The sequence below is a fragment of the Pseudomonas sp. 2FG genome (assembly GCF_005502935.1).
In the GTDB taxonomy this organism is placed as follows: Bacteria; Pseudomonadota; Gammaproteobacteria; order Pseudomonadales; family Pseudomonadaceae; genus Aquipseudomonas.
This window is the reverse complement of record NZ_SCMP01000011.1, coordinates 1-56082: the sequence shown is the minus strand read 5'-3', so window position 1 is coordinate 56082 and position 56082 is coordinate 1. Positions and strand designations below refer to the sequence as shown.

General features: G+C 63.1%; 52 protein-coding genes (1 of these 52 only partly in view). 27 read left to right on the top strand and 25 right to left on the bottom strand.

Annotated features, from left to right (window positions below; translation table 11 throughout):
• The 3 genes in view from FFS13_RS12775 to FFS13_RS12765 are tightly spaced (at most 12 nt apart) and all read left to right on the top strand, a layout consistent with a single transcriptional unit that may run on beyond the window.
• Positions 1-824, top strand: the 3' portion of a protein-coding gene (locus FFS13_RS12775; RefSeq protein WP_137819473.1) for an alpha/beta hydrolase. It extends 55 nt beyond the left edge of the window; only the last 824 of its 879 coding nucleotides appear in the window; its start codon lies off the left edge, out of view; the stop codon is at positions 822-824.
• Positions 825-836: 12 nt separating this feature from the next.
• Complete coding sequence (locus tag FFS13_RS12770) at positions 837-1163, top strand: hypothetical protein (protein WP_137819472.1); 327 nt, start codon at positions 837-839, stop codon at positions 1161-1163.
• Entirely contained in the window at positions 1160-1669 is a 510-nt protein-coding gene (locus FFS13_RS12765; RefSeq protein WP_137819471.1) for an O-acetyl-ADP-ribose deacetylase, read from the top strand. The genes FFS13_RS12770 and FFS13_RS12765 overlap by 4 nt, the downstream gene beginning before the upstream one ends.
• Before the next feature lie 33 nt (positions 1670-1702).
• Here FFS13_RS12765 and FFS13_RS12760 read toward each other — a convergent pair whose 3' ends face one another.
• On the bottom strand, positions 1703-2047 hold the full coding sequence (locus tag FFS13_RS12760; RefSeq protein WP_137819470.1) for a pilin assembly protein: 345 nt from the start codon (positions 2045-2047) through the stop codon (positions 1703-1705).
• A gap of 284 nt (positions 2048-2331) precedes the next feature.
• Here FFS13_RS12760 and ppc point away from each other — a divergent pair, with 284 nt between their 5' ends.
• From ppc to FFS13_RS12740, 4 genes are all read left to right on the top strand, one after another.
• Positions 2332-4968 carry a phosphoenolpyruvate carboxylase gene (gene ppc / locus FFS13_RS12755; RefSeq protein ID WP_137819469.1) on the top strand — a complete coding sequence of 879 codons (2637 nt, stop codon included), beginning with the start codon at positions 2332-2334 and terminating at the stop codon, positions 4966-4968.
• Between the two features lie 157 nt (positions 4969-5125).
• Positions 5126-5773, top strand: coding sequence for an adenylate kinase (gene adk / locus FFS13_RS12750; RefSeq protein ID WP_137819468.1), 648 nt, complete (start codon positions 5126-5128; stop codon positions 5771-5773).
• A 127-nt stretch (positions 5774-5900) separates the two neighbouring features.
• Entirely contained in the window at positions 5901-6581 is a 681-nt protein-coding gene (gene tsaB / locus FFS13_RS12745) for a tRNA (adenosine(37)-N6)-threonylcarbamoyltransferase complex dimerization subunit type 1 TsaB (RefSeq protein ID WP_137819467.1), read from the top strand.
• Positions 6582-6707: 126 nt separating this feature from the next.
• On the top strand, positions 6708-7538 hold the full coding sequence (locus FFS13_RS12740; protein WP_137819466.1) for an oxaloacetate decarboxylase: 831 nt from the start codon (positions 6708-6710) through the stop codon (positions 7536-7538).
• An 8-nt stretch (positions 7539-7546) separates the two neighbouring features.
• Here the strand turns inward: FFS13_RS12740 and FFS13_RS12735 are convergent, their stop codons facing one another.
• A complete protein-coding gene (locus FFS13_RS12735; protein ID WP_137819465.1) occupies positions 7547-8767 on the bottom strand; it encodes an RtcB family protein in 1221 nt (406 codons plus the stop codon).
• A gap of 180 nt (positions 8768-8947) precedes the next feature.
• Here FFS13_RS12735 and FFS13_RS12730 point away from each other — a divergent pair, with 180 nt between their 5' ends.
• The gene (locus FFS13_RS12730) at positions 8948-9715 is read left to right on the top strand and encodes a class I SAM-dependent methyltransferase (RefSeq protein WP_371922956.1); all 768 of its coding nucleotides are present in this window, start codon (positions 8948-8950) and stop codon (positions 9713-9715) included.
• A 48-nt stretch (positions 9716-9763) separates the two neighbouring features.
• Here FFS13_RS12730 and FFS13_RS12725 read toward each other — a convergent pair whose 3' ends face one another.
• A complete protein-coding gene (locus FFS13_RS12725; RefSeq protein ID WP_137819463.1) occupies positions 9764-10399 on the bottom strand; it encodes a TetR/AcrR family transcriptional regulator in 636 nt (211 codons plus the stop codon).
• Positions 10400-10492: 93 nt separating this feature from the next.
• Here FFS13_RS12725 and FFS13_RS12720 point away from each other — a divergent pair, with 93 nt between their 5' ends.
• Positions 10493-11596, top strand: a complete 1104-nt coding sequence (locus FFS13_RS12720; protein WP_137819462.1) for an efflux RND transporter periplasmic adaptor subunit — start codon at positions 10493-10495, stop codon at positions 11594-11596.
• A gap of 6 nt (positions 11597-11602) precedes the next feature.
• Positions 11603-14671, top strand: coding sequence for an efflux RND transporter permease subunit (locus tag FFS13_RS12715; protein ID WP_137819461.1), 3069 nt, complete (start codon positions 11603-11605; stop codon positions 14669-14671).
• Between the two features lie 119 nt (positions 14672-14790).
• On the opposite strand, the gene FFS13_RS12710 is transcribed toward FFS13_RS12715, so the two are convergent.
• The 8 genes from FFS13_RS12710 to FFS13_RS12675 all read right to left on the bottom strand — a co-directional run bounded on the left by FFS13_RS12710 (position 14791) and on the right by FFS13_RS12675 (position 23085).
• Complete coding sequence (locus tag FFS13_RS12710) at positions 14791-15468, bottom strand: DUF4197 domain-containing protein (protein ID WP_137819460.1); 678 nt, start codon at positions 15466-15468, stop codon at positions 14791-14793.
• Between the two features lie 352 nt (positions 15469-15820).
• On the bottom strand, positions 15821-16258 hold the full coding sequence (locus tag FFS13_RS12705) for a hypothetical protein (RefSeq protein WP_137819459.1): 438 nt from the start codon (positions 16256-16258) through the stop codon (positions 15821-15823).
• 10 nt (positions 16259-16268) lie between these two features.
• Positions 16269-17102 (bottom strand): enoyl-CoA hydratase/isomerase family protein, encoded by an 834-nt coding sequence (locus FFS13_RS12700; protein ID WP_137819458.1) that lies wholly within the window; start codon positions 17100-17102, stop codon positions 16269-16271.
• 37 nt (positions 17103-17139) lie between these two features.
• Positions 17140-17874 carry a nitroreductase family protein gene (locus tag FFS13_RS12695; RefSeq protein ID WP_137819457.1) on the bottom strand — a complete coding sequence of 245 codons (735 nt, stop codon included), beginning with the start codon at positions 17872-17874 and terminating at the stop codon, positions 17140-17142.
• Positions 17874-18794, bottom strand: a complete 921-nt coding sequence (locus tag FFS13_RS12690; protein ID WP_137819456.1) for an alpha/beta fold hydrolase — start codon at positions 18792-18794, stop codon at positions 17874-17876. Before FFS13_RS12690 ends, FFS13_RS12695 begins: the two co-directional genes overlap by 1 nt.
• Positions 18791-20479 (bottom strand): AMP-binding protein, encoded by a 1689-nt coding sequence (locus FFS13_RS12685; RefSeq protein ID WP_137819455.1) that lies wholly within the window; start codon positions 20477-20479, stop codon positions 18791-18793. Before FFS13_RS12685 ends, FFS13_RS12690 begins: the two co-directional genes overlap by 4 nt.
• A gap of 12 nt (positions 20480-20491) precedes the next feature.
• Positions 20492-22267, bottom strand: a complete 1776-nt coding sequence (locus FFS13_RS12680; RefSeq protein WP_137819454.1) for an acyl-CoA dehydrogenase family protein — start codon at positions 22265-22267, stop codon at positions 20492-20494.
• 20 nt (positions 22268-22287) lie between these two features.
• Positions 22288-23085: a crotonase/enoyl-CoA hydratase family protein gene (locus FFS13_RS12675; RefSeq protein ID WP_137819453.1), complete on the bottom strand. Its 798-nt coding sequence runs from the start codon at positions 23083-23085 to the stop codon at positions 22288-22290.
• Positions 23086-23257: 172 nt separating this feature from the next.
• Between FFS13_RS12675 and FFS13_RS12670 the strand changes: the two genes are divergently transcribed.
• A complete protein-coding gene (locus tag FFS13_RS12670) occupies positions 23258-23833 on the top strand; it encodes a TetR/AcrR family transcriptional regulator (protein ID WP_137819452.1) in 576 nt (191 codons plus the stop codon).
• On the opposite strand, the gene FFS13_RS12665 is transcribed toward FFS13_RS12670, so the two are convergent.
• On the bottom strand, positions 23830-24441 hold the full coding sequence (locus FFS13_RS12665) for a TetR/AcrR family transcriptional regulator (protein ID WP_256657888.1): 612 nt from the start codon (positions 24439-24441) through the stop codon (positions 23830-23832). The genes FFS13_RS12670 and FFS13_RS12665 overlap by 4 nt on opposite strands.
• Positions 24442-24543: 102 nt before the next feature.
• Between FFS13_RS12665 and FFS13_RS12660 the strand changes: the two genes are divergently transcribed.
• Both FFS13_RS12660 and FFS13_RS20360 read left to right on the top strand, forming a co-directional pair.
• A complete protein-coding gene (locus FFS13_RS12660; protein WP_137819451.1) occupies positions 24544-24939 on the top strand; it encodes a cupin domain-containing protein in 396 nt (131 codons plus the stop codon).
• A 72-nt stretch (positions 24940-25011) separates the two neighbouring features.
• Positions 25012-25224, top strand: coding sequence for a TetR/AcrR family transcriptional regulator (locus FFS13_RS20360; RefSeq protein ID WP_137819450.1), 213 nt, complete (start codon positions 25012-25014; stop codon positions 25222-25224).
• Positions 25225-25788: 564 nt separating this feature from the next.
• On the opposite strand, the gene plsB is transcribed toward FFS13_RS20360, so the two are convergent.
• Complete coding sequence (gene plsB / locus FFS13_RS12650; RefSeq protein WP_137819449.1) at positions 25789-28272, bottom strand: glycerol-3-phosphate 1-O-acyltransferase PlsB; 2484 nt, start codon at positions 28270-28272, stop codon at positions 25789-25791.
• Positions 28273-28527: 255 nt separating this feature from the next.
• Between plsB and FFS13_RS12645 the strand changes: the two genes are divergently transcribed.
• The 5 genes from FFS13_RS12645 to FFS13_RS12625 all read left to right on the top strand — a co-directional run bounded on the left by FFS13_RS12645 (position 28528) and on the right by FFS13_RS12625 (position 33230).
• A complete protein-coding gene (locus FFS13_RS12645; protein ID WP_137819448.1) occupies positions 28528-28998 on the top strand; it encodes a YMGG-like glycine zipper-containing protein in 471 nt (156 codons plus the stop codon).
• 202 nt (positions 28999-29200) lie between these two features.
• A complete protein-coding gene (locus FFS13_RS12640) occupies positions 29201-30139 on the top strand; it encodes an ABC transporter ATP-binding protein (RefSeq protein WP_137819447.1) in 939 nt (312 codons plus the stop codon).
• Positions 30136-30870 (top strand): ABC transporter permease subunit, encoded by a 735-nt coding sequence (locus FFS13_RS12635; RefSeq protein ID WP_137819446.1) that lies wholly within the window; start codon positions 30136-30138, stop codon positions 30868-30870. Before FFS13_RS12640 ends, FFS13_RS12635 begins: the two co-directional genes overlap by 4 nt.
• A gap of 10 nt (positions 30871-30880) precedes the next feature.
• Positions 30881-32719, top strand: a complete 1839-nt coding sequence (locus FFS13_RS12630) for a Gldg family protein (RefSeq protein ID WP_137819445.1) — start codon at positions 30881-30883, stop codon at positions 32717-32719.
• A gap of 301 nt (positions 32720-33020) precedes the next feature.
• Complete coding sequence (locus FFS13_RS12625; RefSeq protein ID WP_119955863.1) at positions 33021-33230, top strand: cold shock domain-containing protein; 210 nt, start codon at positions 33021-33023, stop codon at positions 33228-33230.
• A gap of 92 nt (positions 33231-33322) precedes the next feature.
• On the opposite strand, the gene FFS13_RS12620 is transcribed toward FFS13_RS12625, so the two are convergent.
• The 5 genes from FFS13_RS12620 to FFS13_RS12600 all read right to left on the bottom strand — a co-directional run bounded on the left by FFS13_RS12620 (position 33323) and on the right by FFS13_RS12600 (position 39807).
• Positions 33323-33706 carry a hypothetical protein gene (locus FFS13_RS12620; RefSeq protein ID WP_137819444.1) on the bottom strand — a complete coding sequence of 128 codons (384 nt, stop codon included), beginning with the start codon at positions 33704-33706 and terminating at the stop codon, positions 33323-33325.
• 90 nt (positions 33707-33796) lie between these two features.
• A complete protein-coding gene (locus tag FFS13_RS12615) occupies positions 33797-34603 on the bottom strand; it encodes a putative RNA methyltransferase (protein ID WP_137819443.1) in 807 nt (268 codons plus the stop codon).
• Entirely contained in the window at positions 34603-35742 is a 1140-nt protein-coding gene (gene dapE / locus FFS13_RS12610) for a succinyl-diaminopimelate desuccinylase (RefSeq protein ID WP_137819442.1), read from the bottom strand. Before dapE ends, FFS13_RS12615 begins: the two co-directional genes overlap by 1 nt.
• Positions 35743-35830: 88 nt before the next feature.
• A complete protein-coding gene (locus FFS13_RS12605; protein WP_137819441.1) occupies positions 35831-38422 on the bottom strand; it encodes a glycosyltransferase in 2592 nt (863 codons plus the stop codon).
• Between the two features lie 233 nt (positions 38423-38655).
• On the bottom strand, positions 38656-39807 hold the full coding sequence (locus tag FFS13_RS12600; protein ID WP_137819440.1) for an iron-containing alcohol dehydrogenase: 1152 nt from the start codon (positions 39805-39807) through the stop codon (positions 38656-38658).
• A gap of 201 nt (positions 39808-40008) precedes the next feature.
• On the opposite strand from FFS13_RS12600, the gene tcdA reads away from it, so the two are divergent.
• Complete coding sequence (gene tcdA, locus FFS13_RS12595; RefSeq protein ID WP_137819439.1) at positions 40009-40809, top strand: tRNA cyclic N6-threonylcarbamoyladenosine(37) synthase TcdA; 801 nt, start codon at positions 40009-40011, stop codon at positions 40807-40809.
• A gap of 37 nt (positions 40810-40846) precedes the next feature.
• Here the strand turns inward: tcdA and FFS13_RS12590 are convergent, their stop codons facing one another.
• From FFS13_RS12590 to map, 7 genes are all read right to left on the bottom strand, one after another.
• The gene (locus FFS13_RS12590; protein ID WP_137819438.1) at positions 40847-41257 is read right to left on the bottom strand and encodes a SufE family protein; all 411 of its coding nucleotides are present in this window, start codon (positions 41255-41257) and stop codon (positions 40847-40849) included.
• Positions 41254-42459 carry an aminotransferase class V-fold PLP-dependent enzyme gene (locus FFS13_RS12585; protein WP_137819437.1) on the bottom strand — a complete coding sequence of 402 codons (1206 nt, stop codon included), beginning with the start codon at positions 42457-42459 and terminating at the stop codon, positions 41254-41256. Before FFS13_RS12585 ends, FFS13_RS12590 begins: the two co-directional genes overlap by 4 nt.
• A 79-nt stretch (positions 42460-42538) precedes the next feature.
• Entirely contained in the window at positions 42539-43573 is a 1035-nt protein-coding gene (gene dapD / locus FFS13_RS12580; protein ID WP_137819436.1) for a 2,3,4,5-tetrahydropyridine-2,6-dicarboxylate N-succinyltransferase, read from the bottom strand.
• A 39-nt stretch (positions 43574-43612) separates the two neighbouring features.
• Positions 43613-43960, bottom strand: a complete 348-nt coding sequence (locus tag FFS13_RS12575) for an ArsC family reductase (protein ID WP_137819435.1) — start codon at positions 43958-43960, stop codon at positions 43613-43615.
• Between the two features lie 2 nt (positions 43961-43962).
• Positions 43963-45159, bottom strand: a complete 1197-nt coding sequence (gene dapC, locus FFS13_RS12570) for a succinyldiaminopimelate transaminase (RefSeq protein WP_137819434.1) — start codon at positions 45157-45159, stop codon at positions 43963-43965.
• A gap of 95 nt (positions 45160-45254) precedes the next feature.
• A complete protein-coding gene (locus FFS13_RS12565) occupies positions 45255-47957 on the bottom strand; it encodes a [protein-PII] uridylyltransferase (RefSeq protein WP_137819433.1) in 2703 nt (900 codons plus the stop codon).
• A 35-nt stretch (positions 47958-47992) separates the two neighbouring features.
• Positions 47993-48775: a type I methionyl aminopeptidase gene (map, locus tag FFS13_RS12560; protein ID WP_137819432.1), complete on the bottom strand. Its 783-nt coding sequence runs from the start codon at positions 48773-48775 to the stop codon at positions 47993-47995.
• Positions 48776-49150: 375 nt separating this feature from the next.
• Between map and rpsB the strand changes: the two genes are divergently transcribed.
• The 8 genes from rpsB to rseP all read left to right on the top strand — a co-directional run.
• Positions 49151-49894 carry a 30S ribosomal protein S2 gene (gene rpsB / locus FFS13_RS12555; RefSeq protein ID WP_137819431.1) on the top strand — a complete coding sequence of 248 codons (744 nt, stop codon included), beginning with the start codon at positions 49151-49153 and terminating at the stop codon, positions 49892-49894.
• Between the two features lie 125 nt (positions 49895-50019).
• Entirely contained in the window at positions 50020-50889 is an 870-nt protein-coding gene (gene tsf, locus FFS13_RS12550) for a translation elongation factor Ts (protein ID WP_137819430.1), read from the top strand.
• Between the two features lie 199 nt (positions 50890-51088).
• Complete coding sequence (pyrH, locus tag FFS13_RS12545) at positions 51089-51832, top strand: UMP kinase (RefSeq protein ID WP_137819429.1); 744 nt, start codon at positions 51089-51091, stop codon at positions 51830-51832.
• Complete coding sequence (gene frr / locus FFS13_RS12540) at positions 51829-52386, top strand: ribosome recycling factor (RefSeq protein ID WP_119955846.1); 558 nt, start codon at positions 51829-51831, stop codon at positions 52384-52386. The genes pyrH and frr overlap by 4 nt, the downstream gene beginning before the upstream one ends.
• A 14-nt stretch (positions 52387-52400) precedes the next feature.
• Entirely contained in the window at positions 52401-53162 is a 762-nt protein-coding gene (uppS, locus tag FFS13_RS12535) for a polyprenyl diphosphate synthase (protein WP_137819428.1), read from the top strand.
• Positions 53156-53971: a phosphatidate cytidylyltransferase gene (locus FFS13_RS12530; protein ID WP_137819427.1), complete on the top strand. Its 816-nt coding sequence runs from the start codon at positions 53156-53158 to the stop codon at positions 53969-53971. The genes uppS and FFS13_RS12530 overlap by 7 nt, the downstream gene beginning before the upstream one ends.
• A complete protein-coding gene (ispC, locus tag FFS13_RS12525) occupies positions 53968-55158 on the top strand; it encodes a 1-deoxy-D-xylulose-5-phosphate reductoisomerase (protein ID WP_137819426.1) in 1191 nt (396 codons plus the stop codon). Before FFS13_RS12530 ends, ispC begins: the two co-directional genes overlap by 4 nt.
• Before the next feature lie 14 nt (positions 55159-55172).
• Positions 55173-56082, top strand: a 910-nt coding sequence (gene rseP, locus FFS13_RS12520) for an RIP metalloprotease RseP (protein ID WP_137819425.1), incomplete at its 3' end; no start/stop codon positions are given.

Sequence of the window (56082 nt, the reverse complement as noted above, 5' to 3'; positions counted from 1 at the left end):
TGTTCTACCCCGAAAAAGGTCAGCCCTTCACCCCAAACGTCGCCAAGCTGGAGTTTCGTGACGAGTTCCTGACGGCGGCTGACGGTACCCGCCTGCATGCCTGGTGGCTGCCGGCCAAGGCGGGGGTTGCGGTTAAGGGCACGGTGCTGCACCTGCATGGCAACGGTGGCAATGTCGCCAGCCATCTGGGCGGTAGTTGGTGGTTGCCGGCGCAGGGTTACCAAGTCTTGCTGCTGGATTATCGTGGCTATGGCCGCTCGGAAGGCGAGCCCAGTCTGCCGGGGGTCTATCAGGATATCGACGCCGCCTTCGCCTGGTTGCAAGAGGCGCCGCAGGTGCAGGGTAAACCCCTGGTGGTGCTCGGTCAGAGCCTCGGCGGCGCTCTGGCGGTGCACTACCTGGCCGGGCATCCGCCACAGCGGGCGCGCCTCAAGGCGTTGGTGCTCGATGGTGCGCCGGCCAGTTATCGCCAGGTCGCCCAGTTCACCCTGAACAACGCCTGGCTGACCTGGCCGTTGCAGGTGCCGTTGGCGTGGCTGGTGCCGGATGGCGACAGCGCGATCTATGCCATGCCACAGCTCAAAGGCCTGCCGCAGTTGATCTACCAGAGCATCGACGATCCGGTCGTGCCCCTTTCCAACGGGGTGCGCTTGTATCAAGCTGCGCGCCCGCCGCGGGTGTTCCAGCCGACCCGCGGCGGGCATGTGCAGACCTTCGCCGAGCCGATCTGGCGTCAAGTGATGCTGCTGTTTCTAAACGACCCGCAGGGCTTCACCGGTCTGCGGCGGTTGGCTGAAGTCCCTAATCCCGAGAGCCCGCAATAAGTGAAGAGCCCAATGAGCGAAGAACGCAACGCTATTCCCCTGATCATCACCGGCATCGGCAGCATTTTCGGCACCGTCGCGGTGCTTTGGTACTACGGCTACCTGCACTTCGCCAAACCGCAAGATGCCTTGTTGCTGGCCGACTTCACCATGCTCAAGACCGTGCCGGGCGAGGACTACAAGGTCTCGCTGACGCCGGCGCCCCAGGTGGCGCAGTGCATCGACGGCGTACTGGTGTTGTTCGATACTGAACGGAAGGGTTTGACGGGTGTGCTGGTGGATAATCGCAAGCAAGCGGTGCGGTGCCTGGGCCAGGAAACCCCGCAAGAGGTGAAATGAAGATCGAGATCTGGCAGGGCGATCTGACCACGCTCGAGGTGGATGCCATAGTCAATGCGGCCAATTCGAGCCTGCTCGGCGGGGGCGGTGTCGATGGCGCCATCCATCGCGCGGCGGGCCCCGAGCTGCTGGCGTACTGCCGCACTCTCGGGGGTTGTGCCACCGGTGCCGCGTGCCTCACGCCAGGCTTCAAGCTGCCGGCCCGCTACGTCATCCATACGGTCGGACCGGTCTGGCAGGGTGGTCGCCAGGGTGAGCCTGATCTGCTCGCCGCCTGCTACCGCAACAGTTTGGCGCTGGCCGAAGCCGAAGGTTTGCGCAGCATCGCCTTCCCGGCCATCAGCTGCGGCGTGTATGGCTATCCCCTAGAGCAGGCGGCGACTATCGCCGTTGCCGAGTTACAGCGTCTGCGCCCCGCCGACAGTTCCCTGCAAAGAGCCGTGCTGGTGGCTTTTTCAGGGGCGATGGCCGCGCTCTATCGCCGCTTGTTGGCGCTGGGCGAATAGCTGCTGAGACGGTTTACTCGTCCGATGCTGGGCTCAATGCTTGGCGCTGTCCTGTTGCTGGACCAACTCACGCAGGTATTTGCGTGACAGCGCGAGGAAGCGCGGCGTCAATCCAATGTCCTCATACAGCGGGTCACCCTGTTCGTCGGTGGCCACCACCTGGCTGCCTTTGACGTAGGGCAGGCTGGCTTCGAGCTCTTCCAGGGCGGCACCGAGCAACTCGCCGAGGAGTTCCTCGGGGTGGCGTTTGGGGTACATCTCGGTCAGCGCGGCGAGGCGCGCGGCGGACTCCAGATCCAGATGGATCTGGTAGAGGTTATTGGTCAGGCGGCCCTTGGCGTTCTGTTCCCAATGGCTAACGAGTTCGCGAATCTTCATAAACACCTCTTCCTGTGCTCACTCGTGGTGGGCGGTTGTTGAGCACCCGGACATCAGCCCGCCGGGTTGGTAAATCCTTATGGGACTTACCTTATTAGCCTAGTTCGCTCTAGGCTGGGAAAATGCCTTGCGTCGCGCACTTGTAAGAAGTTGGCGCGCTGGGCACTCTCTATCTTGGCGCCCATTCTCCTGAATGTTCGCCGCGGCGCTGCATCCCGGTGCCGGATGAGCCGCGGACTGGCTCCAGGGTTGTTGCAATTTCAGCTTCGGCGGAGAGCGCGGTCATGGCGGAAATCGACGCACGTTTGCGCGAGGACGTTCACCAGCTTGGCGAACTGCTTGGCGATTGCATCCGCGCTCAGCGTGGCGCGGTTTTCCTCGACAAGATCGAGCGCATCCGCAAAGGCGCCAAGGCGGCTCGGCAAGGCTCTGCCGATGGCGCCCAGCAGCTCACGACAACCCTCGACGAGCTCGGTGAAGACGAGTTGTTGCCGGTCGCGCGGGCTTTCAACCAGTTCCTCAACCTGGCCAATATCGCCGAGCAATACCACCATGTACGCCGGCGTGGGCCGAGTGAGCCGGAGCCTTTCGAGGTGCGGGTGTTGCCGGACCTGCTGGCCCGGCTCAACGCGGATGGCCACAGCGCCGAGGTGCTGGCCCGTCAGCTCGGCCGGCTGGATATCGAACTGGTGCTGACCGCCCACCCGACCGAGGTGGCGCGCCGCACCCTGATTCAAAAATACGACGCCATCGCCGCGCAGCTGGCGGCGCAAGACCATGGCGACCTGTCCGCCGCCGAGCGTGACCAGGTCAAACAGCGTTTGCAGCGGCTGATCGCCGAGGCCTGGCACACCGAGGAGATCCGCCGCAGCCGGCCGAGCCCGGTGGACGAGGCCAAGTGGGGCTTCGCGGTGATCGAGCACTCGCTGTGGCAGGCGCTGCCCAAGTTCCTGCGCGGCGTCGATACGGCACTGCATGCGGTCACCGGCCTGCGCCTGCCGCTGGAGGCCGCGCCAGTGCGTTTCGCCTCGTGGATGGGCGGCGATCGCGACGGCAACCCCAATGTCACCGCCGCCGTGACCCGTGAGGTGCTGTTGCTGTCGCGCTGGATGGCCGCCGACCTCTACCTGCGGGATGTCGATCAACTGGCTGCCGAGCTGTCCATGCAGCAGGCCAGCGATGAATTGCGGGTGCAGGTGGGCGTACATCCCGAACCTTATCGCACCCTGCTCAAGCAACTGCGCGAACGCCTGCGGGCCACCCGTGCCTGGGCCGAGGCGGCGCTGCAGGGCGAGCTGCCGGCGCCGCCCGCGGTGCTGCAGGACAACCGCGAGCTGCTGGCGCCGCTGCAGCTGTGTTACCACTCGCTGCATGAATCTGGCATGGGCACTATCGCCAATGGCCCGCTGCTCGACTGCCTGCGCCGCGCGGCCACCTTCGGCCTGTTCCTGCTGCGCCTGGATATTCGCCAGGACGCCGCCCGGCATGCCGCCGCGCTCGGCGAGATCACCGACTACCTGGGGCTCGGCCACTACGCCGAGTGGGACGAGGAGACGCGCCTCGCCTTCCTCCTGCGCGAGCTGGACAATCGTCGGCCGCTGCTGCCGGGTCAGTTCCAGCCCTCGGCGGACACCGCCGAAGTGCTCGCCACCTGCCGCGTGGTGGCGGCCGCGCCGGCCGCCTCGCTGGGCTCCTATGTGATCTCCATGGCCGGCGCCCCCTCGGATGTGCTGGCCGTGCAGCTGCTGCTGAAGGAGGCCGGCCTGCAACGCCCGCTGCGCGTGGTGCCGCTGTTCGAGACCCTGGCCGATCTGGATAACGCCGGCCCGGTGATCGACCGCCTGCTCGGTTTACCGGGCTATCGTGCACGCCTGCACGGCCCGCAGGAAGTGATGATCGGCTACTCGGATTCGGCCAAGGATGCCGGCACCACGGCCGCCGCCTGGGCGCAGTACCGCGCCCAGGAAACCCTGGTGGAGATCTGCCGCCAGCAGCAGGTCGAGCTGCTGCTGTTCCACGGCCGCGGTGGCACAGTCGGACGCGGTGGCGGCCCGGCCCATGCGGCGATCCTCTCGCAGCCGCCGGGCTCGGTGGCGGGGCGCTTTCGCAGCACCGAACAGGGCGAGATGATTCGCTTCAAGTTCGGCCTGCCGGATATCGCCGAGCAAAACCTCAACCTCTATCTGGCCGCGGTGCTGGAAGCCACCCTGCAACCGCCACCGGTGCCGAAGCCCGCCTGGCGCGAGTTGATGGGCCGGCTCGCCGCCGATGGTTTAACGGCCTATCGCGCGGTGGTGCGTGAGCATCCGCAGTTCGTCGAGTATTTCCGCCAGGCCACGCCGGAACAGGAGTTGGGCCGCCTGCCGCTCGGCAGCCGCCCGGCCAAGCGCCGCGAGGGCGGCGTGGAGAGCCTGCGGGCAATTCCCTGGATCTTCGCCTGGACCCAGACACGCCTGATGCTGCCGGCCTGGCTGGGCTGGGAAACGGCCCTGAACAGTGCGCTGACTCGTGGTGAAGGCGAGTTGCTGGCGCAGATGCGCGAACACTGGCCGTTCTTCCGTACCCGCATCGATATGCTCGAGATGGTCTTGGCCAAGGCCGATGCCGCCATTGCCCGGCTGTATGACGAGCGGCTTGTCGATGCCGAACTGCGACCATTGGGTGCGCAACTACGCGACCTATTGTCGCAGGCCTGTGCCGCGGTGCTCGGGTTGACCGGGCAGTCGGAGCTGTTGGTGCACAGTCCGGAGACCCGCGAGTCGATCAGCGTGCGCAACACCTACCTGGATCCCCTGCACCTGCTCCAGGCGGAGCTTCTGGCCCGTTCCAGGCTGCGCGAAAGTACCGTCGACAGCCCTCTGGAACAGGCCTTGCTGGTGAGTGTGGCAGGCATCGCCGCGGGCCTGCGTAACACCGGTTAAAGCCCCGGTTTATCCGACTTTAGGTGACTTGTGCGGTATCGGTGCGCTGTGTATCTTGGTCAACCTTTTGGCCGCTCAGTGCTGCCGGGACCTATTCAGAGATTGGCCCCATGAGGCGAATCCAAGGATTTCTATTTAAATCTTGAGGAGCACAGCGATGCGCGTGATTCTGTTGGGGGCGCCCGGTGCCGGCAAAGGTACTCAGGCTCGCTTTATCACCGAAAAATTCGGTATTCCGCAAATTTCCACCGGCGACATGCTGCGTGCGGCCGTCAAGGCTGGAACCGAGCTGGGTCTGCAGGCCAAAGGCGTGATGGAAAGCGGTGGTCTGGTTTCCGATGACCTGATCATCAACCTGGTCAAAGAGCGCATCAGCCAGGCCGATTGCGCCCAGGGTTTCCTGTTCGACGGCTTCCCGCGCACCATTCCCCAGGCCGAAGCCCTTGTAAAAGCCGGCGTCGAGCTGGACAACGTGGTCGAAATCGCCGTCGATGACGAAGAAATCGTTCAGCGTATCGCCGGTCGTCGTGTACACGAGGCTTCCGGCCGCGTTTACCACATCGTCTACAACCCGCCAAAAGTGGCTGGCAAGGACGATGCGACCGGCGAAGATCTGCTTCAGCGTAAAGACGATTCCGAGGAAACCGTACGTCATCGTCTGTCGGTCTATCATTCGCAGACCAAGCCGTTGGTGGACTTCTACCAGAAGCTCGCTGCAGCCCAAGGCAAGCCAAAGTACAGCCACATTGCGGGCGTCGGTACGGTCGAAGCGATCACCGACAAGGTACTTGAAGCACTGAGCTGATAAGTCGGCTCTGCTGCATCGACAACGGCCCGCTTGCGGGCCGTTGTCGTGTTCACCGTTCTGATAAGCGCTCGCTCGCACCTTTGACTGTTACAATTGCCGACCTTTTTTCCGACCGGAACCGCCGATGACCACCTTGCTGGCCCTGGATACCGCCACCGAAGCCTGCTCCGTTGCCCTGCTCCACGAGGGCAAGGTGCTCAGCCACTACGAGGTGATCCCGCGCCTGCACGCTCAGCGTCTGTTGCCGATGATCAAGGATCTGCTGGCAGAGGCCGGTGTCGCCTTGTCGGCGGTCGATGGCATCGCCTTCGGGCGTGGGCCCGGGGCTTTTACCGGGGTGCGTATCGCCATCGGCGTGGTGCAGGGGTTGGCGTTTGCCTTGGAGCGCCCGGTGCTGCCGATTTCCAACCTGGCGGTGCTGGCCCAGCGGGCGTTGCGTGAGCAGGGTGCTAACCAGGTGGCCGCGGCCATCGATGCGCGCATGGATGAGGTGTACTGGGGTTGCTATCGCCAGGAGCACGGCGAGATGCGTCTGGCCGGGCTGGAAGCGGTGCTGCCGCCGGAGCAAGCCTGCCTGCCGCGCGATGCCGCTGGCGATTGGTTCGGTGCCGGTACTGGCTGGGGCAGTTATGCGGCACGCATCCCCGTGGCCCTCAGAGGGTTGGACGCCGGTATGTTGCCGCACGCCCAAGACCTGCTGAGCCTGGCGCAATTCGCCTGGGCGCGCGGTGAGGCAGTGCCGGCGGATCAGGCGCAGCCGGTGTATTTGCGCGACAAGGTCGCCACGCCCAAGGCGCCGCACTAAGAACCTGTTCATGATCTGCTGCGTGTCGGCCATGCCGCGTTGAAATCGGGCTCAAAATGCTCATTTACTAGTTGTAAACTGCGCTAAGGTTCTGGCTTCCAGCAGCCGATCGGATGGAGCCTCACCATGCCAGCGCAAGTCAGCCGTGCCCACACCTTCAAGGCGTTGCACGAGCGCCCCGGGATCTTTGTGATCCCCAATCCCTGGGATGCGGGCTCGGCGAAGATGCTCGCGGCCCTTGGTTTCGAGGCCTTGGCAACGACCAGCGCCGGTCTGGCGTTCTCGCTGGGTCGAGCGGATGCCGAAGGCGCGATTTCCCGCGATGAGACTCTGGCCAATGCCCAGGCGATAGTCGCGGCCACGCCCTTGCCGGTCGCCGCCGATCTGGAAAATGGCTTTGCCGATGATCCGCAAGGCTGCGCCGAGACCATCCTGCGGGCGGCGGCTGTGGGCTTGGTGGGCGGTTCGATCGAGGATGCCAGCGGCCGCGCGGCTGCGCCGATCTACCCGTTCGAGCTCGCCGTCGAACGGGTAAAGGCGGCCGCTGCGGCAGCCCGTAGCTTGCCGTTTCCCTTCACGCTCACGGCACGGGCGGAAAACCTGCTGCATGGGCGCAACGATCTGGCGGATACCCTGCGACGCTTGCAGGCGTTCGCCGAGGCGGGGGCCGACGTGCTCTATGCCCCGGGCCTGCGTACGGCTGCGGAGATAGACGCCGTGGTGCGCGCCGTGGCACCGAAGCCGGTCAATGTGCTGATGGGGTTGTCCGGGCTGTCGCTGTCGTTGGAGGAATTGGCCGAGTTGGGCGTCAAGCGGGTGAGCGTCGGTTCGGCCTTGGCACGGGCGGCCTATGGCGCGTTTTTCCGGGCGGCGCAGGAGATACGCACGGAGGGCCGCTTCGGCTTTGCCGAGCAGGCGATTCCTTTTGCGCAGCTCAATGCGATGTTCAAGTCCTGACCAGGCTCTTAGCCTTTAACGCAGACAACCTGCTTAAGGCTATGGACGATCTCCACCAGGTCGGCTTGGGCGGCCATGACCTTCTCGATCGGCTTGTAGGCGCCGGGCGTTTCGTCGATGACCGCCTGATCCTTGCGGCACTCCACACCGGCAGTGGCGCGTTGATGGTCGGCCAGGCTGAAGCTGCGCTTGGCCTCGGTGCGGCTCATCAGGCGACCGGCGCCGTGACTGCACGAGCAGAAACTCTCCGGATTGCCCTTGCCGCGCACGATAAAGGATTGCGCGCCCATGCTGCCGGGGATGATGCCCAGCTCGCCGGCCTTGGCGCTGAGCGCGCCCTTGCGGGTGATCAGCAGCTCTTCGCCGAAGTGAAACTCGCGGGAGACGTAGTTGTGATGGCAGTTGACCGCCTCCAGCTGCGCCTCGAACGGGCGCCGCAGCTCGCCGCGCAGGGCCTCCACCAGCAGGCGCAGCATCAGCGTGCGGTTGCTGAGGGCGTAGTCCTGGGCCCATTCCACCGCCTGCACATAGTCATCGAAGTGCTGGCTGCCTTCCTTGAGGTAGGCCAGATCGGCATCCGGCAGGTTGCCCAGGGCCTTGCCCATGTCCTCCTTGGCCAGCTCGATAAAGCAGCGGCCAATGGCGTTACCGACCCCGCGTGAGCCCGAATGCAGCATCAGCCAGACCCTGTCCGCCTCGTCCAGGCAGACCTCGATAAAGTGGTTGCCGCCACCCAGCGTGCCCAGGTGCAGGCGGTTATTGGTCTTGGCCAGGTGCGGGTACTTCGCGGTGATCTGGGCGAAGCGTCTGGCCAGCAGCCGCCAGCTGTCATCCACCAGGTGCGGCGCATCCTGCCAGGCGCCGACGTCGTGGCGGCCGAAACTCTTGCCGTGGGGGATGGCCTCCTCGATGGCGCGGCGCAGGCCGGCCAGATGGTCCGGCAGATCGCGGGCATTCAGGCTGGTGCGCGCGGCCACCATGCCGCAGCCGATATCCACGCCGACCGCCGCCGGGATGATGGCGCCCTTCGTGGGAATCACGCTGCCGATGGTCGAGCCCTTGCCCAGGTGCACGTCCGGCATCACCGCCAGATGACCGTGGATAAAGGGCATGCGCGCGGTGTTGCGCAGCTGTTGCAGCGCCTGCGGCTCCACCGGCAGATCCTCGGTCCACAGTATGATGGGCTTGCCGCCCGGAACCTCCAGGCGTTGGTAGAGCGGGGCAGACATGGCGGCCTTTCCTTTGCGCTAGCCTTCAGGCCTCCAGTCTACGCCTGAGCACCTGCCAGGGCGTCGAGGATCTGCGCGGCGCGGTGCAGCCGGAAAGCGCCGGCTCTGGCAGAATGCCGCCCTAGCCGGCTATGGGTCGGGTTGAACAGTCTTTGAGCCTATTTCCCGATGAGTGACGCGTTGCAAAACACCAGAATCCGGGTGGAAGCCCTCGAGCCGGCCTATGCCGCGCAGGCCGCCGCCTGGGCCGAGCGCCTGGGTTTGCCGCTGCAGGGCGAGGCCGACTTTGCCCTGCAACTGGGCGCGGCGGGCCTGCAGTTGGCCGAGCTCGGCCCGCAGGCGCCGGGGCCGGTGCGGGTGGATTTCATCGAGGGCGCGGTCGCCCATCGCCGGCTGTTTGGCGGCGGCAGCGGGCAGATGATCGCCAAGGCGGTCGGCGTGCAGCCGGGCGTGCGCCCGCGGGTGTTGGACGCTACCGCAGGGCTGGGGCGCGATGCCTTCGTGCTGGCGAGCCTGGGCTGCGAGATGACGCTGATCGAGCGTCAGCCGCTGATCGCCGCCTTGCTGGAAGATGGCCTGGTCCGCGCCGCGCGGGATGCCGAGGTCGGCCCGATAGTGGCGCAGATGCGCCTGCTGGTCGGCAATGCCATCGAGCTGTTGTGCGGCTGGGAGGGTGAGGCGCCCCAGGTGATCTACCTCGACCCGATGTTCCCGCATCGCGACAAGAGCGCCTTGGTGAAAAAGGAGATGCGCCTGTTCCGCCCCCTGGTCGGCGACGACCTCGATGCCCCGGTGTTGCTCGAGGCGGCCTTGGCCCTGGCCAGTCACAGGGTGGTGGTCAAACGGCCGCGTAAGGCGCCCATCATCGCCGGGCCCAAGCCGAGCTATGCGCTGGACGGCAAGTCGAGTCGTTACGACATCTATCCGAAGAAGGCGCTCAAAGCTTAAGTCGCGCGCCTGGCCTGTTACAGGTGGGCCAGGGCAGGCGCTGGCCGCTCAGGGGTGGTAAGCCCTGACAAACAACTCCACCACCTCTTGCACATGCTGCTCGGCTTCTTCGCCTTGCTGCGGGCCGCAGCAGCCGATCAAAAGGCGGAAGTTGGCGCCGCCCTTGATCAGGCAGAAGAAGTGCTCGGCGGCGTTCACTGGCTTGTCGATGCGCAGCTTGCCGGCGGTGTCGGCCTTGCTCAGCAGGCGCTCCATCTCGGTCAGGATGCGCTGCTGGCCGGCGTCGAAGAAGATCTGCGCGAGTTTCGGGTCCTGGCGGCCCAGGGTCACCATCAGGCGATGCAGCTCGACCGATTCGCGGCTGTTGATCAGCGCATGAAAGCCGCGGCCGATATTCAGCAACACGGTCTCGATCGGCACCGCTTGCGGCAGCTCGAAGAACAACTCCGGCAACTGTTCTTCGCACTTGGACTTCACCGCGGCGGAAAACAAGGTTTCCTTGTCGGTGAAGTGGCTATACACCGTCAGCTTGGACACTCCCGCCTCGGCGGCGATGGCGTCCATGCTGCTGCCGTCATAGCCATGGCGCAGGAACAGGCTCTTCGCCGCCTCGAGAATGGCCTGGCGTTTGGCGGGATCTTTCGGGCGCCCCGGGCCACTGGCTGGTAACAGTTTGTTAGACATTTCGCGTTTTAATACTGGACTGGTGAGTTTGCTATTTTTACTATACCCATCAGTATAAGTATTCAACACCTTCTTTGCGAAAGGTCATTCATCATGTTCCGCCCTGCCTTGCCGCTCGCCCTGCCTGTCACTCTTCTCGTGTTGCTTGCCGCCTGCGGTAATGGCGAGCCGGCCCAGCCGTCGGTGCGTCCGGCCATGGTGGTGCAGCCGCAGCCGGCCGGTGAGGTGGTGGACACCTACCCCGGCGAGGTGCGCGCGCGTCTGGAGCAGGAGCTGGCTTTTCGCATCGGCGGCAAGGTAGCCAAGCGCCTGGTCGAAGTCGGGCAGCGGGTGCGCAAGGATCAGCCGCTGGCGGAGCTCGACCCGCAGGATGTACGCCTGCAGCTGGAGGCCATGCGTGCCCAAGTGGCGGCCGCCACGGCCAATCTGCAGCTGGTGCGGGCCGAGCGTGACCGTTACAAGACCCTGCTCGATCGCCAACTGGCCAGCCGCTCGCAGTACGACAACGCCGAGAACCTCTATCGCGCCGGCGAAGCACGCCTGAAGCAAGTCAAGGCCGAGTTCAATGTGGCTGACAATCAGGCGGGTTACTCGGTGCTGCGCGCCTCGCAGGCGGGGGTGGTCGCCAAGCGTCTGGTCGAAGTCGGTAATGTGGTGGCGGCCGGGCAGACGGTGTTTACCCTGGCGGCCGACGGCGAGCGCGAAGTGCTGATCAGCCTGCCGGAGCAGGCCTTCGAGCGCTTCAAGATCGGCCAGGTGGTGACGGTGGAACTCTGGTCGCAGCCGGGTCAGCGCTTTCCGGGGCGCATCCGTGAGCTGTCGCCCGCCGCCGATCCGCAGTCGCGGACCTTTGCCGCGCGGGTGGCCTTCAGCGAGGGCAAGGTGCCCGCCGAGCTGGGGCAGAGCGCCCGGGTGTTTGTCCCGGTCGAGGGTGCGGTGCCGTTGTCGGTGCCACTCTCGGCGCTGAGTGCGGAAAACGGTGCGCCGTTCGTCTGGGTGGTCGATCCCAAGGATTCCAAGTTGGTGCGTACCCCTGTGCGCATCGGCGCCTACGGCGAGCAGCGGGTGCCGATCCTGGAAGGCTTGCACGCCGACGATTGGGTGGTCGCCGCCGGGGTTCAGGTGCTGCGTGAAGGCCAGGTGGTACGGCCGGTGGATCGCGACAATCGCGCGGTCAAACTGGCGGCGCAGGAGTAATCCCGGATGAGTTTCAACCTGTCCGCATGGGCGCTGCGCAACCGCCAGATCGTCCTCTACATCATGTTGCTGATGGCGGTGGTCGGCGCACTCTCGTATACCAAGCTGGGCCAGAGTGAAGACCCGCCGTTTACCTTCAAGGCCATGGTGGTGCGCACCAATTGGCCGGGAGCGAGCGCCGAGGAAGTCGCGCGGCAGGTCACCGAACGCATCGAAAAGAAGCTGATGGAGACCGGCGAGTTCGACAAGATCGTCTCCTTCTCCCGTCCGGGCGAATCCATGGTCACCTTTGTCGCCCGTGACTCCATGCATTCGGCACAGATCCCCGAGCTCTGGTATCAGGTGCGCAAGAAGGTCGGCGATATCCGCCACACCTTGCCGCCGGGGATTCAGGGGCCGTTCTTCAACGACGAATTCGGCACCACCTACGGCAATATCTATGCGTTGACCGGCGAGGGTTTCGACTATGCCGTGCTCAAGGACTACGCCGACCGCATCCAGCTGCAGCTGCAACGGGTCAAGGATGTCGGCAAGGTCGATCTGCTCGGTCTGCAGGACGAGAAGATCTGGATCGAGCTGTCCAACGTCAAACTGGCCACCCTCGGCCTGCCGCTGGCCGCCGTGCAGCAGGCCCTGGATGCGCAGAACGCCGTGGCCTCGTCAGGCTTCTTCGAAACGCCGAGCGAGCGCATCCAGCTGCGCGTGAGCGGGCGCTTCGAGTCGGTGAAGGAGATTCGCGACTTCCCGATTCGGGTCGGCGAGCGCACCTTCCGCATCGGCGATGTGGCCGAAGTGCAGCGTGGCTTCAACGATCCGCCGGCGCCGCGGATGCGCTTTATGGGCGAGGATGCGCTCGGTCTGAGCGTCTCGATGAAGGCCGGTGGCGACATTCTGGTCTTGGGCCAGGCGCTGGAAGCCGAGTTTGCCCGTATGCAGGAAACCCTGCCGGCGGGCATGCAGCTGCGCAAGGTCTCGGATCAGCCGGCCGCGGTGAAAACCGGGGTCGGCGAGTTCGTCGAGGTGCTGGTCGAGGCCTTGGCGATTGTCATGCTGGTGTGCTTCTTCTCCCTCGGCTTGCGCATTGGCCTGGTGGTCGCCCTGACGATTCCGCTGGTGCTGGCGATGACCTTCACCGCCATGTACTACCTGGGCATCGGCCTGCACAAGATCTCCCTCGGCGCCTTGGTGCTGGCGCTCGGGCTGCTGGTCGACGATGCGATCATCGCGATCGAGATGATGGCGATCAAGATGGAGCAGGGCTTCGACCGCTTGAAGGCCGCCAGCTTCGCCTGGACCAGCACGGCCTTTCCGATGCTCACCGGGACGCTGATCACCGCGGCCGGCTTCCTGCCGATTGCCACCGCGCAGTCGGGCACCGGCGAATACACCCGTTCGATCTTCCAGGTGGTGGCTATCGCGTTGCTGGCCTCATGGTTTGCGGCGGTGATCTTCGTGCCCTATATCGGCGCGCGGCTGTTGCCGGATCTGGCCAAGCTGCACGCCGCCAAGCATGGCGGCAGCGCCCAGGGCCATGACCCCTATTCGACGCCGTTCTACCGGCGCGTACGGCGGCTGATCGAGTGGTGCGTGCGGCGGCGCAAGACCGTGATCCTGCTGACCTTGGGCCTGTTTGTCGCCGCCGTGGTGGTGTTTCGCTTCGTGCCGCAACAGTTCTTCCCGTCCTCGGGCCGGTTGGAGCTGATGGTGGACCTGAAACTCAGCGAAGGCGCCTCGTTGCAGGCGACCGAGGAGCAGGTCAAACACCTGGAACAGCTGCTCAAGGAACACCCGGGCATCGACAACTATGTGGCCTATGTCGGTACCGGTTCGCCGCGTTTCTACCTGCCGTTGGACCAGCAACTGCCGACCGCCAGTTTCGCCCAGTTCGTGGTCTTGGCGAAAACCATCGAGGATCGCGAGGCGATTCGCAGCTGGTTGATCGAACGACTGGACGAAGAGTTCCCGAGCCTGCGCACCCGCGTGACGCGCCTGGAGAATGGCCCACCTGTGGGTTACCCGGTGCAGTTCCGCGTCTCCGGTGAGCACATCGAGGCAGTGCGGGCGCTGGCCCGTAAGGTCGCCGCCAAGGTGCGCGAGAACCCGCATGTGGTGAACGTGCACCTGGACTGGGAAGAGCCGAGCAAGGTGGTTCACCTACGCATCGATCAGGAGCGGGCGCGGGCTCTCGGGGTGAGCAGCGCCGACCTGTCGCGCTTCTTGCAAAGCGCACTGTCCGGCACCAGCGTCAGCCAGTACCGCGAAGGCAACGAACTGATCGAAATTCTGCTGCGCGGCACCGTGCGCGAGCGCCAGGAACTGGCCCTGCTGCCGAGTCTGGCGGTGCCCACCGACAGCGGCCGAAGCGTCGCCCTGGCGCAGATCGCCACGCTCGAGTACGGCTTCGAAGAAGGCATCATCTGGCACCGTAACCGCCTGCCAACCGTCACGGTGCGGGCGGATATCTACGGCAAGGAGCAGCCGGCCAGTCTGGTCAAGCAGATACTACCGACGCTGGAGCCGATCCGCGCGCAACTGCCGGACGGCTACCTGCTCGATGTCGGCGGTACCGTCGAGGATTCGGCCCGTGGGCAGAAGTCGGTAAACGCCGGGGTTCCGCTGTTTATAGTGGTGGTGCTGACCCTGCTGATGCTGCAACTGAAGAGCTTCTCGCGCTCGGCGATGGTATTTCTGACCGCGCCGCTGGGGCTGATTGGCGTGACCCTGTTCCTGCTCGTGTTCCGCCAGCCGTTTGGCTTTGTCGCCATGCTCGGCACCATCGCCCTGGCGGGGATGATCATGCGTAACTCGGTGATTCTGGTCGACCAGATCGAGCAGGACATCGCCGCAGGCCTGGACCGCTGGCACGCGATTATCGAAGCCACAGTGCGGCGTTTCCGGCCGATAGTGCTGACCGCCCTGGCGGCGGTGCTGGCGATGATTCCGCTGTCGGGCAGTACCTTCTTCGGGCCAATGGCGGTGGCGATCATGGGCGGACTTATCGTCGCCACGGCACTCACCCTGCTGTTCCTGCCGGCGCTGTATGCGGCGTGGTTTAGGGTCAAGGAAGCTCGTTGATCTAGCTGGGTAGAGCGCAGCGACAGAATGGCAGGAAGCTGTTCTGCACAGCTTTAGCTGCCCGCAGGGCGAGGTGCATGGATGCACCTCGTGCAACCCAGCAATTCACCCACAAAACATCACAGCGCGCCAAACACCTTCTTCGCCAGGCTGGTGGCGGCACCGGCCGGGTTCTCGCGGAGGCTGGCTTCTTGTTTGCCGATCATCTCGAACAGGCCGTTCAGCGCCTGCTCGGTGACATAGCCTTCGATGTTGGCGCTTTTTGCATCGATGGCCCCGAAGCTGGCGGCTTGGCCGGCGAAGCTGTTGTATTGCTTGGCCAGGCCCATCTGGTCGGTGGCTTGCTTGACGATCGGCAGGAACTTGGCGCGGATCTGCTCGCGGCTGGTTTTGTTCAGGTACTGCGTGGCCGCATCGTCCGGGCCGCTGAGAATGGCTTTGGCGTCTTGCACGGTCAGCTTCTTCACCGCGTCCACCAGCAGCGCCTGAGCCTGCGGCACGGCGGCCTCGGCGGCCTGGTTCATGCGGGTTTCCAACTGCTCGACTTGCGCGCCCATACCCATCATCTTCATGGCCTTGGCGGCTTTGCCAAGGTTGCCCGGCAGCTCGATGCGCACCTCCGGGTTATCGCTGAAGCCGCCGGGCGTGCCCAGCTGCTTGACGGCGATCTGCGCGCCCTGGGTCAGGGCATCCTTGAGGCCGCCGCTGGCATCCTGCTGGGACAGATCGGCCAGCGACAGGGCGAAAGCGCTGGCCGAGAGGGCAACGCCGGCGACTAAGGCGGTAAGGCGAAACATGACAGCATCCTTCTGGTAGGGGGGCAGGCGAGCTTAGCAGAGGCAAACCCAGGCTTACCCAGTTGTCCCTGCCTGTGTGGCGAGCAGGGAGAGCTGAAGCTGGGCTTGCAGCATCCACGGTCGGGGGTTTGATTCTGGGGCATGCGGCACGAGCATTTTGAGTGTCGCCGACTGGCTCAGAACGACCCTTTATAGGACAGATTCATGAATGCACATTTGCCGTTAACACGAGCTCCAAAAAAGAGCCGCCTATGCGGCGGCTAAAGGGATCTGGGCAGATCCTCGCACTTTTCAAAGGCTGGCGAGCGACGCGCTGTTGCGCCGGTTATCAGCTTGTTGATCTAGCAAATGGTCAGCGCAGCAGCATCAGATAGACACCGCAGGCAAGTGCTACCAGCCCGGCAGGAATGGCCAGCAGGGAAATTATGTCGATCAGTTTGGACTGCCGGATCACGTCGGAAAGGTCATCTTTTTCAGCCGCTGCGCGTCGTTTCAGAACGGGCACAAGGCACAGCACGTTGCCGATAACAGCAACTCCTCCAGCAACCACCTTCAAGGCGTAGATGCCGTCGAAACGTGCGGGTTCGATAAGCAGCAGGCCGGTGATGAGCACTACGGTAAAGGCCGGTATCTCGAAGAACAGATCGATCTGGCTGTGCAGCCTGGCGACTGTGAAGCCCTGATTCCGACTCTGTGCTCGGGTGCGCTCAAGCAGGTACTCGACCGCTACGACGCCCAGCCAGAAGGCCACGGCGAAAAGATGTAGTTGAAGCAAAAGGTTAAATCGCATGGTGTTCTCCTCAGTCCCTGATCAAACCTGGCGTCTTGGTTGGTGCATCGGAGCGTCTGTCGGGATGATCGCGCTCAAGAAAACGACGCAGCCCCTCGCGGGTCTCGGGTTGATGTATGGAGCGGTTGAAACACTCCGCCTCGATGCGCAAGCCCTCAGCCAGGGGTTGGCCATAGCCGCGGATCGCGGCCTCCTTGTCGGAGCGCATGGCGGGTTGAGGGAGGGTACAGAGGAATTTGGCCAGCTCCATCGCACGCGCCAGTGAGCGTCCTTTGGGCACGACCTCATTGGCCAGGCCGATGGCGAGGGCCTCCGCGGCCGAGATGACCTTGCCCGTCAGGATCAGCTCCATCGCTCTGCCCATGCCCACGATGCGCGGCAGGCGCTGGCTGCCGCCATCGGCCAGGCCAATGTTCCAGCGTCGGCAGGTCACGCCGAAGGAGGCGTGCTCCTCGGCAATTCGCATGTCCGCAAAGCAGGCCCACTCCAGGCCACCGGCGTAGGCCGCACCGTTCACCGCCGCGATCACGGGCTTGTAGATGTCCGTCCAGCGGCTTGGCCCGAGAATGCCGGGACGCTCGCCGCGATTGTGTGCGGCAATATCGTCGATGCTGGAAGGCACCAGGTCGAATCCTGCTTCCAGGTCTCCACCGGCACAGAACGCCTTGTCGCCGGCTCCGGTGATGATGGCAGCCAAAGCGCTCGGGTCATCCCGAAAATCTGTCCAGGCCTCCACCAGCTCCAAGTGGGTGGTGGGCCCGATGCAGTTACGCTTGTCCGGACGGTTGAAACGGATGACCCTGATCGGGCCATGCGATTCGTACTCGATTTGTGTAAATGCCATAGCAGGTAGTCCTCTTATTGTTGTTATTTGCAGATGCTCAATGCCACGCCACGCTTTGTTCGAGCGGAAAGCGTAAGCGTGGGTTGTAGATTGCACGCTCTCCCGGCATCCCGACCGCCAGCAGCATGATTGGGATTGCGTCTTTCGGAACGGGCAGCACCTGCTTCAGACGCTGCTCATCGAAGCCCTCCATGGGGCAGGTGCTGTAGCCGTGGCTTTGGAACGCCAGCATCAGGTTCTGCGCGGCCAGCGTTGTCGACTTCACGGCCCAGAGCCGCATCTGCTCGAGGCTATTGGGCGTACGCATGACGGGGCGCCTGAAGCCCATCAGCCTGACCATCTGCCGCTTGAGCAAACCGCGCCAGCCCATCCAGCCCTGGTTGTACTGGAATGGGGCGCTGTTCTTGTAGAAATGCTCAATCGCCTTGGGCACAGCGGGTTCTGGCCAAAGTCTGAGTACATTGGCACATGCCTGTTTCCAGGTGTTCGGGTGTGCCAGCACGGCAATGATCAGCGGAGCTTTCGCGGCGCTCTGTCCCAGGCATACATGCTGCAATTGCTGGAGAAGCGCGGGGGCGCGCACCACATGAAACGACCAGGGCTGCAGATTGCATGAGCTGGGAGCCAGCACGGCAAGCTCCAGGCAGTCGCGAATAACCGTATCGGGCACCGCCTCGGCCGTAAAACGACGCACCGCGCGGCGGCTCTCGACCAGGGAACGGAAGACCTCGGCAGATGCTGCAAGGTCTGGGCGTGGCGCTGCACTGCTCATCACCTGCCTCCTTGAGCAGAGCGATGTTGCATCGCGGCACTGTTGCTCTGCAGGGCGAACCAGTTGAGTGCCTCATCCCAGATCTCCGTAGCCGAGGCCCGGAAGTAACCCATGTGCCCGATGGGCTGTTTTTTCGTCTCGGGATAAAGATCGCGCGCTGACAACTGAGCGTTGCGGTAGCCCTTGATAAAGGCGTCCCTCGAGACGGGAGGCGCCCAGAGATCGTCCACTGCGTTGGCGAAGATGCAGGGCATGCGTACTTCCGCGTACAGGTGCGCGACGGAGGCCATCGAGGGGTCGTCGAAGAAATAGTGAGGATAGGCACACCAGCGCCGCCAGTCCTTGTAGACACCCAGCGGCAGGTCATCGCCCATCCCCAGAACGCTCCAGGCCATGTAGCCCTTGTGCGCGACGATCAGCGGCAGGATGCAGGACCACAGCAGGCGAACCTTGAAGGCCTCAAGCGCTGGCATCCATCCAGCCCATCCGGCACCGGTTCCGAAGCAATAGGCCGCGGTGATCTTGTGGTGATTGGGCAGCAGACCCAGTGCATGACCACCAAAGGAGTGTCCGACCCAGAAAAGTGGCGTCCTGCCGTCGTCCATGAATTCAACGGCCGCGGCCAAGTCGCGAAAGCCCCAGTCCAGGTAGGACATCTCGAAACCTTTCAGGGATGTGGGCCTGGACTCTCCAATACCTCGGTAATCGACAGTCAGGACGTTGAACCCCTGCGCGCTGGCATGCTGGGCGAAGCGGCGATAGAAGCGCTGTTGCACACCGGTCGCGCCGGCCATGATGAGGTTGCCCTTCAATGGCCCCTGCGCGGAATAGCGCGTAGCGGCAAGACGGTAGCCGTCGCTGGTCACAAGAGAGAGCTGATCGATCACCGAAAAGGCTTTTGTGGAAGCAGACTGAGTCATAGAGATCGCTCCAGCCGTTCAGCGGCCACCAGCTCTTTGCGGAGAATCTTGCCCACATTGCTCTTGGGCAAGTCGTCGCGAAAGATGATGCGGCGAGGACGCTTGTAGCTGACCAGATGCTTTTCGCAGTGTGCGATCACGTGGGCCTCATCCAGATAGGGTTGGCGACGAACGACGTAGGCGATGGGTATTTCTCCGGCCTTCTCGTCAGGTGCCGGCACGACCGCCGACTCCATCACCCCAGGGTGAGCGTTCAGAACTCGCTCGATCTCCGAGGGGAAGACTTTGAATCCCGAGGAAATGATCATTTCCTTCTTGCGGTCGACCAGGCGCAGATAGCCATCCGGGTCGAAGACACCGATGTCCCCCGTGCGGAAGAAACCATCGCTGGTGAAGGCAGACGCGTTTTCTTCGGGCCGCCGCCAGTAACCGGCCATGACGGCTGGGCTGCGTACGCAGATCTCTGCGTCGCCGATGGTGACCTCGTCGCCTGCGTCATCGCGCAGGGAAATTTCAATCCCTGCCACTGGCTGGCCAACTGATCCAGGGCGAGATCGTCCGACCGGATTGCAGGCAATCAGCCCGGTCTCGGTCATGCCGTAGGCTTCGGTGATATGGCAGCCCGTGACCTCATGCCAGCGCTTGGCCGTGGCCTCGCTGACCGGCATGCCCGCACCGAGGCAGATGGCAAGCCCCTTGAAGTCCAGCGAACGGAATGCCTCGTTCTCCAGGAGCGAGTTGTAGAGCGTATTGACGCCGGGAAAACTGCTGACGCGGTGCCTGGACCACTCTTTGACAAAGGTTGCGGTATCACGCGGATTCATCACCAACACCGCTTTGCCGCCCTTGGCCAGGGTAAAGAGCAGATTGCCCAGGCCGAGGATGTGGTAGAGCGGCACGGCGAGCAGCAACACGTAATCGCACTCGCTCTTGCCCAGAAGGTGCAGTCGCAGAGCCGAATACTGCTGGGCAACATTGAACATCAGGGCCCGATGAGTGATCGGCACGCCTTTCGGCTGCCCTGTCGTACCGCCGCTGTAAATCATAAAGGCCGTCTGCTCGGCCGTTATGGGCGAACGCGGGGTTAGACCGGCAGCACGAGTCGCCACGACCCTGCGCCAGGCAACAGCCCCTTCGACCCGGACGGACTCACCACCCAGGCGCCGGCGCGCCACCCAGTTGACCAGCGGGCGCCGCCAACCCAGCAGGTCACCAGGGGCGACCCGCACGGCGATGCTTACACCAGACTCGCGCATGGCATGCTGGACACTCAGGCTCATGGGCTCGAAGAGAAATACGGCTTTGACCTCACTGTCCTTGAAGACTTGAGCCAGCTCCTGCGCCGTATACAAAGGGTTCACGCAAACGGCGGTACAGCCGGCCCGGATGATCCCCAGGCAGGCCACGGGGTGGGCGAGCATGTTCGGTAAGGCGACGGCAACCCGAGCCCCCGGTTGCAGCCCTTGATTGATCAGCCAGGTCGCTACCGAAGCGCTCAGACTCTGCAGTTCCTCATAGCTGATGCTGGCACCCAGGGCGGATAGGGCCGGCGCCTGGGGAGTCCTTGCTGCGCTGCGCTGCAGCAGCTCAACAATGGTGGCAACGCCGAGGTCGGGAAGCTCATGGCTATCCTGCAGGGCGCTGACCAGCTTCAGTCTTGCATGGTCTTTTCTGGGGCGATTCATCTGCGGCCCGTCTCAGCAGAGTTGGATCTGTTCGAGTTGCTCAAGACGCGATGCATTGCGCTTCAACTTCTCGATAAGTGACGGAACACGGACTTCTGCTTCGGAGAAATACAGCCGGGCCAGAGCGGGTTTGCTTCTGAGGAACGCTTCGCCAGAAGCTGAGGGCACGGCGGCGTCCGCGATCCAAGCCCACAGGTAGCCGAAGACTACGGTGCCCAGCAGTTCAAGGAAGTCCGGCGCAACCAAGCCCACAACGTCCCGGTTGAAAACCGTGTCGACCGAGACTTGCTGAGCCAATGGTTCGAACTCGGCCGCCCATGACGCCAGGGTCGTGGCGACACCTTCCAACCCTGGACGCTGGCGCAGACGCTCGGCCAGCGCGGGAATGTGGCTGAGGAAGATCCCCAGGCGCTGCCCCTGATCACCCAGGGTCTTGCGCCCCAGCAAGTCCAGAGACTGGATGTAGTTCGTGCCTTCATAGATCGGACAGATGGCCGCATCGCGCAGCAGCTGCTCCATGCCGGTTTCGACTATGTAACCGTGCCCGCCGAATAGCTGCAGCGCCGAGGCGATGTGAGTGTCGGCGTGATGGGAGAGATAGCCCTTGACGATGGGGGTCAACAACTCTGCCAGCTGTGAGGCCTGCTTGCGCCGCGCGTCGTCCGGGTGGCAACGCGCTTCATCGAGCAGGGTGCCGGCCCAGGCGCAGAGCAAGCGTGCTGGTTCGATAAACAGCCGCTGCTGGACGAGGCTCGACTTGACGCCAATATGACTTAACAGAGGGTCGGCGGGTTGATCGGGGTGCGTGGCCCCGTTCAGTGCCCGACCTTGAAAGCGCTCCTGGGTGTAGCGCAGCGCGTTCTGGTAAGCGACCTCGGCCAGGCCTACGGTTTGCACTCCCACGGCGAGCCGCGCACTGTTCATCAGCAGGAACATGCAGGCCAGGCCGCGGTTCAGTTCGCCGACCCGGTAGCCCCTGGCATTCTCGAAAGCCAGGGCGCATGTGGCGTTGGCACGAATGCCGTGCTTGTGCTCAAGCGCGACGACCGACACCCCGTTGGCTGAGGCAGGGGCCTCCAATAGGTATTTCGGCACGACGAATAGGCTGAGGCCGCCAGTACCTGCCGGGGCCCCTTCCGTTCTGGCGAGCACCAGGTGAACGATGTTCTCGGTTAGATCGTGATCGCCGTTCGAGATGAATATCTTGGTTCCACTCAGGAGGTAGGAGCCGTCCGACTGCGTGACTGCAGTCGAGCGAATCAGGCCAAGATCACTGCCGGCCTGCGGCTCGGTAAGGCACATGGTGCCAAGCCATTCGCCACTGGCTAGTTTGTCGGAAAATAGGGATCGAACCCGCTCATCGCCGAATCGGTCGACGCAGCGCAAAACACCTTCGCGCACGTTGGCGAAAATGCTGAACGACAGGTTGGTGGAGGCGAGCATCTCGTCAAAAAAGACACCTGCCGTTCCTGGGAAGCCTTGCCCCCCAATGGACAGTGGGACCGTCAGAGCGGGCCAGCCGTTCTCCTGGAACAGGCGGTAAGCTGACTTGAAGCCTTGCGGGGTTTTGACCCCGCCCTGTTCAAGCCTGCAACCCTCGGCATCGCCGCTGCCGTTCAAGGGCAGCAGCTGCTCTTGGGTGAGCTCGGCACCGACCTCCAGAGTGGCCCTGAACAGGTCGGCGTCGATATGGTGGTGCTCTGGCAGCAGAGGCAACAGCTCTGGAAGTCGAAGAACCTTGTGAGCGAGGAAGTTGAACTCCTCCAGTGGTGCTTGGTACTGCAGCATCTCTTGCCCCTGCCTATCAGTTAACGACCTTTGAACACCGGTTCACGCTTCTGCATCATCGCCATGACGCCTTCACGCACGTCTTCGCTCTTGATCAGCGAGAACAGCAGTTCGTTGAGCTTGGAGAGCGCAGCATCGTCGCCTTCGTCGCGCGCCTGGAAGGCGGACTGCAGGGTGGCCTTGATGGCCAGAGGAGCGGCCTTGGCGATGCGCTCGGCGTACTCGATGGCGCGCGCCAGCTCCTGGCCGGGCTCGACGACCTCGGTCAGCAAACGCATAGCCAGCGCCTCGTCAGCACCGAACTCTTCGCCAGTCAGCATGTAGCGCATGGCGTTAGTCCAACCTGCGGCCTGGGTAAAGCGCACGGTGGATCCGCCGGACGGCGGAATGCCGCGCAGCACTTCCAGGTGGGCGAAGCGGGTGTTGCTGGCGGCGATGGCGATGTCGGCGTTGAGCACCAACTCGATGCCGGCGGTCCAGCAGGTGCCTTGCACGGCGAGCACTACCGGCTTGCTGCGACGCGGTTTCGAGACGCCCCACGGATCGATGCCTTCATCCGGATACTTGAAGCCACCCGAAGCCAGCTTCGGCGTCAGCTCCATCAGATCGAGACCCGCCGTGAAATGCTCGCCATGGGCGAACACGACGGCACAGCGCATCTCATCGTTGCGCTCGAACTCGCCCAAGGCCAGGGCCAGGTCGGTCAGCATGGCGCTGTCGAAAGCATTACGTTTGCCGGCCCGGTCGAGGCCGATAAGGAACAGATGACCACGCTGCTCTCGAGTGACGCGACCCGGGCCGCTGTTTGCTTCGCTCATCAGAGATTCTCCTGGCTTTATGAGGTGGCTGCCTGGCATTTCCAGGTAGGCCACAGATACTTACCGAATGTTCGGTTTGCTAAAACTAAACAAACATTCGGTAACCGTCAAATTGAGACACCAAGGCTTATGACGTAGAATCAATCTGCATGATTTAGAGCAGGAGTAACCCGTGCGCCCACTGAAAATCCCACGCGATGAGCTTCTGCAGCGCTGCGCCAATACCTTCAAGCGCCTCGGCTACCACGGCACCACCATGGATGCGTTGTCGTCCGCCTGCGGGTTGACCAAGGCGTCCTTCTACCATCACTACCCCAACAAGGAATCGCTCCTGCGGGACGTGCTGGACTGGACGCATGAGCGGTTGAAACAGTCGCTGTTCTCCATCGCCTTCGATGAAAATCGGGCTCCGCAAGAGCGACTCACAAGCATGGGGCGCAAAGCCAAGAAGCTCTTCCAGGACGACTCGATCGGTTGCCTGATGGGGGTCATCGCGGTCGATGCCAGCTATGGCAAGGTCGAGCTGATGGAACCGATTCGGCGCTTTATGGATGACTGGGCCGCCGCGTTTGCCAAGCTCTATGGCATCGGGCGCAGCCAAGAGGAGGCGCAACGGCTGGCGAGGCAATTGGTGGCCGACTTCGAGGGGGCTATCCTGCTTGCTCGCATCTATGGCGATCCGAGCTACATAGACGCGGTGACCGAGCGAGGCCTGCGTCAGCTGGAACCAACGGGCGCAGGCGTCTAGGCCAGTTCCCGCTCAAAACTCCGTTGCAATTCCTGCCAGATCAGGTCGAGCGGCTCCACACTGCGAGCGGCTCTGCACAGCGCGACAGAACCCTCGATGGAAGCAATCGCCAGCAGTGCCAAGCTGCGAGAGCGGATGTCCGCTACGCCCGCTTCCTGTAGCGAATGACTGATGATTTCCTGCCATTGCACAAAGATGCCGTTGGCCTGGTCCAGCAGCTGCAGCTGAATCTGCGCTTCCAGCTCGGTTTCCGACTCGCCGCGCTGGTCGGAAGCGTACTGCTCAACCGCTACGGCCAGCACCGCACAACCGGCCTGGAAGGCTGTCTCTTCGAGGGTTTTTCGCCACAAGGCAACGAACAGCTCCAAGCCTTTCACCGGACCATGCTTGCCCAGTAGCTGCGCCAGCGGCTCGCTAACCTCTCGGCCCGCGTGGTCGACGGCGGCTTCGAGCAGCTGACGCTTGCCGCCGGGAAAGTGGTGCGCAATAGAACCGCGCGGCGTGTTCGAGTAACGCACGACCTCGCGCATGCTGGTCGCTGTCATACCCTTGCGGCGCAGAAGATCCGCAGCGCCGGCGATCATTCGGTCACGAGTAGGAGTGCTCATCGTAAAAATTATGCCACCTGTCATATTTTGGTGTAGCCTCAGCCGCAACTATGCCACTTGTCATAGCTATTCATCCACCTCTTCCGATACGAGGCTCCGAAGATGACTGCTCGCCCCCAACTGCCCAACCCGATCGATTCTGTCGCCCTGGCATCGCTGAACACCCCCGATGGCTGGCTTGCCTACCCGCTGGGTGATGATGTGATCGAGGGTAATCCCGACACCCGCATGAAACTTCTACGTACCGTCGGCGTGAAGACCCCGTACAAAGCCGTGGCGTTCTTCACGTCGCAACCTTCGAAGTTCGACTGGCGCTTCGACAACGACGAAGCCTTCGTGCTGATCGAAGGTCGCATCGCCATCACCATGGACACCGGCGAGAGACTCGAGATGAGCGCGGGTGATGCCGTCTCGATTCCGGCAGGACACACAGGTGTCTGCGAGGTTTTCGAGTTCAGCCGGAAATTCACTGTGGTAACCAGCGGGATCGCTGATTAACGCCATACGGATTGTTCGCATCGTGTTCAGGCCTGCTTCGTTTATGGCCTGAACCGCTACCAGAGGTGATCGATGAGGTATTCCTCTCAGCACAAAGCTGACACTCGGGCGCGCCTGTTGAAGAGTGCGGCCGAGGCCGTCAAGTGTTCGGGGCTGGCTGCCGCCAGTGTCGATAGCATTGCCGCATCTGCTGGCACTAGCGGCGGCGCGCTCTACCACCATTTTCCCTCCAAACACGAGCTCTTTGCGCCCGTGATCGCGCAGGAAGTGAGAATAGCCCGCTGACCAGACTGGCTCGAACTGGAGACTTAACCAGGGAGAGCCTGCTCGCCGGGCTCAAGCACTACCACTCGGTGGAACACCTGGCCAATGTCGAGGGAGGCTGTCCGATTCCTCCCCTAGGGGCAGACATCTCTCGTGCCGACGAGAGCGTGAGGCAGGGCTTCGAGGATTGGCTGATCGACCTGCATTGTTCTTGGGCGCAAACGCTGGGAAGCACCTCCCAGGCCTGGGCCATCATTGCCCAGTGTATTGGTGCTCTGCTGCTGGCTCGGATGCTCGCAGGTGAAGATCCCAGATGGCAGGTACTTGGCGGGAATCTCGAAGACCTTGATCTGAGATTAGGAGGCCAAGTCTTACGCCGAGCAGATCATGGAGCCGAGTGAGGCCCTCCTGCTCCTTAGACCTATCTGGAGGTCCTTTTGGCCGATTCCTGCCTATCACTTAACTTGCATGCCATTTATTCACTCACACAGGTCCCTGTGGTCAGGCCAAATAAAAATGCTGGGCTAAGTCCCTGAAAATGCGGGCAGTGCTGCACGTGCACAGCACTGCCGAGTGGAGGGCTGGTTAAAGCGGCTCCAGCGCATCCTCGCTGCGATCCAGCGCCACCTGGCGGATCGACAGGCGAATTTCTGCCGGCAGCACGCGTTTGGCCGCGCCTTCCGCCAGTTCGCCCAGCAGCCTGTGATGGCTGAGCTTGCCGGCTTCGTCCTGGCGCAGCACGCCGAGATCCAGCAGGGTCTGGATGAAATGGCGGAACAGGCTCTTGTCGAAGAACTCCGGGGCGTTGAGGCCGTGCAGAATCGACAGGCGCTGGGCCATGACCGTGCACAGGTCCTCCAGCTCTTCGGCGCTGATAGCGTTCTGGCCGGCGTTGAGCAGCAAGGCGATGGCCATGTAGAAGCGCTGCAAGGTCTGCGCAATGGCACGCGAGAGCAGGGTCAGCAAGACGAAATGGCGTGAGCTGGGCGCCGGTCGTACATACACCTCGGCTTCGAAGCGCAGCAGGCCCTGCTCGACGAAGGCCGCCAGCCACCGATCGACCACTGCATCCAGCTCGTCGAGGCTCCAGCGGATAAACAACTCGGCCTGCAAGTAGGGGTAGAGCGCGCGGGTGTAGCGGAGGATCTGCTCGCGGCTGATCCGCGCACTGCTCTGGAAGAAACTGGCGAGCAGCGCCGGTAGGGCGAAGATGTGCAGCACGTTGTTGCGGTAGTAGGTCATCAACACCGCGTTCTGCTCGTCGAGGTAAAGGATCTTGCCGAGGGCATCCTTCTGTTCGGCGAGCAGCTGCATGCCCTGGACATACTCGATCAGCGCCTGGCCGTCGCCTGCCGGCAGGGTGGTGTGCGGTGAGTAGGGCACGCTGCGCAGCAGGCACAGGTACAGATCGAGCACGCGGGTCAGGGCGCGTTCATCCAGGGCCAGCTTGCTGGTCGACAGCAGCGCCAGCGCCACCAGATTGACCGGGTTGATCGCGGCAGCCTCGTTGAGGTGCTGGGCGACGCGCTCGGCGAGGCGGTTGCTGCTGTCGCTGAGCCAGGCCGGGCGGTACTGCGGGCCCAGTTCCTGCTCGCGCCAGCCGGGCTGGTCCTGGTCGAGGAACTCGGCCAGTTTGATCGGCTCGCCAAAGTTGACCCAGACGCTGCCGAAACGCTGCTTGAGGGCGCCGATGACCTTGAAGATGTCGAAGATCGACTCTTTCTTCTTGCTCGCGCCGCGTAGCTCACCGAGGTAGGTGCGGCCCTCCAGTACCCGCTCGTAACCTATATACACCGGCACGAACACCACCGGCAGGCGGTTGGAGCGCAGGAAACTGCGCAGGGTGATGGCCAGCATGCCGGTCTTCGGCTGCAGCATCCGTCCGGTGCGGGAGCGCCCGCCCTCGACGAAGTACTCGACCGGGAAGCCTTTGCTGAACAGGCTGTGCAGGTATTCGTTGAACACCGCGCTGTACAGCGGGTTGCCCTTGAAGGTGCGGCGCATAAAGAAGGCGCCGCCGCGCCGCAGTAGGCCCCCGATCAGCGGCATATTCAGGTTGATCCCGGCGGCGATGTGCGGCGGGGTCAAACCGTTGCGAAACAACAGGTAAGACAGCAGCAGGTAGTCGATATGGCTGCGGTGGCAGGGCACATAGATGACCTCGTGGCCCTGGGCGACGTCCTGCACGCCTTCGATATGGTTGACCTTGATGCCGTCGTAGATCTTGTTCCAGAACCAGCTGAGCACCACTTCGAGGAAGCGGATCGCGGTATAGGCGTAGTCCGAGGCGATCTCGTTGCCATAGCGCAGGGCCTGGGCTTCGGCCTTCTCGACGGAGATCTGCTCGCGCTCGACTTCCTCGGCGATGGCCTGGCGCACCAGGGGGCCGTGGATCAGGCCTTTGACCAGATTGCGCCGGTGCGAGACGTCAGGGCCGATGACCGCGGCTTTCTGGTTGCGAAAGTGCACGCGCAGGAGGCGCTGGACCATGCGCAAGGTGCGCTCGTGGCCCTTGTCCTGCTCGATCAGTTCGCGCAGATGAATGGGCGCGGAGAATTGCACGCGGGTCTTGCGGCCGAGAATCAGGATGCTGATCAACCGGCGCAGACGCCCGGTGACCGCCCAGCTGTCGGCGAACAACAGCTTCCAGGGGCTGGTTTCGCGATCCGGCGACTGCCCCCAGAACACGCTGACGGGGACGATTTGCGCGTCTTCGACGGCCTGCTGGTTGATCGCGCTCACCAGGCGCATCAAGGTTGGCGAGCTGCCGCGCTTGTCCTGGCGGCCGCGCCAGTCGGGCTCCGGGCTGAGGTAGAAGAAGGCCGCCGGTTCCAGCAGCTCGCCGATTGTTACCGGCAGCACCGGGCGTGGCAGGCCGGCCTTGCGGCATTCCGTGTCGACCACGGCCAGGTCGCTCAGCGACGGCTGTTGCAGCACGTAAAGCACCGGCTTGCTGCGGTCGAGCCTCAAGGTGAAGGCCGACTGATTGATGGTTTCCGAGCGAACCCAGAGATAAAGAAGGCGACGCAGGGTGCCAAACACGAGGCGGCGGAACGGGGAGCGGGTCATACGGCGTCTGCTGATGGTGTAAAAAAACGAGCGTCTGCTCGGGGCGGCTAGTGTGCCGGATTCGCTGCGCGGCGGCAAAAGCCTCGGTCGTGGCATTCGCGACCGATGGGCCCGGGTTCTGCCCGGCTGGCGGCCGTTCGGGAACTATCCTTTAAGTCTGAGGTTTGCGCCCCGCGAGCCACTGTCCGGCCAGCTATTGGCCAGTGGTGACGGGGCGGGAACGTGGCACACCCAATGCTATTCGAGGAGGTTGCTATGAACAGGCTTTCATCGCTCTGTCTGTGCGTTGCCCTGTCGGGGGCTGCTGTCCAGGCACAGGCCGAAACGGTAGTGCCCCTGCAGGGGCAGAGCTCCCAGCAGGTCCAGCAGGATATCGACGCCTGCCGCAATATGGCCGCTAGTTCGTCCAGCAGTTCGACGAGCAGCGGGCCGTCCGGCAGTCGCCTGCGCGGCGCCGCGGCCGGTGCCGCCGCCGGGGCGGTGGGGGCGCAGGTGCGCGGCAATCAGCACGATGAGCTGTACGACCGGGTCGATGAGGATGTGCAACAGGAGTATCGGCAGAACCGGGCCAAGGAAACCGCGGTGGCGGGCATGGTGGTCGGTGGCTCGCGCGAGCGTCAGGATCGTAGACAGGAGCGTCGCGAGGAACCGGCGACCACTAGTGGAGTCGACCCGGCGGCCTACTCCAGTTGCCTGCAGGGGCGGGGCTATCAGGTCACCCCCTGACCTGGGAGTCGTACGGTCATTTGCGGAAACACTCTGGGTAACGCTCAGGGTGGCAGGCTGTCTTGCAATGGCGCCGAGGGCTTCATATAGTCCGGCGGCATTTTGGCAGCCTGTCTCCGCTGGGTTATCCGGATGTCGAGATGGGTCCTTACGGGCCCCGTGGTCAGGACGGTTGGGCCCTTACCGAAAATGGTGAGAGACCATGATCGAGATAAAAAATCTAACCAAGCGATTCGCCCAGCGCTCAGCGGTGGGCAAACTGGCGGTGGACAACCTGTCCTTCCGCGTTCAAGAGGGGGAGGTGTTGGGGTTTCTCGGGCCGAACGGTGCCGGCAAGTCCACCACCATGAAGATGCTCACCGGCTTTCTTGCGCCGACTGCAGGCTCCGCGAGCATCCTCGGTTTCGATATCCAGACGCAGACGCTCAAGGCCCAGCAGCAGCTCGGCTATTTGCCGGAAGGCGCGCCCTGCTATGGCGATATGACGGTCAAGGGCTTTCTCGAATTCATCGCCGAGGTGCGCGGCTTCAGGGGCGCGGCGAAGCAGCAGAGAGTCGCCACCGCGGTGGCCCAGGTCGAGCTGGAGCAGGTGCTCAAGCAGTCCATCGATACCCTGTCCAAGGGCTTCAAGCGTCGCGTCGGCCTGGCTCAGGCGATTCTGCATGACCCGAAAGTGCTGATTCTCGACGAGCCCACCGATGGCCTCGACCCGAATCAGAAGCATCAGGTGCGCGGGCTGATTCGCAACCTAGCGAAAGACAAGATAGTGATCATTTCGACCCACATCCTCGAGGAGGTGACGGCGGTCTGTACCCGTGCGGTGGTGATCGCCCAGGGCAAGTTGCTGGCCGATGGCACGCCGTTCGAGCTGGAAAGCCGTTCGCGCTATCACCAGGCGGTCACGCTGGTCGGTGCCGAGGCGCTGGATCAGGCCGCTTTCGCGGCTCTGCCTGGCGTGGCGGGGGTGGAAGTCAACGAGCTGGAGCACAGCCTGACGGTGCTGGCGCAGCCGGGGCAGGTGATCTTCCCGCAGGTCAACACGTTGCTCAGCCAGCGCGGCTGGGCGGTCAAGGAGCTGAATGTCGAGCGTGGTCGGTTGGACGAAGTGTTCCGCACCCTGACGCGCGGGGAGACGGTATGAAGCAGTTGCCGGTATTGTTTAAGCGTGAGCTGGCGAGCTATTTCGCCACGCCGCTGGCCTACGTATTCATCCTGATTTTCCTGGTGCTGTCCGGGGTGTTCACCTTCTACCTGGGCGGCTTCTACGAGAGCGGCCAGGCCAGTCTCGCGCCCTTCTTCAATTTCCACCCCTGGCTCTATCTGTTCCTGGTGCCGGCTATTGCCATGCGCCTGTGGGCGGAGGAGCGTAAATCCGGCTCGATCGAGCTGCTGATGACCCTGCCGATCACCCGCGCCGAAGCGGTGCTCGGCAAGTTCCTCGCCGCCTGGGCCTTTGCCGGTCTGGCGCTGCTGCTGACCTTGCCGATGGTGCTCACCGTCAACTACCTGGGCGAGCCGGATAACGGCGCCATCCTCACCGGCTATATCGGCAGCTGGCTGCTGGCCGGCGCCTACCTGGCAATCGGTTCGTGCATGTCGGCGCTGGCGAAGAACCAGGTGATCGCCTTCATCCTCACGGTCAGTGCCTGCTTCCTGTTTATCGTCAGCGGCCTACCGCTGGTGCTGGATGCGTTCAGTGGCTGGGCACCGCAATGGGTGCTGGATTCGGTGGCGTCGCTGAGCTTCCTGACCCGCTTCGATGCCATCAGCAAAGGCGTGATCGATCTGCGTGATTTGCTGTATTTCGTCACCCTGATCGCCGCCTGGCTGGCCGCCACCGCGGTGGTGGTCGATCTGAAGAAAGCCGACTGAGGACGCCCGCATGAAAAAGTTGATGTATTCCGGCGCCGGGCTTTTAGTGATCGCCCTGGCGTTTCTGGCCTTCAACCTGTTCTCCAGCCTGACCCTGACCGATAGCCGTCTGGATCTGACTGAGCAGAAGCTCTACACCATCTCCGCCGGGACCAAGAAAATCCTCGCCGAGATCGATAAGCCGATCGATCTGTACTTCTTCTACTCCGACAAAAGCACCAAGGATCTGGTGGTGCTGCGCAACTACGCCAAACGCGTCGAGGAGATGCTCAAGGCCTACGAGCGGGCGGCGGCTGGCAAGATCAAGCTGCATATCATCGACCCGCAGCCGTTCTCGGAAGAGGAAGATAAGGCCGCGCAGTACGGCTTGCAGGCCGTGCCGCTGAATCAGGCGGGTGAGCAGGCGTACTTCGGCCTGGCCGGGACCAGCGGCGCGGAGGGCACCCAGGTTATCCCATTCTTTCCGCTCGATAATGAGGAGTTCCTCGAGTACGACATCAGCCGTCTGGTGCAGAGCCTGGGCAAACCTGAGCGGCCGGTAGTGGGTGTGCTCTCCAGCCTGCAACTCAACGGCGGCTTCGATATGCAGGCCCGCCAGCCGACCCCGCCGTGGCTGGTGATGGAGGAGATCCGTCAGCAGTTCAAGGTGGAAAGCCTGCAGCCGGGCATCGACCAGATCCCTGAGACGGTTTCGCTGTTGCTGCTGGTTCATCCCAAGCAGCTGCCGCAACCGACCCTCTATGCCATCGACCAATTCGTACTGCGCGGCGGCAAATTGCTGGTCTTCGTCGATCCCTACAGCGAGGCGGACACCGGTATGCCGCTACCGGGCGAAATGCCGGGCGCAGACAAGGCTTCCGACCTCGAACCGCTGTTCAAGGCCTGGGGCGTGCGGTTGCTGCCGGGCAAGGTGCTCGGCGATGGTTCCTACGCCATGGCGGTCAGCATGGGCGAGGGGCAGCGCGCGGTACGCCATGCCGGTTGGCTGAGCCTGCCGCAGACGGCGCTGGATCAAACCGACGTGAGCACCGCCGGCCTGGAAACCCTCACCGTGGCCACCGCCGGCATCCTCGAGGCGGTGGAAGGAGCGAAGACCCGCTTCACGCCGTTGATCCAGAGCTCGCAATACGCCATGCCGTTCGATGCCCAGCGTTTCGGCATGCTGCGCAACCCCGAAGAGTTGATCCGTGAACTGCAACCGACCGGTGAGCGTTATGCCATCGCCGGGCGTATCAGCGGCCCGGCGCAGAGCGCCTTTCCGAATGGCATCGAGGGGCGTAAGGATGGCCTGAAGGAGGCGGCGAACATCAACGTGATCGCCGTCGCCGACACCGACCTGCTGACCGATCGCATGTGGGTGCAGGTGCAGGACATGTTCGGTCAGCGGGTGCCGCAGCCCTGGGCGGATAACGCCAGCTTCGCGATCAATGCGCTGGATAACCTGGCCGGCTCCGATGCGCTGATCAGCGTGCGTTCGCGAGGCCGCTTCAGCCGTCCGTTCACTGTGGTGGAAGCACTGCAGCGGGACGCCGAAGTGCAGTTCCGCGAGAAGGAAGAGGCCCTGCAGACGCGTTTGGCCGACACCGAGCAGAAACTCGCCGCCCTGCAGCAGAAGCAGGACCCGAGCAAGACCCAGGAGCTGACACCGGAACAGCAAGCCACGGTGCAGCAGTTCCTGCAGGAGCGGGTGAAGCTGCGCAAGGAACTGCGTGAAGTGCGCTACCAACTGAATGCCGATATCGAGGCGCTGGGCCGTACGTTGAAGCTCATCAATATCGCCCTGGTGCCGTTGCTGCTGACCTTGGCCGTGTTGGCCCTGTGGCTGTGGCGCCGGCGCCGTCAGGCTTGATTGGGGCCATGGCCTTTCGGCATCGAGCCCTGGGCAAAAAACGCAACGACAGACGGCTTGAAATCAACTGAAATAAGACTGCAAGACCTATGGGCCGGGGCTTGCAGGCGATTTTGAAAAAGTCCTTTGCAGGACTTTTGCTTGATTTATACTCCGGCAGCGGTCGCGTTAAGAATGCTCTTCGTAATAACCGCTGCAAACTGATTATGGTTTGAACAGGTGGTTAAAGAAGTGGGTTTTTACTGATCCGTCGATACCTCGTTAAGAGGCAATAATAAAATGCGAGTTGGAGAAAGTTGTAATGGCTGATCGTGAGACTGGAACCGTCAAATGGTTCAATGATTCCAAAGGCTATGGCTTCATTCAGCGCGAAAGTGGCGCCGATGTGTTCGTTCACTACCGTGCCATTCGCGGCGAAGGTCACCGCTCCCTGAATGAAGGTGAGCGTGTCGAGTTCGCCGTTATCGATGGTCAGAAAGGCCCCCAGGCCGAAGATGTGACTAAAGCCTGAAGACCCCAGGTTTAAGAGCTCTTAAAAACCAAAGGCCCGTCACTGACGGGCCTTTGGTTTTTGGCGCTGCGCAAGCGCGATAGGTAAACGCGCTAGGACGTGTGCCAGGTGATTTCTTCTTCACCGTCGGCACTGACCCTGATCCAGCGGTCGGCGGTTTCCTCGCTTTCCTCTTCGCTCCAACCGCCCGGCGCGCAGCGGATCTCGACGCCCAGGGCGGCGAAGGCCGCACGGGCGCAGGCCAGGTCGTCGGCCCAGGGCGTCGAGTCGCTTTCCAGATACAGGCTGCTCCACTTGCCCACGGCCTTGGGCAGCCAGGTCAGCGGGATCACCCCGGCCGCGCTGTCGACGTCGCACTTGTAGGTCTGGCCCTGTTGCCGCCATTCCGTGCAGGGGCCGAGCACGGCACTCAACCAATTGGCGATGGCAGTGTGGTCGGCGTCCTTCAGGTAGATCTCGATATCGGGTTGGCGCATGGCAATCCTCTTTTGATCTTTTGAACAATCCGGTCGGGGATGTCCCGTTGCTCGGTATTGCCTGCCGGCATCCATGGCGGGGCAGCCACTTTACCGATCGAGTTGAAACCAATCGTAGCGCACCGCCACTGTGACCTCTAACGGCTGTTCGATTACCGCGGCGCGGCGTTCGGCACTGGCGCGCCAGCCGTGCGGCGTCATGGCCAGCAAGTCGGCGCGCGCTTGGGCTGTGTTCAGACATAGTGTGAAGCGCAGCACTTCGCTGTGGGCCTGCTGCATGCCTGCGGGCACCAAGGCCAGGTGTTTGTCATCGCTGTAATCGCGGACTTGGTCGTAGAGTTTCTCGCGCAGCTCGATCAAGTGTTCGCTGGTCGGGCCGAGGCGCATCAAGCCGCCACCGGGGGCGAGCAGGCGTTTGGCCTCCTGCCAGTCCAGGGGGCTGAACACGCTGGCGAGGAACTGGCAGCTGGCATCCGCCAAGGGGATGCGCGCCATGCTCGCGACCAGCCAGGTCAAGTGCGGGTTACGCCGGCAGGCCCGTTTGACCGCCTCGCGCGAGATATCCAGGGCGTAGCCGTCGGCACCCGGCAGGGCCGCGGCCAGTTGCGCGGTGTAATAGCCCTCGCCACAACCGATATCCAGCCAGCGCGCCGGCGCGCGTTCGGCGGCCAGTTCGGCCAGACGTTTGGCCAGCGGTGCGTAGTGGCCGCCGTCGAGGAAGCGTCGCCGCGCCTCGACCATCGCCAGGTTGTCGCCGGGGTCGCGGCTGTTCTTGTGCTGCACCGGCAACAGGTTCAGGTAGCCCTGGCGAGCGCGGTCGAAACGGTGATTGGCCGGGCAGGCCACGCCATTATCGACCGCGCTCAAGGGCGCTGCGCAGATCGGACAGGTCAGCATCAGGCGAGCAACTTCACCAGGGTCTGATAGTAAATCTCGGTCAGCACCTCGAGATCGCTGGCCAGCACCCGTTCGTTGATCTGGTGGATGGTCGCGTTGACCGGCCCCAGTTCGACCACCTGAGTGCCCAGGGTGGCGATAAAGCGTCCGTCCGAGGTACCACCGCTGGTGGACGGCGTGGTCTCGCGACCGGTGACGGCCTTGATGCTGGCGGACACCGCGTCGAGCAACTCGCCCGGCTCGGTGAGGAACGGCAGGCCGGACAACGCCCACTCCACATGCCAGTCCAGGCCGTGCTTGTCGAGGATGCGGGCGACCCGCTGTTGCAAGCCTTCCACCGTGGATTCGGTGGAGAAGCGGAAGTTGAACACCGCCTCCAGCTCACCCGGGATCACGTTGGTCGCGCCGGTACCGGAGTTGAGGTTGGAGATCTGGAAACTGGTCGGCGGGAAGAAGGCGTTGCCATCGTCCCAATGCTCGGCCGCCAGCTCGCTGAGGGCCGGGGCGGCCAGATGAATCGGGTTTTTCGCCAGGTGCGGATAGGCCACATGGCCCTGCACGCCGCGCACCGTCAGCTTGGCGCCGAGGGAGCCGCGACGGCCGTTCTTGACCACGTCACCGACCAGGGAGGTACTCGAGGGCTCACCGACTATGCACCAGTCCAGGCGCTCGCCACGGGCCGCCAGGCGTTCGACCACGGCTTTGGTGCCGTGATGGGCCGGGCCTTCCTCGTCACTGGTGATCAGAAAGGCGATGGCGCCTTTGTGCTGCGGGTATTCGGCCACGAAGCGCTCCACCGCGATGATCATCGACGCCAGGCTGCCTTTCATGTCCGCCGCGCCGCGCCCGCAGAGCATGCCCTGCTCGTCGATCAAGGCATCGAATGGCGCATGCTGCCAGGCCTGCAGCGGGCCGGTCGGTACCACATCGGTATGCCCGGCGAAGCACAGCACCGGGCCTTCGCCGCCGTGGCTGGCCCAAAAGTTGTCGACGTTCTCGATGCGCATCGGCTCCACCGCGAAACCCAGGGCGCTCAGGCGCTTGATCATCAGGGTCTGGCAGTCGGCGTCCTCTGGGGTCACGGAGGGGCGCCGGATCAGGGCGCAGGCGAGTTCTAGGGTCGGGGAGAGGGCAGTCATTGCGGCTCCAGAGCGGCATCAAGCGGAAAGGTCGCCATCTTAAAACAAAACGGCGGCCATTGGCCGCCGTTCCGGTGCTGCGCAGCGCTTAGTCTTGCAGTGCCACCTCGGGGGTTTCCATGGGTTTCGGCAAGGAGGACAACAGCGCCATGATCAGCGCGGCCAGGTACGGCAGCGACTGCACCAGGAGCATGGCCACCCAGAACTTCACGTCGGCGCTGGGGAAGCCCTGGACTATGCCGATGCCGATCGCCGCGCCCCACAACAGCAGCATGATGAAGACTTCCTCGCGGGCTTCCGCCAGCGCCACCATCAGGCCGTGGCTGGAACGCATCTTCGGCGTGCGGAAGAACGGGATGCTGGTGGTGAAGAAGCCGTACAGCACCGCTTTGGCGATGGTGTGCGACAACGCCAAGCCGGCCAGCGCCGCGCAGAAGGCGTCCTTCAGGTTGACCCCGACCGTGCGCTGATAGAGGAACACTATCTTGCCGAACTTGAAGAAGAACAGCGCCAGGGGCGGAATCGCGAAGATCAGCAGCGGCGGATCGACCCGCTGCGGCACTATGATCATCGCCGCGGACCAGAGCAGGGCACCGATGGTGAAGAAAATGTTCAGGCCATCGGCAACCCAGGGCAGCCAGCCGGCGACGAAGTGGTAACGCTGGCCGCGCTTGAGCTCGGTGTCCTTGCCGCTGAACAGGCTGCTGGCATGGCCCTTCATGATCTGGATGGCGCCGTAGGCCCAGCGGAAGCGCTGCTTCTTGTAGTCGATGAAGGTGTCCGGCATCAGGCCTTGGCCGTAGCTGTCGTAGGCGTAGGCGGCGGAATAGCCTTTTTCGAACACGCGCAGACCCAGCTCGGCGTCCTCACAGATGGTCCAGTCGGCCCACTTCAATTCGTCCATCACGGTACGGCGGATCATGGTCATGGTGCCGTGCTGGATGATCGCGTTGCGGTCGTTGCGGGTGACCATGCCGATATGGAAGAAGCCCTTGTATTCGGCGTAACAGAGCTTCTTGAACGTGCTCTCCTTGCCATCGCGGTAGTCCTGCGGTGATTGCACCACGGCGATTTTCGGGTCGGCGAAGTGCGGCACCATGTGCTTGAGCCAGTTGCGGTCGACGCAGTAGTCCGAGTCGATCACCGCCACCACCTCGGCATCCGCGGCGGTGTACGGCAGGATGTAGTTCAGTGCCCCGCCCTTGAAGCCGGCCAGCGGCGCGACATGGTAGAACTTGAAGCGTGGGCCGAGCTGTTCGCAATAGGCCTGCACCGGTTCCCAGACCGCCGGGTCCTTGGTGTTGTTGTCGATGATGATGACTTCGAAGTCTGGATAATCCAGGTTGGCCAACGCGTCGAGGGTCTGTTTGACCATCTCCGGTGGCTCGTTGTAGCACGGCACATGGATCGAGACCTTGGGCCGGTAGGCGCTGTCGCCGATCACCGGGATGAAGGGGCGCCGGCGTTTGCGGACCCATACCGCCTCGGCCAGTTCGTGGGCCTCGGTCAGCAGCACGATAAACACGCCGAGCGCGCCGATCCCGAGCAGCAGGCCGACGGTGAGGCTGAACCAGGTGCTGTATTGCTGGCTGTAGTCGTAGCCGATCCACACCAGCACCGAGCCGCCGGCAAAGGCGACGAAGGTCAGGAAGGTACGCCCGCGTTGGCGCAGGGCGCTGCCGTCGATCAGCAGCAAGGCCAGCGCGAGCATGGCCAGCACCACCGAACCGACGGCCAGCACGCGCCACTGCGGAATCGCCACGACCGGGCCTTCGAAGGCAAACTTCGGCTGCCGAGCGGCGTTGTACACGCCCCAGTAGGCGCCGACCGCGCCTTCGTCACTGGCCTTCCACGGCTGGTCGAAGGCCTCGATGACGAAGTAGTTGTAGCCCTTGGCGTTCAAAGTGGTGACCAGGGTGCGCAGGTAGATCGCCTGATCCGCCTGGGACGCATCGGCGCCGCCCCGCATGCGGCCGTTACTCGGCCAGCCCACTTCGGAGAGCAGCAAAGGCTTTTTCGGGAAGAGCTTTTTCAGATCCTTGGCACGATCGAGGACGAACTGAGTGGAGTCCTCCATCGGCACGAATTCCCAGTAGGGCAGGACGTGCGCGGCGATCAGGTCGACGTGCTTGGCCAGCTCCGGGTATTTCTCCCAGATGTGCCACTGCTCGGAGGTGGTCACCGGGACCTTGACGGCGGCGCGCACGCGGTCGAGGAAGACGCTCAGCTGTTTGGTGGTCACTTCGCGGCGGAACAGCGCTTCGTTACCCACCACCACCCGCACGACGCTGCGCGAGGAGTTGGCGATCTCGATGCCGCGGGCGATCTCGCGCTCATTGCGCTCCTCGTCCGGGCTGATCCAGATCCCCAGGGTCACGCGCAGGCCGAATTCTTCGGCGATCCGTGGGATGTCGCCCAGGCTGCCGTCCACCGAATAGGTGCGGATGCTGTCGGTCTGCTTGCTCAGCAGCTCGAGATCCTGGCGAATCTGCTCGTCGCTCGGGTACTGATCCTTCTGCGGATTCTGATCCAGACGGAACGGCGAGAACGAGAAGCCGGAGATTTGCTCAGGCCAGTCCGGGGCGGTTACCGGACGGTTATAGAGTGCCCAGATACCGGTGAACAGCGCGGCGATTGCCACGAAGACCACCAGGTTGAGTCCAAATTTACGCGATGACATAGAGGTTTCAGGTTCCAAAGGGTGGAACGGGGACATGCCGGCGAGCGCCGGTCGGCGCGCATCCTACCCCGGCGTCAGAGGGCTGTATAGCTCCCGCCAGCAGCGCGGCGCTGGACGGATAAGCGGCCTGCTAGCCTTGGTCAGCGCGGGGCTGCGGAAGTTCGCCGGCAGGCTCGGCAGACCGGCTATTTAGCGGCCGTCTGCGGCTATAGGCAGACGACCACCGGCAGGCTTCACAGCGTCCGCAGCAGGATGCGCTCGCTGGCCGCCAGGTCGATATCGCGTTGCTCGCCCAGGGTGATCATCTTGTGCCGTTCCAACTGGGCCAGTACCTGCGGGATCGCCTCGGCGCCCAGGCCGTGCTCGGACAGGCTGGTCGGCACCCCCATTTGCTGGAAGAAGGTGCGGGTGGCGGCGATAGCCGCGTCGATCCGTTGCTCCTCGTCGCCTTGCTCGATCCGCCAGACCCGCGCGGCATATTGCAGCAGCTTGGCGCGCTTGCTTGCGCGGCGCTCGGCCAGCAAGGCCGGCAGCACCACGGCCAGGGTCTGCGCGTGATCCAGGTGATACAGCGCGGTCAGCTCGTGGCCGATCATATGGGTCGCCCAGTCCTGCGGCACGCCGCAGCCGAGCAGGCCATTCAGCGCCTGGGTGGCGCACCACATCAGGTTGGCGCGGACGTTGTAGTCCTCGGGGTTGGCCAGCGCTTTCGGGCCTTCCTCGATCAGGGTTAGCAGCAGGCCTTCGGCATAGCGGTCTTGCAGCGGTGCATCGACGGGGAAGGTCAGGTATTGCTCGATGGTATGCACGAAGGCATCCACCACGCCGTTGCCGATCTGCCGGGCCGGCAGGCTGAAGGTGGTGCGTGGATCGAGTATGGCGAAGCGCGGGTAGAGCAACGCACTGGAGAACGGCAGTTTCTCCTGGCGTGTCACGTGGGTGACCACGCCATGGGGGTTGCTCTCCGAGCCGGTCGCCGCCAGGGTCAGCACGCAACCCAACGGCAGCGCGGCTTGTACGCGGGTACCGATGAGCAGGTCGAGGGGCTCGCCGGCGTAGCACAGCGCCGCGGCGATGAATTTGCTGCCGTCGATCACCGAGCCGCCGCCGACCGCGAGGATAAAGTCGCACTGCGCGGTCTTGCCCTGTTCTACCGCCCGCATCAGGGTATCGAATTGCGGATTGGCTTCGATGCCGCCGAAGCGGCTGATGCTGTGGCCGGTCAGCGCCGCTTCTACCTGCTCCCAGACACCGTTCTGGAAGATGCTGCCGCCGCCGTGGGTGACCAGCACCCGGCTGCCGGCGGGGATTTCCCGGCTGAGCTTGGCGATCTGGCCTTCGCCGAAGTGGATCTTGGTCGGGTTATAGAAGGTGAAGTTGCGCATGACGGGTTCCCTTGTTGTTATCGGCCGGCGGTAGTTATCGGCTGACTATAGCCGCAGCCGACCGCCTGCGAATCTATGGTCGACCATTCAGCCGGGTTAGGCTTGGGCTGACCGACGCGCCTTCCTATAATGCGCGCCGGCCTGCTGGGTGGATGACGAGCAAGGCGCAGATGACGGGCAAGGCAACGCTGAGGTGGGGTGATGAGTACAGACGAACAACGATTTGGCGGTATCGCCCGGCTTTATGGGCAGGCCGGCCTGGCGCGGCTGGCTGCGGCCCATGTGGCAGTGGTGGGGATCGGCGGGGTCGGCTCCTGGGCCGCGGAAGCCTTGGCCCGCAGTGGCGTGGGCGAGATTTCGCTGTTCGATCTGGACGACGTCTGCGTGACCAACACCAACCGGCAGATCCATGCGCTGCAAGGAGCCATAGGTCAGCCCAAGGTCGAGGTGATGGCCGAGCGCATCCGCGCCATCAACCCGGCCTGTGTGGTGCATGCGGTCGGCGATTTCGTCACCCGCGAGACCATGGCCGCGACCATCACGGCGACTATGGACTGTGTGATCGACTGCATCGACAGCGTCGCCGCCAAGGCCGCGCTGATCTCCTGGTGCAAACGCCGCAAGATTCAGATCATCACCACGGGCGGCGCCGGCGGGCAGATCGACCCGACGCTGATCCAGGTCGGCGACCTCAACAAGACCTTCAACGACCCGCTGGCCTCCAGCGTGCGCTCGACCCTGCGCCGCGATTACGGTTTTTCCCGCACGCCGGGGCGCCACTACAGCGTGCCCTGCGTGTTTTCCAGCGAGCAACTGCGCTACCCGAAGCCGGATGGCGGCATTTGCTTGCAGAAGGGCTTTGTCGGCGAGGGGGTCAAGCTCGACTGCGCCGGCGGTTTCGGCGCGGTGATGATGGTCACCGCGACCTTCGGCATGGTCGCCGCCGCCAAGGCGGTGGACAAGTTGGTGGCCGGCGCGCGCCGGCCGGCGGAGCGGCAGTAGACGTAGGGCGGAGTTGAGGTGCAGCGGTTAGTCCGCCCTACGCTTTATCCGCCAGCTCACGCATTCTTTGCAGCACCGCATTCAGGCCGTTGCTGCGCGACGGCGACAGGTGGCGGGCCAGGCCCAGCTGAGTGAACCAGTCTGCAATATCTACAGTCGCCAGCTCTGCCGCCGACAAACCGTTGACCCGTGCCAGCAGCAGTGCCAGCAGGCCGCGGATCAGTCGCGCATCGCTGCTGGCGCGGAACTGCCAATGGCCATCCTGCACCGTGCCGATCAGCCAGACCTGGCTTTCACAGCCGGGCACGCGGTATTCGTCATTGCGCTGATGGTCGTCCAGTGCTTGCAATTGCTCGCCCCAGCTCATCAGTAAACGCGCCCGCTGTTCCCAACTGCCGGGCTGGGTAAAGGCCTGCAAGGCCTGTTCGGCGGCGGCCGGCAGGCTCACTGCAACAGCTCCAGGGCTTGGTCGAGGGCAACGAAGAAACGCTCTAGATCGCCGCCATCGTTATACAGACCGAGCGACACGCGAATCGCGCCGGGCAGACCGAGGCTTTTCAGCAGTGGCATGGCGCAGTGGTGGCCGGCGCGCACGGCTATCCCTTGTTCGGTGAGCAGATGCGCCAGATCGGTGCTGTGCACGCCCTCGACCACGAAGCTGGCCAGGGCCGCTTGTGGCTCGCCGAGCAGGCGCACGCCGTCACGGGCAGCCAGGCCCGCCAACAGTTCGGCGTGCAGCGCCGCCTCGTGGCGGGCGATTGCACTCGCATCCAGGCCGCCCAGGTAGTCGAGGGTGGCGCCGAGGCCGATCACCCCGGCAATCGCCGGCGTACCGGCTTCGAAGCCAAGGGGCGCCGGGCGGAACTTGGCGGAGGGATAGTCGGCCTGCAGGACCATCTCACCGCCAAATTGCCAGGGCTTGAGCCGCTGCAAGGCCGCGGCACGGCCATAGAGCACGCCGACCCCGTCCGGGCCGTAGAGCTTGTGGCTGGACAGCACATAGAAGTCGCAGCCCAGGGCCTGCAGGTCATGGCGGCCGTGCACCACACCTTGGGCGCCGTCCACCACCGTCAGCGCGCCTTGGGCGGTGGCCAGGGCCAGCAGTGGATTCAGGGGTTGCCAGCCGCCGAGCACGTTCGACAGTTGGCTGACGGCGAGCAGGCGGGTGCGCGGGCCGATCAGCTGCCGGGCGGCTTGCAGGTCGATCAGCCCGTTTGGGTGCAGGGGTAATACCCGCAACTTAAGGTCGCGGCGCAGCGCCAGCTGTTGCCAGGGCAGCAGATTGGCGTGGTGCTCCAGGGCGCTGATGACGATCTCGTCGTCAGGCTGGAACTGCTCCTCCAGCCCATAGGCCAGCAGGTTCAAGGCTTCGGTGGCGCCGCGGGTGAAGATGATCTCGTTCGGGCCGGCGGCATTCAGCCAGTGGGCGACTTTAGTGCGGCTTGCCTCGAAGGCGCGGGTCGCGCGCTCGCCGGGCAGATGCTGGGCACGGTGCACATTGGCGGCGCCCTGGGCGTAGTAGCCGAGCAGGGCGTCGAGCAGCGCCTGCGGCTTTTGCGCCGTGGCTGCGCTGTCCAGATAGGTCTGGCCTTCGGCTTCCAGGGCGGCGAGCGCCGGAAAATCGGCGCGCCAGGGGGAGGTAAGCGGCATGTGGATTCCCATGTGGGGCGGTCTCGCCGCGCAGCGGCGGCCCGCCATGGCCGGCCGAAGCCGGCCCACGCCAAGAGGATCAGTTGTGTGCGTGCAGCGCTGCGTTCAGCTCGATGGCCGATTTGTGCGTCTTGCACTCGACGGCGCCGGTCTGCGAGTTGCGGCGGAACAGCAGGTCGGGCTGACCGGCCAGTTCGCGGGCCTTGAGCACTTTCACCAGTTGGTTCTTATCGTCCAGCAGCGCCACCTTGGTGCCGGCGGTGATGTACAGGCCGGACTCGACGGTGTTGCGGTCACCCAGGGGGATGCCGATGCCGGCATTGGCGCCGATCAGGCAGCCTTCGCCGACCGCGATGACGATATTGCCGCCGCCGGACAGGGTGCCCATGGTCGAGCAGCCGCCGCCCAGGTCTGAGCCCTTGCCGACGAACACGCCAGAGGAGACGCGCCCTTCGATCATGCCCGGGCCGGCAGTACCGGCGTTGAAGTTGATAAAGCCCTCGTGCATCACGGTGGTGCCTTCGCCGACGTAGGCGCCCAGGCGAATGCGCGCGCTGTCGGCCAGGCGGACGCCGGCCGGCACCACGTAGTCGGTCATTTTCGGGAACTTGTCCACCGAGAAGACCTCCAGCAGCTCGCCTTTCAGGCGGGCCTCGAGCTGGCGCTCGGCCAGTTCGGCCAGGTCGACGGCGCCCTGGCTGGTCCAGGCCACATTCGGCAGCAATGGGAAGATCCCGGCGAGGTTCAGGCCATGGGGCTTGACCAGGCGATGCGAGAGCAGGTGCAGCTTGAGGTAAGCCTCGGGGGTGGAGGTCAGCGCCGCGTCCTCGGCGAGCAGGGTGGCGACCAGCGGCCGGTGACTCTCGGCCAGGCGGATCAGCAGCGCGGCCTGGGCCGAATCGACGTGCTTCAACAGATCGGCCAGCTCGATGGCTTGGTTGGTGTTGAAGCCGATCGCCTGGTTGCCGCCGCTGTAGCCGAGTTTCTCGGTGACCTTGGCCACCAGTTCGGCGGACGGGTTGAGCAGCGGCTGGGCGTAGAACACCTCGAGCCAGTTGCCTTGACGGTTCTGGGTGCCGACGCCGAAGGCCAAGCTGAATAGTGTCGTGGTCATGGTTTTTTTCCTTGTAGCGAATGCGGTGATAGCGCGGGCTTAGGCCTGCGCGGCGGAATACAGTTCCGGCTTGAAGCCGAGCAGGGTCTTGTCGCCGAGGTCGAGCACCGGGCGTTTGATCATCGACGGCTGGGCGACCATCAACTCGATGGCTTTGCTTTGGTCGAGGTCGGTTTTCTGCGCGTCACTCAGCTTGCGAAAGGTCGTGCCGGCACGGTTCAGCACGCTCTCCCAGCCATGTTCGGCGCACCACTTATTCAGGCTGCCACGGTCGATGCCGAGGCTCTTGTAGTCGTGGAAGGCATAGCCGACACCTTGCTCGTCGAGCCAGGTACGGGCTTTTTTCATCGTATCGCAGGCTTTGATGCCGTACAGCGTGATGCTCATGTTCAGAGACCTTCAACAAAAGTGCGGATGCGTTTGGCGGCTTCGACGCATTCCGCCAGCGGCGCTACCAGGGCCATGCGCACGCGGCCGGCACCTGGATTGAAGCCATCGACTTCGCGCGACAGGTAGGAACCGGGCACTACGGTCACGTGCTCGCGGGCGAACAGCTCGCGGGTGAACTCGGCATCGTCCATGGGCGTTTTCGCCCACAGGTAGAAGCCGCCATCCGGGCGTTGCACGTCCAGCACCGGGCCGAGGATATCCAGCACGGCGTCATACTTCTCGCGGTACAGGTCGCGGTTGGCGCGCACATGGGCTTCGTCGTTCCAGGCGGCGACGCTGGCCAGCTGAGTTTGCACCGGCATGGCGCAGCCGTGGTAGGTACGGTACAGCAGGAAAGATTGCAGAATGTCGGCGTCGCCGGCGACAAAGCCCGAGCGCAGGCCCGGCAGGTTGGAGCGCTTGGACAGGCTGTGAAAGACCACGCAACGGGCAAAATCGCTGCGGCCCAGCGCCGCGCAGGCGCTCAGCAGGCCGGCGGGCGGATTCTGTTCGTCGAAGTACAACTCGCTGTAACACTCGTCGGCGGCGATCACGAAGTCGTACTGGTCGGCCAGCTGGATCAGCTTCTTCAGGGTTTCCAGCGGAATCAGCGCGCCGGTGGGGTTGCCCGGCGAGCAGAGGAACAGGATCTGGCAGCGTTGCCAGATCTCGGCGGGCACGGCGTCGAAATCCGGGTTGAAGCCGTTCTCGCTCAGGCACGGCAGGTAGTGCGGCTGCGCACCGGCGAGCAACGCGGCACCTTCATAGATCTGATAGAAGGGGTTGGGGCTGACCACCAAGGCGTCGTCGCGGCGCTGCACCAGGGTCTGGGTGAAGGCGAACAGCGCTTCACGGGTGCCGTTGACCGGCAGCACATGCCGCGCTGCATCCAGCCAGCCGGCCGGCAGGTCGAAGCGCCGGGTGCACCAGCGGGCGATGGCTTCACGCAAGGCCGGGATGCCCAGGGTGGTCGGGTAGACCGCCAGTTGTTCGAGGTTGCTGGCCAGCGCTTCGGCGACGAAGGCCGGCGAGCGGTGCTTCGGCTCGCCGATCGACAGGGCGATCGGTGACTTGCTGGCCGGCGGTTGGGCGCCGGCCAGCAGGGCGCGGAGTTTCTCGAAGGGGTAGGGCTGCAGTTGCTTCAGTGCGTCATTCATGGTGTCGGGCGTCAATAAGCGCAGCGCAGTGCGCCGCCGGTGGATCAAGTTCGGTGCAAGGCGGCCGCTGGCCTGATCGCACCCTAGGGTTGGAGCTAGATGCTGATACGTGACAATTCGATCTTCTGGCCCTCGGCGTCGGACAGCTGCTCGATGATCGCCGCCTGCAGGCGGGCACACAGGTCTGGGTCCGACAGGGGGTGATTGTGCGCGTCGGTGACGAAGAACACGTCCTCTACGCGCTCGCCGAGCGTGGCGATCTTGGCATTTTGCAGCGACAGACCGAAGTCCAGGAAGATCTTGCCGATCCGCGCCAGCAGGCCGGGGCGGTCGGGGGCGATCAGCTCGAGCACCGTCACCGGGCGCTGCGCATCGTTGGAGATGGTCACCTGCGGGGCAAAGGCGAAGTGCTTGAGCTGGCGCGGTACACGGCGCTGGATGATGGTCGGGTAGTCATCCGGGTTCTTCAGTGCATCGACCAGGCCCTGGCGAATCTCCTTGATCCGCGCCGGGTTGTCGCCAATCGAGCCGCCATCCGCGTCCAGCACTATATAGGTGTCGAGGGTGAACTGGCTGGTGGAGGTGATCACCCGCGCATCGTGAATGTTCAGGTTGAGCTGATCCATGGCCGCTACGGTCACGGCGAAGAAGTCGTGCTGGTCCGGCGCGTAAATGAAGATCTGCGTGCCGCCCTCGAATTCACGCTGGGTGGTTTCCTGGATCAGCACCAGCGGGTCGTGGCTCGTGCTGTGCTGCAAGATCGCCTCGGTATGCCAGGCGACATCACCGGCGGTGTGGCGCAGGAAGTAGTCATCGCCGAGCTGCGACCAGAGCTGTTCGGCATCGTCCGGATCTGTGCCGCTACGCACCAGGATGTCCAGTGCGGCGCTTTGCGTCTGGCGGATCTGCTCTTCGCGGTCGACCGGGTGTTCCAGGCCGCGGCGCAGGGCGCGCTTGGTCTCGGTATACAGCTGGCGCAGCAGGCTGGCGCGCCAGGAGTTCCACAGGCTGGGGTTGGTGGCGTTGATGTCGGCCACGGTCAGCACGTAGAGGTAATCCAGGCGCGTCTGGTCGCCGACCAGCTGGGCGAAGTCGTGGATCACCTGTGGGTCGGACAGGTCCTTGCGTTGGGCGGTGGTCGACATCACCAGGTGGTGCTGCACCAGCCAGACGATCAGCCGGCTATCCCAGACCGGTAGTTGATGGCGCAGGCAGAAGGCTTCCGCATCCACCGCCCCCAGTTCCGAATGGTCGCCGCCACGACCCTTGCCGATGTCGTGGTAGAGGCCGGCCAGGTAGATCAGCTCCGGTTTTGGCAGTCGGCCCATGAGCTTGCTGGCCAGCGGAAACTTCTCCGAGATCGGTGTGTATTGCAGTTTGCGCAGATGCTTGATCAGGTTCAGGGTGTGCGCATCGACCGTATAGATATGGAACAGGTCGTGCTGCATCTGCCCGATAATGTCGCCGAACTCGGGCAAATAACGGCCGAGGATGCCGTAGCGGTTCATCCGCCGCAGGTTGCGGTGAATGCCGATCTCGCACTTGAACAGCTCGATAAACAGGCTGGTATTGCGAATGTCGTTGCGAAACTCGGCGTCGATCAGGTGCCGATGGTCGCGCAGCAGGCGGATGGTGTCGGCGCGTACCCCCTTGATCTCCGGGTGTTGCGCCATCAGCACGAAGATTTCCAGCAGCGCGAACGGCGTGCGTTTGAAGACCTGCGGATGAGCGACTTCGATATAGCCGTCGCGCAGTTGGAAGCGGCTATTCAAGGGTTGTGCCTGACCGGTTGTGCCGGTGCGCAGGATCACCTCTTCGAAGTGCTGGACGATCAGCTCGCTCAGTTCGGCGATGCTCATCACCACGCGGTAGTACTTCTGCATGAAACGTTCGATGGCGAGCTTGCTGTTGCTGTCTTCGAAACCGAGCAGGCCGGCGATGCTGCGCTGGTGATCGAACAGCAGACGGTCTTCGGCGCGGCCGGCCAGCATGTGCAGGGCGTAGCGCACCTTCCAGAGGAACTCCTGGGAGGCGGCGAGCAGGGCGTATTCGCTTTCCAGCAGGAAGCCCTGACCGACCATCGCGTGCAGGTTGAGCGTGCCGAAATGCCGGCGCGCGACCCAGAGGATGGTCTGGATGTCGCGTAGGCCACCGGGCGAGCCTTTGACGTTGGGCTCGAGGTTGTACTCGGTGTCGTTGTATTTGCCGTGGCGGGCGCGCTGCTCTGCACGCTTGGCCAGGAAAAAGTCCTTGCTCGGCCACATCTGGGTGCTGCTGGTGACTTCCAGCATGCGCTGGCGCAGGTGCTCCGGGCCAGCGATGGTGCGGCTTTCCATCAGGTTGGTGATCACCGTCAGGTCGGCGCGGGCTTCTTCGACGCACTCGTCGATCGAGCGCACACTCTGGCCGACTTCCAGGCCGATATCCCAGAGCAGGGTGAGGAAGCGTTCGATCGGCTCGCGAAAGGTCTCGTGATCGGCGCTATCGAGCAGAATCAGCAAGTCGATGTCCGAGTAAGGATGTAGCTCGCCGCGGCCATAGCCGCCGACCGCCAGCAGGGCGATGTCGGCCTCGGTGCTCCAGTCGAAGCGCGCCCAGGCTTCGCGCAGGATCTGGTCGACGCACCAGGCGCGGTCTTCCACCAGGCGACGAATATCCCGGCCGCTCTTGAAGCGAGCGTCGAGCACTTCGTGAACTCGACGGATCGCCTTCTTGAACGCGGCGATTGGGCTGGACTTCAAGGCCAGTTCCGCTTGGAACTGGCCGCGGTCGAACAACTCGGGATCCACCTGCGGCATGCGGCAGCTTTCCTTTAGATAGTGCGAGCGGTCGATCAGGCCGAGGTGCGCGGGATGCTGTCATCCTGGCGCAGGGTGAAGATCTCGTAGCCGGTCGCGGTCACCAAGATGGTGTGTTCCCACTGTGCGGAGAGCTTGCGATCCTTGGTGATGGCGGTCCAACCGTCGCCGAGCAGGCGGGTTTCCGCGCGGCCTTGGTTGATCATCGGCTCGATGGTGAAGGTCATGCCTTCTTTCAGCTCCATGCCGGTGCCGGCGCGTCCGTAGTGCAGGACTTGCGGCTCCTCGTGGAACACCCGGCCGATGCCGTGGCCACAGTATTCGCGGACCACCGAGTAGCCGTTTTTCTCGGCGTGCTTCTGGATTACCTCACCAATATCGCCGAGGCGGGCACCCGGGCGAACCAACTCGATGCCCTTGTACATGCACTCCTGGGTGACGCGGGCGAGCTTCTCGGCCCACTCGCTGACCTTGCCGACCATGAACATCTTGCTGGTGTCGCCGTGGTAGCCATCCTTGATTACGGTGATGTCGATGTTCAACACATCGCCATCCTTCAGCGGCTTCTCATTCGGGATGCCGTGGCAAACCACGTGGTTGATCGAGGTGCAGATCGACTTGGGGAAGCCTTTATAGTTGAGCGGTGCCGGGATGGCCTGCTGCACCTTGACGATGTAGTCGTGGCAGATGCGATCCAGTTCGTCGGTGGTGACGCCAGGTTTGACGTATTCGCCGATCATCTCCAGCACTTCACCGGCCAGGCGGCCGGCAACGCGCATTTTTTCGATTTCCTCGGGCGTCTTGATGGTGACGGTCATGCGAACTCTCTCGTCGGCGCACACAGGCGCAGGGCAAAAATACGGGAAAGCGCGATTCTAGCAGACCGCTACGGGAAACTAAGCACAACTCGGTGATTCCAGCGGTGCGCAGCATATAGCGGAGTCATGTCGGCAGCTGCTGTTCTTGGCCTGCTTTATTAGTGCCGGTAAAGATCGAGCATTCTCGAGTGCTCGTCACTGCGGGTTTCGTTTTGTTGCCTGCTGTGATATAAAATGCGCCGCTTTCCGGGCTCCAGCCTGAAAAGCTTAAACCCACACACGTGTCGACACGATGGCCTGGGTGCCTCTCGGCTAGCGCTGGGGGTTGGTCATTGGGATGCGTGGAGGCCTAACCCGACTTATCAAGGAACTATCATGTCCCAAGTCAATATGCGCGATATGCTGAAGGCCGGTGTGCACTTCGGCCACCAGACCCGTTACTGGAACCCGAAAATGGGCAAGTTCATTTTCGGTGCGCGTAACAAGATCCACATCATCAACCTCGAAAAAACCCTGCCAATGTTCAACGAGGCTCTGTCCTTCGTTGAGAAGCTGGCTTCGGGCAAAAACAAAATCCTGTTCGTCGGCACCAAGCGTTCCGCTGGCAAGATCGTGCGCGAAGAAGCTGCTCGTTGCGGCTCGCCGTTCGTCGATCACCGCTGGTTGGGCGGCATGCTGACCAACTACAAGACCATCCGCCAGTCGATCAAGCGCCTGCGTGAACTGGAAATCCAGTCCCAAGATGGCACTTTCACCAAGCTGACCAAGAAAGAAGCGCTGATGCGCAGCCGTGATCTGGAAAAACTGGATCGCAGCCTGGGTGGTATCAAGGACATGGGCGGCTTGCCTGATGCCCTGTTCGTAATCGACGTCGATCACGAGCGCATTGCAATCACCGAAGCTAACAAGCTCGGCATCCCGGTTATCGGCATCGTCGATACCAACAGCAGCCCGGAAGGTGTGGACTACATCATCCCAGGCAACGATGACGCCATTCGCGCCATTCAGCTGTACATGGGTGCCATGGCTGACGCCGTTGTTCGCGGTCGCAGCAATGCCGCTGGCGGCACCGACGAGTTCGTCGAACAGGCTCCGGCTGCTGAGTCGGCTGAAGGCTGAGTAGAAGGCGTCTAGCGTCACTCGGTACGCAAAAAGGGGGCTAGGCCCCCTTTTTGCCACCTTAGAATTGATCGCCCGGCCTGCCGGGTGGAATGGTTGAAGACCTATCCAAGAGGATTTCGAAAATGGCAGAGATTACTGCGGCGTTGGTTAAAGAACTGCGTGAGCGCACTGGCCAGGGCATGATGGATTGCAAGAAAGCGTTGACTGCCGCTGGCGGCGACATCGAAAAAGCCATCGACGACATGCGTGCTGCTGGTGCTATCAAGGCAGCCAAGAAAGCCGGCAACATCGCTGCTGAGGGCTCGATCGCCGTACGTGTTGCTGAAGACAACAAGCGCGCCGTGATCATCGAAGTCAACTCGCAGACCGACTTCCTGGCTCTTCAAGACGACTTCAAGGCTTTTGTCAGCAGCAGCATCGAAAAAGCCTTCGCCGACAAACTGACCGACGCAGCTCCGCTGATCGCCGCTCAGGAAGAGGCGCGTCTGGCTCTGGTGTCGAAAGTGGGCGAGAACGTCAATATCCGTCGCCTGACCAGCGTCGAGGCTGACGTGGTGGGCTCTTACCTGCACGGCCATCGCATCGGTGTCCTGGTTGCCCTGAAAGGCGGCAGCGTCGAGTTGGCAAAAGATATCGCCATGCACGTTGCGGCGAGCAACCCGCAGTTCCTCGATCCGACTCAGGTTTCCGCAGAAACCGTTGCCAAGGAAAAAGAAATTTTCCTGGCTTTGAACGAGGACAAGATCAAAGGCAAGCCGGCTGAAATCGTTGAGAAGATGGTTGCTGGTCGCATCCAGAAGTTTCTCGCTGAAGCGAGCCTGGTTGGGCAGCCTTTCGTTAAGGACCCGGAAGTCAAGATTGGCGATCTGGCCAAGAAAGCTGGCGCCGAAATCCTGTCCTTCACTCGTTTCGAAGTAGGTGAAGGCATCGATAAGGGCGAAGTCGACTTCGCTGCCGAAGTTGCCGCACAGCTGGCTGCCAGCAAGCAATAAGACGGATTCATATCTGTCGCCCCGAAGAGGCTGCCCGCTCACGCGCGCAGCCTCTTTGTCAAACTAGGGCGACAAATTGCATGTGTTAGCGGTATTGGTGCATTGTCCGGCACCAAATGCCAGGAGTGCTGTCCAAGCGCTCGATCAATGCAGGCTGCATTAGCCTGCTCAGAATTCAAACGCCGCAGGAGAGACACGCATGGCTCAGCAGGTGAGTGGTCGCCAACCTCGCTACAAACGCATTCTGCTCAAACTTAGCGGCGAAGCCCTGATGGGTTCGGAAGACTTCGGTATCGACCCGAAGGTGCTGGATCGCATGGCGTTGGAAGTCGGCCAGTTGGTTGGCATCGGCGTGCAGGTCGGTTTGGTTATCGGTGGTGGTAATCTATTCCGCGGCGCCGCCTTGAGCGCGGCTGGAATGGATCGCGTAACCGGCGACCATATGGGTATGTTGGCGACGGTGATGAACGCCTTGGCCATGCGCGATGCGCTGGAACGCTCGAACATTCCGGCGATCGTCATGTCGGCCATCTCCATGGTCGGGGTGACCGATCACTACGATCGCCGTAAAGGTATCCGTCATCTGAATTCGGGTGATGTGGTGATCTTTGCCGCGGGTACGGGCAATCCTTTCTTCACTACCGACTCGGCAGCCTGCCTGCGCGCCATCGAAATCGATGCTGACGTGGTGTTGAAAGCGACTAAGGTCGATGGCGTTTACACTGCCGATCCCTTTAAAGACCCCCATGCAGAAAAATTCGACCGTTTGACCTACGACGAAGTCTTGGATCGCAAGCTGGGCGTGATGGATCTGACGGCCATCTGTCTGTGCCGCGATCACAAGATGCCGTTGCGGGTCTTCAATATGAATAAGCCGGGCGCCCTGCTGAATATCGTGGTGGGTGGCGCTGAAGGAACCCTGATCGAGGAGGGCGAGCAATGATCAACGAGATCAAGAAAGACGCGCAGGAGCGCATGAAGAAAACCCTGGAATCGCTGGCTCACGCTTTCAGCCGAATTCGTACCGGCAAGGCGCATCCGAGCATTCTGGATGGGGTAATGGTGCCTTATTATGGTGCCGACACACCTCTGAACCAGGTCGCGAACGTGACCGTCAAGGATTCCCAGACCCTGCAAGTGGTGGCTTTCGAGCGCAACATGCTGGCTGCGGTCGATAAGGCTATCCAGAGTTCCGGGCTGGGGTTCAACCCGACGAACCTGGGCGAGCTCCTTCTTATCTCGATGCCTGCCTTGACTGAAGAGACCCGCAAGGGCTTCACCAAACAGGCCCGTGACGCAGCGGAAGATGCCCGTGTGGCTGTGCGTAATATCCGTCGCGATGCGCTGAGTCAGCTCAAGGGGCTGGTCAAAGAGAAAGAAATCAGCGAAGACGAAGAGCGTCGTGCTGCAGATGATATCCAGAAGCTGACGGACAAGTTCGTGGCGGATATCGAAGTGGCTGTGAAGCAGAAAGAAGCGGATCTGATGGCCGTCTGACGGCCAGTATCGTCATGGACAAGAACGCCAAGGCTGGGTTGCCAGCAGTGCCACGTCATGTGGCAATCATCATGGATGGTAATAACCGCTGGGCGAAAAAACGCCTGCTGCCTGGCGTTGCCGGGCATAAAGCCGGCGTCGATGCGGTGCGTGCGGTGATCGAGGTGTGTGCCGAAGCGGGTGTCGAGGTTTTGACTCTGTTCGCCTTCTCCAGTGAGAACTGGGAGCGCCCGGCCGAAGAGGTCGGGGCGCTGATGGAGCTGTTCCTGTCGGCGCTGCGCCGTGAGGCGAAAAAACTGAATCAAAACGCCATCAGTCTGCGCATCATCGGTGACCGCACACGCTTCCATCCCGAGTTGCAAGCGGCGATGCGCGAGGCCGAGGCCTTGACCGCCGGGAATAACCGCTTCGTATTGCAGGTCGCCGCCAACTATGGCGGTCAGTGGGATATTGCGCAGGCTGCGCAACGCTTGGCGCGGGAGGTTCAGGCGGGTCACCTGCAGCCGGAAGATATAACCCCGGGTTTGTTGCAAACCTGCCTGGCAACCGGCGACCTGCCGTTGCCGGATCTGTGCATCCGCACTGGCGGTGAACACCGCATCAGTAATTTCCTGCTCTGGCAACTGGCTTACTCCGAGCTGTACTTCTCCGATCTGTTCTGGCCGGATTTCAAACACGAAGCCATGCGCAAGGCATTGGCTCATTACGCCACCCGCCAGCGTCGCTTCGGTAAGACCAGTGAGCAAGTGGCAGCCGAGGCTCGCGCTCAATGTTGAAACAACGAATCATCACGGCGTTGCTGCTGTTGCCTGTCGCGCTAGGCGGGTTCTTCCTGCTGGATGGTGGAGCCTTTGCTCTGTTTATCGGTGCGGTAGTCGCCTTGGGGGGTTGGGAGTGGGCGCGTCTGGCCGGTTTCGCCACCCAGCCGCTGCGCGTGGCCTATGCCGCAGTGGTGGCTGTGCTGCTCTACCTGCTCTATCTCACGCCGGCACTGGCGCCCTGGGTACTGCTGTTGGCGGTGGCCTGGTGGGCCGTTGCGACCTTGCTGGTGCTCGGTTATCCGGGCAGCAGTCGGTACTGGGGCGGCCTGCCGGGGCGTCTGCTGATCGGTTTGCTGATTCTCCTGCCGGCCTGGCAAGGGCTGGTGTTGCTCAAGCAGTGGCCGCAGGCCAATGCCCTGATCATCGCGGTGATGGTGCTGGTCTGGGGCGCGGATATCGGCGCCTATTTCGCCGGCAAGCGCTTCGGCAAACGCAAACTGGCACCGCAAGTGAGTCCGGGCAAAAGCTGGGAAGGACTGTATGGCGGTCTGCTGGCCAGCCTGCTGATCACCGCGGCGGTCGGTCTGCAGCAAGGCTGGCAGGGCAAGGGCTTCCTGCTGGCACTGGCTGGTGCGGCGCTGGTGGTGTTGGTCTCGGTGGTCGGTGATCTGACCGAGAGCATGTTCAAGCGCCAGTCGGGGATCAAGGACAGCAGCAATCTGTTGCCGGGGCACGGTGGCGTGCTGGATCGTATCGACAGCCTGACCGCGGCCATCCCGATGTTCGCGGTACTGCTCTGGAGTGCGGGTTGGGGGGGGCTGTGAGCCGGCCGCAACAGATCACTGTGCTGGGGGCGACCGGTTCCATCGGTCTCAGCACCCTCGACGTGATCTCCCGGCATCCCGAGCGTTACCGGGTTTTCGCCTTAAGCGGTTTTGCTCGTCTGGCTGAGCTGGAAGCCTTGTGTCTGCTCTATCGTCCGCGTTATGCGGTAGTGCCAGGCGCTGAGGCGGCGCGGCACTTGCAAGGCGGTTTGCTGGCCGCCGGTCTGACTACGCGGGTGCTGGTGGGTGTGGCTGGGCTGTGCGAGGTCGCCGCGCATCCGGAAGTGGATGCGGTGATGGCCGCGATCGTCGGGGCTGCCGGGCTCAAACCAACCTTGGCGGCGGTTGAGGCGGGCAAAAAAGTCTTGCTGGCCAATAAAGAAGCGTTGGTGATGTCCGGCGCTTTATTCATGCAGGCGGTGCGCAAAAGCGGCGCCGTGCTGCTGCCGATCGACAGCGAACACAATGCGATTTTCCAATGCCTGCCGACCGACTATGCCCGTGGGCTCGCTGCGGTCGGTGTACGGCGGATTCTGTTGACCGCGTCGGGGGGGCCGTTCCGTGAAACCCCGTTGGCTGAGTTGGAGCAGGTGTCGCCCGAGCAGGCCTGCGCCCATCCGAACTGGTCGATGGGGCGCAAGATCTCGGTGGACTCGGCGAGCATGATGAACAAAGGCCTGGAACTGATCGAGGCCTGCTGGCTGTTCGACGCCAGGCCCGCCCAGGTGGAGGTGGTGATTCATCCGCAGAGCGTGATTCACTCCCTGGTCGACTATGTCGACGGCTCGGTGCTGGCGCAACTGGGTAATCCGGATATGCGCACGCCAATCAGCCATGCCCTGGCTTGGCCGGAGCGAATTGACTCCGGCGTGGCGCCGCTGAATCTATTCAGTATCGCGCGCCTGGATTTCCTGCCGCCCGACGAACTGCGTTTCCCCTGCCTGCGCCTGGCGCGCCAGGCGGCTGAGGCTGGTGGCACCGCTCCGGCGATGCTGAACGCGGCCAATGAGGTGGCGGTGGCCGCTTTTCTCGAGCGGCGCATTCGTTTCCCTGAAATCGCGAGTATCATCGATGCCGTGCTGAATTTTGAGCCAGCGGCTGTGGTCGAAAGTCTAGATGTCGTGTTGGCGGCAGATTCCAGGGCGCGCGCGCTGGCTGAGCAATGGTTGAATCGCCACGGGCGCTAGTGCGGAGGATGTAGATGAGCACGCTTTATATGGTTTTTGGCCTCGTGGTTGCGCTCGGGGTGCTGGTTACTTTTCACGAGTTCGGCCACTTCTGGGTCGCCCGGCGTTGTGGTGTGAAGGTGTTGCGCTTCTCGGTGGGCTTCGGCACGCCGTTGGTGCGTTGGCATGACCGTCAGGGTACGGAATTCGTTATTGCCGCCATTCCGCTGGGCGGCTACGTCAAGATGCTGGATGAGCGCGAGGGTGATGTGCCCTCCGAGCAGCTGGCTCAGGCTTTCAATCGCAAATCGGTACGCCAGCGGATTGCCATAGTCGCAGCCGGTCCGATCGCTAATTTCCTTCTCGCACTGGTGTTTTTCTGGGTGTTGGCCATGCTCGGCAGCCAACAGGTGCGGCCGCTGATTGGTGCGGTCGAGGCCGGTAGCCTGGCGGCTGAGGCCGGGCTGCTGGCGGGGCAGGAAATCATGGCGGTGGATGGCGAGCCGACCACGGGTTGGGCCGCAGTCAACTTGCAGTTGGTGCGCCGCTTGGGCGAGAGCGGCAAGGTCGATCTGCAGGTGCGCGAGTCTGGCTCCAGTACTGAAAGTTCGCATCAAGTGGTGCTGCGCGATTGGCTCAAGGGGGTTGAGGAGCCTGATCCGATCGCCGCCCTGGGTATTCGGCCCTGGCGTCCGGCAGTGCCGGCAGTGTTGGCTGAGCTGGATCCGCAAGGGCCGGCACAAGCGGCGGGTCTCCAGATAGGCGATCGGCTGCTGGCGCTGGATAACCTAGCCCTGGATGACTGGCAGCAGTTGGTCGACCGGGTGCGGCAGCGTCCAGCCGAGCGGGTGGTTGTGTCGGTTGAGCGGGCCGGGCAGCGCTTTGAAGTGTCGCTGACGCTCGCGGCGCGGGGTGAGGGCAAGGCGCGTACGGGCTACCTGGGGG

Excerpts from the sequence above, each read along its gene's own strand:
- uppS (WP_137819428.1), top strand. The coding sequence starts at position 52,401 with ATGGACAAGAACGCCAAGGCTGGGTTGCCAGCAGTGCCACGTCATGTG.
- FFS13_RS12710 (WP_137819460.1), bottom strand. The coding sequence starts at position 15,468 with ATGTTTCGCCTTACCGCCTTAGTCGCCGGCGTTGCCCTCTCGGCCAGC.
- FFS13_RS12735 (WP_137819465.1), bottom strand. The coding sequence starts at position 8,767 with ATGTCTGCCCCGCTCTACCAACGCCTGGAGGTTCCGGGCGGCAAGCCC.
- FFS13_RS12600 (WP_137819440.1), bottom strand. The coding sequence starts at position 39,807 with ATGCGCAACTTCACCTTCTATAACCCGACCAAGATCCACTTCGGCGAA.
- FFS13_RS12760 (WP_137819470.1), bottom strand. The coding sequence starts at position 2,047 with ATGAAGATTCGCGAACTCGTTAGCCATTGGGAACAGAACGCCAAGGGC.
- tsf (WP_137819430.1), top strand. The coding sequence starts at position 50,020 with ATGGCAGAGATTACTGCGGCGTTGGTTAAAGAACTGCGTGAGCGCACT.
- FFS13_RS12530 (WP_137819427.1), top strand. The coding sequence starts at position 53,156 with ATGTTGAAACAACGAATCATCACGGCGTTGCTGCTGTTGCCTGTCGCG.
- FFS13_RS12705 (WP_137819459.1), bottom strand. The coding sequence starts at position 16,258 with ATGCGATTTAACCTTTTGCTTCAACTACATCTTTTCGCCGTGGCCTTC.
- dapE (WP_137819442.1), bottom strand. The coding sequence starts at position 35,742 with ATGACTGCCCTCTCCCCGACCCTAGAACTCGCCTGCGCCCTGATCCGG.
- FFS13_RS12660 (WP_137819451.1), top strand. The coding sequence starts at position 24,544 with ATGACTGCTCGCCCCCAACTGCCCAACCCGATCGATTCTGTCGCCCTG.
- FFS13_RS12605 (WP_137819441.1), bottom strand. The coding sequence starts at position 38,422 with ATGTCATCGCGTAAATTTGGACTCAACCTGGTGGTCTTCGTGGCAATC.
- FFS13_RS12575 (WP_137819435.1), bottom strand. The coding sequence starts at position 43,960 with ATGAGCATCACGCTGTACGGCATCAAAGCCTGCGATACGATGAAAAAA.
- tsaB (WP_137819467.1), top strand. The coding sequence starts at position 5,901 with ATGACCACCTTGCTGGCCCTGGATACCGCCACCGAAGCCTGCTCCGTT.
- FFS13_RS12625 (WP_119955863.1), top strand. The coding sequence starts at position 33,021 with ATGGCTGATCGTGAGACTGGAACCGTCAAATGGTTCAATGATTCCAAA.
- dapC (WP_137819434.1), bottom strand. The coding sequence starts at position 45,159 with ATGAATGACGCACTGAAGCAACTGCAGCCCTACCCCTTCGAGAAACTC.
- tcdA (WP_137819439.1), top strand. The coding sequence starts at position 40,009 with ATGAGTACAGACGAACAACGATTTGGCGGTATCGCCCGGCTTTATGGG.
- FFS13_RS12645 (WP_137819448.1), top strand. The coding sequence starts at position 28,528 with ATGAACAGGCTTTCATCGCTCTGTCTGTGCGTTGCCCTGTCGGGGGCT.
- FFS13_RS12765 (WP_137819471.1), top strand. The coding sequence starts at position 1,160 with ATGAAGATCGAGATCTGGCAGGGCGATCTGACCACGCTCGAGGTGGAT.
- plsB (WP_137819449.1), bottom strand. The coding sequence starts at position 28,272 with ATGACCCGCTCCCCGTTCCGCCGCCTCGTGTTTGGCACCCTGCGTCGC.
- FFS13_RS12770 (WP_137819472.1), top strand. The coding sequence starts at position 837 with ATGAGCGAAGAACGCAACGCTATTCCCCTGATCATCACCGGCATCGGC.
- adk (WP_137819468.1), top strand. The coding sequence starts at position 5,126 with ATGCGCGTGATTCTGTTGGGGGCGCCCGGTGCCGGCAAAGGTACTCAG.
- FFS13_RS12685 (WP_137819455.1), bottom strand. The coding sequence starts at position 20,479 with ATGAATCGCCCCAGAAAAGACCATGCAAGACTGAAGCTGGTCAGCGCC.
- FFS13_RS12690 (WP_137819456.1), bottom strand. The coding sequence starts at position 18,794 with ATGACTCAGTCTGCTTCCACAAAAGCCTTTTCGGTGATCGATCAGCTC.
- rpsB (WP_137819431.1), top strand. The coding sequence starts at position 49,151 with ATGTCCCAAGTCAATATGCGCGATATGCTGAAGGCCGGTGTGCACTTC.
- FFS13_RS12695 (WP_137819457.1), bottom strand. The coding sequence starts at position 17,874 with ATGAGCAGTGCAGCGCCACGCCCAGACCTTGCAGCATCTGCCGAGGTC.
- pyrH (WP_137819429.1), top strand. The coding sequence starts at position 51,089 with ATGGCTCAGCAGGTGAGTGGTCGCCAACCTCGCTACAAACGCATTCTG.
- FFS13_RS12715 (WP_137819461.1), top strand. The coding sequence starts at position 11,603 with ATGAGTTTCAACCTGTCCGCATGGGCGCTGCGCAACCGCCAGATCGTC.
- FFS13_RS12700 (WP_137819458.1), bottom strand. The coding sequence starts at position 17,102 with ATGGCATTTACACAAATCGAGTACGAATCGCATGGCCCGATCAGGGTC.
- FFS13_RS12635 (WP_137819446.1), top strand. The coding sequence starts at position 30,136 with ATGAAGCAGTTGCCGGTATTGTTTAAGCGTGAGCTGGCGAGCTATTTC.
- FFS13_RS12585 (WP_137819437.1), bottom strand. The coding sequence starts at position 42,459 with ATGCCGCTTACCTCCCCCTGGCGCGCCGATTTTCCGGCGCTCGCCGCC.
- FFS13_RS12665 (WP_256657888.1), bottom strand. The coding sequence starts at position 24,441 with ATGAGCACTCCTACTCGTGACCGAATGATCGCCGGCGCTGCGGATCTT.
- FFS13_RS20360 (WP_137819450.1), top strand. The coding sequence starts at position 25,012 with ATGAGGTATTCCTCTCAGCACAAAGCTGACACTCGGGCGCGCCTGTTG.
- FFS13_RS12620 (WP_137819444.1), bottom strand. The coding sequence starts at position 33,706 with ATGCGCCAACCCGATATCGAGATCTACCTGAAGGACGCCGACCACACT.
- FFS13_RS12680 (WP_137819454.1), bottom strand. The coding sequence starts at position 22,267 with ATGCTGCAGTACCAAGCACCACTGGAGGAGTTCAACTTCCTCGCTCAC.
- dapD (WP_137819436.1), bottom strand. The coding sequence starts at position 43,573 with ATGACCACGACACTATTCAGCTTGGCCTTCGGCGTCGGCACCCAGAAC.
- FFS13_RS12615 (WP_137819443.1), bottom strand. The coding sequence starts at position 34,603 with ATGCTGACCTGTCCGATCTGCGCAGCGCCCTTGAGCGCGGTCGATAAT.
- FFS13_RS12630 (WP_137819445.1), top strand. The coding sequence starts at position 30,881 with ATGAAAAAGTTGATGTATTCCGGCGCCGGGCTTTTAGTGATCGCCCTG.
- FFS13_RS12675 (WP_137819453.1), bottom strand. The coding sequence starts at position 23,085 with ATGAGCGAAGCAAACAGCGGCCCGGGTCGCGTCACTCGAGAGCAGCGT.
- FFS13_RS12740 (WP_137819466.1), top strand. The coding sequence starts at position 6,708 with ATGCCAGCGCAAGTCAGCCGTGCCCACACCTTCAAGGCGTTGCACGAG.
- map (WP_137819432.1), bottom strand. The coding sequence starts at position 48,775 with ATGACCGTCACCATCAAGACGCCCGAGGAAATCGAAAAAATGCGCGTT.
- ppc (WP_137819469.1), top strand. The coding sequence starts at position 2,332 with ATGGCGGAAATCGACGCACGTTTGCGCGAGGACGTTCACCAGCTTGGC.
- FFS13_RS12565 (WP_137819433.1), bottom strand. The coding sequence starts at position 47,957 with ATGCCGCAGGTGGATCCCGAGTTGTTCGACCGCGGCCAGTTCCAAGCG.
- frr (WP_119955846.1), top strand. The coding sequence starts at position 51,829 with ATGATCAACGAGATCAAGAAAGACGCGCAGGAGCGCATGAAGAAAACC.
- FFS13_RS12640 (WP_137819447.1), top strand. The coding sequence starts at position 29,201 with ATGATCGAGATAAAAAATCTAACCAAGCGATTCGCCCAGCGCTCAGCG.
- FFS13_RS12720 (WP_137819462.1), top strand. The coding sequence starts at position 10,493 with ATGTTCCGCCCTGCCTTGCCGCTCGCCCTGCCTGTCACTCTTCTCGTG.
- FFS13_RS12725 (WP_137819463.1), bottom strand. The coding sequence starts at position 10,399 with ATGTCTAACAAACTGTTACCAGCCAGTGGCCCGGGGCGCCCGAAAGAT.